The 55,867-nt window shown below is 67.5% G+C and carries 56 protein-coding genes and 5 pseudogenes (2 of these 61 cut by a window edge); 27 read left to right on the top strand and 34 right to left on the bottom strand.

The genetic code is table 11. From position 1 onward, the window contains the following. From STRVI_RS30540 to STRVI_RS55680, 5 genes are all read right to left on the bottom strand, one after another. Positions 1-160, bottom strand: the start of a protein-coding gene (locus STRVI_RS30540; RefSeq protein ID WP_251982775.1) for a hypothetical protein. 506 nt of this gene lie to the left of the window's left edge; only the first 160 of its 666 coding nucleotides appear in the window; it begins with the start codon at positions 158-160; its stop codon lies off the left edge, out of view. 103 nt (positions 161-263) lie between these two features. Next, positions 264-4,811: a putative T7SS-secreted protein gene (locus STRVI_RS30535; protein ID WP_014059438.1), complete on the bottom strand. Its 4,548-nt coding sequence runs from the start codon at positions 4,809-4,811 to the stop codon at positions 264-266. Beyond that, on the bottom strand, positions 4,808-5,362 hold the full coding sequence (locus STRVI_RS30530; RefSeq protein WP_043236793.1) for a hypothetical protein: 555 nt from the start codon (positions 5,360-5,362) through the stop codon (positions 4,808-4,810). The genes STRVI_RS30535 and STRVI_RS30530 overlap by 4 nt, the downstream gene beginning before the upstream one ends. Next, the gene (locus STRVI_RS30525) at positions 5,349-5,669 is read right to left on the bottom strand and encodes an SseB family protein (protein WP_251982774.1); all 321 of its coding nucleotides are present in this window, start codon (positions 5,667-5,669) and stop codon (positions 5,349-5,351) included. Before STRVI_RS30525 ends, STRVI_RS30530 begins: the two co-directional genes overlap by 14 nt. Before the next feature lie 1,165 nt (positions 5,670-6,834). Next, entirely contained in the window at positions 6,835-6,960 is a 126-nt protein-coding gene (locus tag STRVI_RS55680; RefSeq protein ID WP_286012063.1) for a hypothetical protein, read from the bottom strand. 228 nt (positions 6,961-7,188) lie between these two features. Here STRVI_RS55680 and STRVI_RS56505 point away from each other — a divergent pair, with 228 nt between their 5' ends. Next, complete coding sequence (locus STRVI_RS56505) at positions 7,189-7,338, top strand: Lsr2 family DNA-binding protein (protein ID WP_435532629.1); 150 nt, start codon at positions 7,189-7,191, stop codon at positions 7,336-7,338. A gap of 32 nt (positions 7,339-7,370) precedes the next feature. Here the strand turns inward: STRVI_RS56505 and STRVI_RS30510 are convergent, their stop codons facing one another. Then, entirely contained in the window at positions 7,371-8,462 is a 1,092-nt protein-coding gene (locus STRVI_RS30510; protein ID WP_014059434.1) for an integrase core domain-containing protein, read from the bottom strand. A 33-nt stretch (positions 8,463-8,495) separates the two neighbouring features. Between STRVI_RS30510 and STRVI_RS30505 the strand changes: the two genes are divergently transcribed. Continuing rightward, positions 8,496-8,930, top strand: coding sequence for an integrase core domain-containing protein (locus STRVI_RS30505; protein WP_014059433.1), 435 nt, complete (start codon positions 8,496-8,498; stop codon positions 8,928-8,930). 270 nt (positions 8,931-9,200) lie between these two features. On the opposite strand, the gene STRVI_RS56165 is transcribed toward STRVI_RS30505, so the two are convergent. The 6 genes from STRVI_RS56165 to STRVI_RS30480 form a co-directional block, all read right to left on the bottom strand. Beyond that, the gene (locus tag STRVI_RS56165) at positions 9,201-9,524 is read right to left on the bottom strand and encodes a hypothetical protein (RefSeq protein WP_353477056.1); all 324 of its coding nucleotides are present in this window, start codon (positions 9,522-9,524) and stop codon (positions 9,201-9,203) included. Between the two features lie 12 nt (positions 9,525-9,536). After that, positions 9,537-9,758: a hypothetical protein gene (locus STRVI_RS56160; protein WP_353477055.1), complete on the bottom strand. Its 222-nt coding sequence runs from the start codon at positions 9,756-9,758 to the stop codon at positions 9,537-9,539. Between the two features lie 174 nt (positions 9,759-9,932). Further along, the gene (locus STRVI_RS30495; protein ID WP_014059431.1) at positions 9,933-10,961 is read right to left on the bottom strand and encodes a saccharopine dehydrogenase family protein; all 1,029 of its coding nucleotides are present in this window, start codon (positions 10,959-10,961) and stop codon (positions 9,933-9,935) included. Between the two features lie 151 nt (positions 10,962-11,112). Continuing rightward, complete coding sequence (locus tag STRVI_RS30490) at positions 11,113-12,093, bottom strand: helix-turn-helix transcriptional regulator (protein WP_014059430.1); 981 nt, start codon at positions 12,091-12,093, stop codon at positions 11,113-11,115. Between the two features lie 98 nt (positions 12,094-12,191). Next, positions 12,192-13,031, bottom strand: a complete 840-nt coding sequence (locus STRVI_RS30485) for a helix-turn-helix transcriptional regulator (protein WP_014059429.1) — start codon at positions 13,029-13,031, stop codon at positions 12,192-12,194. Between the two features lie 68 nt (positions 13,032-13,099). Next, positions 13,100-13,690, bottom strand: a complete 591-nt coding sequence (locus STRVI_RS30480) for a TetR/AcrR family transcriptional regulator (RefSeq protein WP_043236786.1) — start codon at positions 13,688-13,690, stop codon at positions 13,100-13,102. 251 nt (positions 13,691-13,941) lie between these two features. Here STRVI_RS30480 and STRVI_RS30475 point away from each other — a divergent pair, with 251 nt between their 5' ends. The 9 genes from STRVI_RS30475 to STRVI_RS30435 all read left to right on the top strand — a co-directional run bounded on the left by STRVI_RS30475 (position 13,942) and on the right by STRVI_RS30435 (position 22,055). Further along, positions 13,942-14,820, top strand: a complete 879-nt coding sequence (locus STRVI_RS30475; protein ID WP_014059427.1) for an alpha/beta fold hydrolase — start codon at positions 13,942-13,944, stop codon at positions 14,818-14,820. A 131-nt stretch (positions 14,821-14,951) separates the two neighbouring features. Further along, positions 14,952-15,428, top strand: coding sequence for a peroxiredoxin (locus STRVI_RS30470; protein WP_014059426.1), 477 nt, complete (start codon positions 14,952-14,954; stop codon positions 15,426-15,428). Between the two features lie 297 nt (positions 15,429-15,725). Continuing rightward, the gene (locus STRVI_RS30465) at positions 15,726-16,181 is read left to right on the top strand and encodes a nuclear transport factor 2 family protein (protein ID WP_014059425.1); all 456 of its coding nucleotides are present in this window, start codon (positions 15,726-15,728) and stop codon (positions 16,179-16,181) included. 54 nt (positions 16,182-16,235) lie between these two features. Continuing rightward, on the top strand, positions 16,236-17,141 hold the full coding sequence (locus tag STRVI_RS30460) for a helix-turn-helix transcriptional regulator (RefSeq protein WP_014059424.1): 906 nt from the start codon (positions 16,236-16,238) through the stop codon (positions 17,139-17,141). A gap of 57 nt (positions 17,142-17,198) precedes the next feature. After that, entirely contained in the window at positions 17,199-18,638 is a 1,440-nt protein-coding gene (gene gndA, locus STRVI_RS30455; RefSeq protein WP_014059423.1) for an NADP-dependent phosphogluconate dehydrogenase, read from the top strand. 236 nt (positions 18,639-18,874) lie between these two features. After that, positions 18,875-19,930 (top strand): aldo/keto reductase, encoded by a 1,056-nt coding sequence (locus STRVI_RS30450; RefSeq protein ID WP_014059422.1) that lies wholly within the window; start codon positions 18,875-18,877, stop codon positions 19,928-19,930. Positions 19,931-20,060: 130 nt separating this feature from the next. Further along, positions 20,061-20,363: a hypothetical protein gene (locus tag STRVI_RS30445; RefSeq protein ID WP_014059421.1), complete on the top strand. Its 303-nt coding sequence runs from the start codon at positions 20,061-20,063 to the stop codon at positions 20,361-20,363. A gap of 10 nt (positions 20,364-20,373) precedes the next feature. Next, positions 20,374-21,486, top strand: a complete 1,113-nt coding sequence (locus STRVI_RS30440; RefSeq protein WP_014059420.1) for a DNA alkylation repair protein — start codon at positions 20,374-20,376, stop codon at positions 21,484-21,486. Between the two features lie 200 nt (positions 21,487-21,686). Continuing rightward, positions 21,687-22,055, top strand: a complete 369-nt coding sequence (locus STRVI_RS30435; protein WP_014059419.1) for a hypothetical protein — start codon at positions 21,687-21,689, stop codon at positions 22,053-22,055. A 268-nt stretch (positions 22,056-22,323) separates the two neighbouring features. On the opposite strand, the gene STRVI_RS30430 is transcribed toward STRVI_RS30435, so the two are convergent. From STRVI_RS30430 to STRVI_RS46640, 4 genes are all read right to left on the bottom strand, one after another. Beyond that, the gene (locus STRVI_RS30430) at positions 22,324-22,698 is read right to left on the bottom strand and encodes a nuclear transport factor 2 family protein (RefSeq protein ID WP_014059418.1); all 375 of its coding nucleotides are present in this window, start codon (positions 22,696-22,698) and stop codon (positions 22,324-22,326) included. Between the two features lie 81 nt (positions 22,699-22,779). Further along, positions 22,780-23,244 (bottom strand): cupin domain-containing protein, encoded by a 465-nt coding sequence (locus STRVI_RS30425; protein ID WP_014059417.1) that lies wholly within the window; start codon positions 23,242-23,244, stop codon positions 22,780-22,782. Between the two features lie 245 nt (positions 23,245-23,489). Continuing rightward, on the bottom strand, positions 23,490-23,870 hold the full coding sequence (locus STRVI_RS30420) for a VOC family protein (protein WP_014059416.1): 381 nt from the start codon (positions 23,868-23,870) through the stop codon (positions 23,490-23,492). Between the two features lie 351 nt (positions 23,871-24,221). Next, a complete protein-coding gene (locus tag STRVI_RS46640) occupies positions 24,222-24,833 on the bottom strand; it encodes a TetR/AcrR family transcriptional regulator (RefSeq protein ID WP_014059415.1) in 612 nt (203 codons plus the stop codon). A gap of 319 nt (positions 24,834-25,152) precedes the next feature. Here STRVI_RS46640 and STRVI_RS30410 point away from each other — a divergent pair, with 319 nt between their 5' ends. From STRVI_RS30410 to STRVI_RS30400, 4 genes and pseudogenes are all read left to right on the top strand, one after another. Next, a complete protein-coding gene (locus STRVI_RS30410) occupies positions 25,153-25,629 on the top strand; it encodes a nuclear transport factor 2 family protein (protein ID WP_014059414.1) in 477 nt (158 codons plus the stop codon). 489 nt (positions 25,630-26,118) lie between these two features. After that, positions 26,119-26,679, top strand: coding sequence for a nuclear transport factor 2 family protein (locus STRVI_RS48985; RefSeq protein WP_078505465.1), 561 nt, complete (start codon positions 26,119-26,121; stop codon positions 26,677-26,679). A gap of 337 nt (positions 26,680-27,016) precedes the next feature. Then, positions 27,017-28,006 (top strand): aldo/keto reductase, encoded by a 990-nt coding sequence (locus STRVI_RS30405; protein ID WP_014059413.1) that lies wholly within the window; start codon positions 27,017-27,019, stop codon positions 28,004-28,006. 237 nt (positions 28,007-28,243) lie between these two features. Continuing rightward, positions 28,244-29,199: pseudogene (locus STRVI_RS30400) on the top strand (SDR family NAD(P)-dependent oxidoreductase). A 395-nt stretch (positions 29,200-29,594) separates the two neighbouring features. Here the strand turns inward: STRVI_RS30400 and STRVI_RS30395 are convergent. The 3 genes from STRVI_RS30395 to STRVI_RS51840 form a co-directional block, all read right to left on the bottom strand. Then, complete coding sequence (locus STRVI_RS30395) at positions 29,595-30,002, bottom strand: cupin domain-containing protein (protein WP_014059412.1); 408 nt, start codon at positions 30,000-30,002, stop codon at positions 29,595-29,597. Positions 30,003-30,262: 260 nt separating this feature from the next. Next, the gene (locus STRVI_RS53010) at positions 30,263-30,436 is read right to left on the bottom strand and encodes a hypothetical protein (RefSeq protein ID WP_167543239.1); all 174 of its coding nucleotides are present in this window, start codon (positions 30,434-30,436) and stop codon (positions 30,263-30,265) included. Positions 30,437-30,929: 493 nt separating this feature from the next. Continuing rightward, positions 30,930-31,109, bottom strand: coding sequence for a hypothetical protein (locus tag STRVI_RS51840; RefSeq protein ID WP_043236782.1), 180 nt, complete (start codon positions 31,107-31,109; stop codon positions 30,930-30,932). A 339-nt stretch (positions 31,110-31,448) separates the two neighbouring features. On the opposite strand from STRVI_RS51840, the gene STRVI_RS52205 reads away from it, so the two are divergent. Then, complete coding sequence (locus STRVI_RS52205; protein ID WP_150112934.1) at positions 31,449-31,718, top strand: hypothetical protein; 270 nt, start codon at positions 31,449-31,451, stop codon at positions 31,716-31,718. A 338-nt stretch (positions 31,719-32,056) separates the two neighbouring features. Here the strand turns inward: STRVI_RS52205 and STRVI_RS30380 are convergent, their stop codons facing one another. Together STRVI_RS30380 and STRVI_RS30375 are read right to left on the bottom strand one after the other, a co-directional pair. After that, complete coding sequence (locus tag STRVI_RS30380) at positions 32,057-32,746, bottom strand: DUF4232 domain-containing protein (RefSeq protein WP_014059411.1); 690 nt, start codon at positions 32,744-32,746, stop codon at positions 32,057-32,059. 553 nt (positions 32,747-33,299) lie between these two features. After that, positions 33,300-33,626, bottom strand: coding sequence for a MerR family transcriptional regulator (locus STRVI_RS30375; RefSeq protein WP_014059410.1), 327 nt, complete (start codon positions 33,624-33,626; stop codon positions 33,300-33,302). Positions 33,627-34,409: 783 nt separating this feature from the next. Between STRVI_RS30375 and STRVI_RS30370 the strand changes: the two genes are divergently transcribed. From STRVI_RS30370 to STRVI_RS30355, 4 genes are all read left to right on the top strand, one after another. Next, the gene (locus STRVI_RS30370) at positions 34,410-34,637 is read left to right on the top strand and encodes an ATP-binding protein (RefSeq protein ID WP_353477087.1); all 228 of its coding nucleotides are present in this window, start codon (positions 34,410-34,412) and stop codon (positions 34,635-34,637) included. A gap of 417 nt (positions 34,638-35,054) precedes the next feature. After that, positions 35,055-35,186, top strand: coding sequence for a hypothetical protein (locus STRVI_RS56155; protein ID WP_353477054.1), 132 nt, complete (start codon positions 35,055-35,057; stop codon positions 35,184-35,186). A 2-nt stretch (positions 35,187-35,188) separates the two neighbouring features. After that, positions 35,189-35,707 (top strand): DUF6233 domain-containing protein, encoded by a 519-nt coding sequence (locus tag STRVI_RS30360; protein WP_014059409.1) that lies wholly within the window; start codon positions 35,189-35,191, stop codon positions 35,705-35,707. Between the two features lie 155 nt (positions 35,708-35,862). Continuing rightward, on the top strand, positions 35,863-36,792 hold the full coding sequence (locus STRVI_RS30355) for a Ku protein (RefSeq protein ID WP_014059408.1): 930 nt from the start codon (positions 35,863-35,865) through the stop codon (positions 36,790-36,792). A gap of 57 nt (positions 36,793-36,849) precedes the next feature. Here the strand turns inward: STRVI_RS30355 and STRVI_RS30350 are convergent, their stop codons facing one another. From STRVI_RS30350 to STRVI_RS30335, 5 genes are all read right to left on the bottom strand, one after another. Beyond that, on the bottom strand, positions 36,850-37,248 hold the full coding sequence (locus STRVI_RS30350; protein WP_014059407.1) for a hypothetical protein: 399 nt from the start codon (positions 37,246-37,248) through the stop codon (positions 36,850-36,852). Continuing rightward, positions 37,248-37,514: a hypothetical protein gene (locus STRVI_RS30345; RefSeq protein ID WP_014059406.1), complete on the bottom strand. Its 267-nt coding sequence runs from the start codon at positions 37,512-37,514 to the stop codon at positions 37,248-37,250. Before STRVI_RS30345 ends, STRVI_RS30350 begins: the two co-directional genes overlap by 1 nt. A 99-nt stretch (positions 37,515-37,613) precedes the next feature. Continuing rightward, positions 37,614-37,817, bottom strand: a complete 204-nt coding sequence (locus tag STRVI_RS52200) for a hypothetical protein (protein ID WP_150112933.1) — start codon at positions 37,815-37,817, stop codon at positions 37,614-37,616. A gap of 185 nt (positions 37,818-38,002) precedes the next feature. Next, positions 38,003-38,311, bottom strand: a complete 309-nt coding sequence (locus STRVI_RS30340; RefSeq protein WP_014043494.1) for a hypothetical protein — start codon at positions 38,309-38,311, stop codon at positions 38,003-38,005. Between the two features lie 982 nt (positions 38,312-39,293). Continuing rightward, positions 39,294-39,737, bottom strand: coding sequence for a hypothetical protein (locus tag STRVI_RS30335; RefSeq protein ID WP_050993794.1), 444 nt, complete (start codon positions 39,735-39,737; stop codon positions 39,294-39,296). 286 nt (positions 39,738-40,023) lie between these two features. Between STRVI_RS30335 and STRVI_RS30330 the strand changes: the two genes are divergently transcribed. Further along, a complete protein-coding gene (locus tag STRVI_RS30330; protein WP_014059405.1) occupies positions 40,024-41,361 on the top strand; it encodes an NADH-quinone oxidoreductase subunit D in 1,338 nt (445 codons plus the stop codon). A gap of 372 nt (positions 41,362-41,733) precedes the next feature. Here STRVI_RS30330 and STRVI_RS30325 read toward each other — a convergent pair. After that, positions 41,734-41,937: pseudogene (locus STRVI_RS30325) on the bottom strand ((2Fe-2S) ferredoxin domain-containing protein); the annotation flags it as partial. 104 nt (positions 41,938-42,041) lie between these two features. On the opposite strand from STRVI_RS30325, the gene STRVI_RS51120 reads away from it, so the two are divergent. Then, positions 42,042-42,428: a transposase gene (locus tag STRVI_RS51120; protein WP_251982772.1), complete on the top strand. Its 387-nt coding sequence runs from the start codon at positions 42,042-42,044 to the stop codon at positions 42,426-42,428. A gap of 296 nt (positions 42,429-42,724) precedes the next feature. On the opposite strand, the gene STRVI_RS30315 is transcribed toward STRVI_RS51120, so the two are convergent. Then, the gene (locus STRVI_RS30315) at positions 42,725-43,333 is read right to left on the bottom strand and encodes a hypothetical protein (protein WP_043236773.1); all 609 of its coding nucleotides are present in this window, start codon (positions 43,331-43,333) and stop codon (positions 42,725-42,727) included. A gap of 525 nt (positions 43,334-43,858) precedes the next feature. On the opposite strand from STRVI_RS30315, the gene STRVI_RS30310 reads away from it, so the two are divergent. The 3 genes and pseudogenes from STRVI_RS30310 to STRVI_RS56150 all read left to right on the top strand — a co-directional run. Continuing rightward, a complete protein-coding gene (locus STRVI_RS30310; RefSeq protein WP_014059403.1) occupies positions 43,859-45,076 on the top strand; it encodes an ISAs1 family transposase in 1,218 nt (405 codons plus the stop codon). 253 nt (positions 45,077-45,329) lie between these two features. Beyond that, complete coding sequence (locus STRVI_RS30305) at positions 45,330-46,376, top strand: IS630 family transposase (RefSeq protein ID WP_167543197.1); 1,047 nt, start codon at positions 45,330-45,332, stop codon at positions 46,374-46,376. 21 nt (positions 46,377-46,397) lie between these two features. Next, a pseudogene (locus STRVI_RS56150) lies at positions 46,398-46,583 on the top strand (tetratricopeptide repeat protein); the annotation flags it as partial. Between the two features lie 27 nt (positions 46,584-46,610). Here the strand turns inward: STRVI_RS56150 and STRVI_RS30300 are convergent. Further along, positions 46,611-47,402, bottom strand: coding sequence for an inositol monophosphatase family protein (locus STRVI_RS30300; RefSeq protein ID WP_014059401.1), 792 nt, complete (start codon positions 47,400-47,402; stop codon positions 46,611-46,613). A gap of 53 nt (positions 47,403-47,455) precedes the next feature. Here STRVI_RS30300 and STRVI_RS30295 point away from each other — a divergent pair, with 53 nt between their 5' ends. Then, on the top strand, positions 47,456-48,355 hold the full coding sequence (locus STRVI_RS30295) for a LysR family transcriptional regulator (RefSeq protein WP_014059400.1): 900 nt from the start codon (positions 47,456-47,458) through the stop codon (positions 48,353-48,355). Here the strand turns inward: STRVI_RS30295 and STRVI_RS30290 are convergent. The 5 genes and pseudogenes from STRVI_RS30290 to STRVI_RS30270 form a co-directional block, all read right to left on the bottom strand. After that, positions 48,352-48,960, bottom strand: coding sequence for an NAD(P)-dependent oxidoreductase (locus STRVI_RS30290; RefSeq protein ID WP_014059399.1), 609 nt, complete (start codon positions 48,958-48,960; stop codon positions 48,352-48,354). The genes STRVI_RS30295 and STRVI_RS30290 overlap by 4 nt on opposite strands. A 202-nt stretch (positions 48,961-49,162) precedes the next feature. Then, positions 49,163-50,253: pseudogene (locus STRVI_RS30285) on the bottom strand (integrase core domain-containing protein). A 296-nt stretch (positions 50,254-50,549) separates the two neighbouring features. Beyond that, positions 50,550-51,180 (bottom strand): annotated as a pseudogene (locus STRVI_RS54990) (integrase core domain-containing protein); the annotation flags it as partial. Positions 51,181-51,998: 818 nt separating this feature from the next. Beyond that, positions 51,999-53,093, bottom strand: coding sequence for a serine hydrolase domain-containing protein (locus STRVI_RS30275; RefSeq protein ID WP_251982771.1), 1,095 nt, complete (start codon positions 53,091-53,093; stop codon positions 51,999-52,001). A 239-nt stretch (positions 53,094-53,332) separates the two neighbouring features. Beyond that, entirely contained in the window at positions 53,333-54,436 is a 1,104-nt protein-coding gene (locus STRVI_RS30270) for a serine hydrolase domain-containing protein (RefSeq protein ID WP_251982770.1), read from the bottom strand. A gap of 476 nt (positions 54,437-54,912) precedes the next feature. Between STRVI_RS30270 and STRVI_RS30265 the strand changes: the two genes are divergently transcribed. Further along, positions 54,913-55,867: the start of a helix-turn-helix domain-containing protein gene (locus STRVI_RS30265; protein ID WP_014059396.1), read on the top strand. 1,523 nt of this gene lie beyond the right edge of the window; 955 of the gene's 2,478 nt are visible here — the first part of the coding sequence; its start codon is at positions 54,913-54,915; its stop codon lies off the right edge, out of view.

Here is a 55,867-nt window from a genome sequence, read left to right as displayed (position 1 = left end):
CGGAATCCCGGGGCACGTAGAACGTGGCGTGGGACAGTTCCCGACTGCTCTGGTCGAACCGGAACTCGTCATGCTCCGACCACAACCACTGCATGCTGCCGAAGGTGTGGGCCAGATGCTGCTCGCGCTCCTTCGGGTCCGTATATTCTGCGACGATCACCTGAAGATCGGTGAAGTCGAATCGTGGAGTAAAGGTCAGCGGGTTCCGCGTGGTTTCAGCATTCACGGTGTCGCCGACCGAGAACCTCACCATGAATGTCGCCTCATCGGATCTGCTTCGCGGGCGCCATGTGGCCACCCCTGGTGTCTGGGATTTTACCGTTCACGATGTCGTCATGGGATACCGGGTGTCCGGGATCGGTGGGGGATCCGCCCAGCGCCTCGGCTCCGGATTCTCCCTTGACTCCGGACGGGCCGTAGCCGGTGATGACATCGCCTGCGCCAGCACCTGCCCCCTTCGTGACCACGATGTCATCGCCTTGCCGGAATATGAGATTTCCGCGGTTGCCTTCGGAGAGGTATACCGCGTCCGGGTTCTTCAGGATCTCCAAGACTCGTTCGTCGCTGTCGAAGTGTGGATGGTAGTTGCTGGACTTTCTCAGCTTGCCCTCTTGGGCGCGCTCGATGATCTTGTCCACGGCAGCCTTGGCCTTCGCTACCGGGCACTTGGGTGCGAGGCCTAGCGGGTCGCTCCACGTGTACGGGTTGTGCACGTAAGCGCCGGGGTTGAATGCCGGTCTGAGACCGAGGGGATCCGGCGTGATGTAGCGGGCGGTTTCCGGGTCGTAGTAGCGGAAGTGGTTGTAACTGAGGCCGGTTTCCGGGTCTGCGTATTGGCCGGGGAAACGGAGTGGGCACTCCATGCCGCTTTGTGGTGCAGGCAGGGGTGTGCCCCAGACAGTGGTGCGGAGTTGCCAGTCAAGGGCGCCATCGGGCGTGACCAGTTCGGTGGGCGTGCCGACCAGGTCCGTGATGATCGCGTGGAAGCGGGTGTCGTACTCGGACTGGTGGGTGGTGTCAGAGAAGACAAGGGGTGAGTGGGCGCTCTGCGGAACGTTTTCAAGCCCGTGGTGGGTGGATTGGGATATCGGACGGTCGGTTCCCGGCGCATAGTCCCAGGTCGTCGCAGTTCCATCCGAGGTGATCTGCTCAGCCAGGCGAGTAGTGTCCCAGGTGAAGAGAATGTCCTCGGTGACCGTGCCGTCGTCTTGGAGGAGCTGTTTTGCGGTGCGGCGGCCGAGGGGGTCGTAGATGTAGTACCAGCGGTCGCCCTGCGGAGTGGTGGCCTTGGTGAGGCGGTTTTCGGCGTTCCAGACATACGTCCAGGTACGTGTCTGGCCATTGAGCAGCTTGCGGGTGCGGCGGACCAGGCGGCCGACGGCGTCGTGTTCGTAGATGGTCCGGCCCGCGCGGCGAATCATGGTGCCTTCGTAGACACGGTCGCCTGCTGCGGCGTGGTCGGGCGCGGTGGCGTGGGTTTGGTTGCCTGCCGTGTCGAAAGCGTACTTCTCCGTCCAGCCGTGTGCCTGGACTCCCGTCACCCGCCCCATGGGGTCGATCGTGAAGTTGCGTGTACCGGCGGTGAGTTCGCGGATTTGGGTGACGTATCCATCAGGGCGGTAGGTGTAGGTGCGATGCTGGAGGAGGTCATGAGGCGAGGTGGCGATGGTCTGGGTAGCGAGGCGATCCGCTATGTCCCAGCCTTGGGTGAGGGCGACTTCTCCTGTGGTGCGTTGAGTTTCGCGGCCGGCGGCGTCGTGGGTGAAGGTGAGGGTGTGGCCGGCGGTGGTGAGGGTGGACGGGCGGCTTGCCGCGTCCCAGGACCAGATGGAGGTCAGCCCCGTGGGAGTGGTGCGGAGAGTGCGTCGGCCCAGGGCGTCGTATCTGTGGGTCGTGGTGTGGCCGTTGATGGTTTCCGAGATGACCCGCCCAAGTGGGTCGCGGTCCCGGGTCAGTTCCGTGGTTGGTGTGGCCGCATGGACCAGGGCGCCGTTTGCGTCATAGACGTAGGTCGTCTGCTCGCCGGTGGTCTCATCGTTCTGCGCGATGATGCGTCCGGCGGTATCGAGGGTGTACCGCAGGGTTTCGCCGAGAGCATTGGACCGGGCGGTGAGGCGCCCCGCGGCATCGCGCTTGTAGGTGTGTGTCGCGCCGTTGAAGTCGGTCTCCGTGATCAAGCGCCCTGCAGCGTCGTACGTGTACTGCCACTGCCCGCCCCGGGGGTTGGTGACGGTGGTGAGACGTAGTTCGGTGTCGTAGGTGAAGGCGTAGTGGGCGCCGTCCGGGTCGGTGCGAGTGGCGGGCTGATCGAAGTGGGTGTGGGTGTAGGTGGTGGTGTGTCCAGCCTGGTCGGTGTGGCGGGCCAGGTTGCCTTCGGTGTCCCATTGCCATACTTCGCGGCCGCCGTCGGGACTCTCGCGCCAGGCAGGTTTGCCTTCGATGGTCCAGCCGTGGCGGGTGGTGTGACCTAGGGGGTCGGTGACGGCCGTGACCTGGCCGTGAGGGCCTCGGCGGAAGTGCGTGGTGTGACCTAGGGGGTCGGTGATGGCGACTGGGAGGCCAGCAGCGTTGGTGGCGATCTGGGTGGGGTGACCCAGGGCGTCGGTGATCGCTGAGAGGTGGCCCTTCTCGTCGTACGCGTAATGAGTCGTGGCGCCTGTTGGATCGGTGGTGGCCGTGCGTGCCCCGCGGCCGTCGTAAACGTGACGCCACACCGAGCCGCCGGGCTCACGAATCTCGACAGGTAGGCCCTGGTCGTCGTAGACGGCTTCGGTCACGGTGCCATCGGGCCGCTCGACGGCGATCAGATGGTCCTGGTCGTCGTAGCGGTAGCGGATGGTGTGACCCAGAGGGTCTGTGATGGCGATGGGACGGCGGTTGGTTTCGTCCCATTCGGTGCGGGTGGTGTTGCCCAGCGGGTCGGTCTCAGCGATGACCTTGTAGGCATCGTTGCAGACGTAGGTGGTGGTGTTGCCCTGCGAGTCGGTGTAGTGCGTGGTGCGGGCTTGCGTGTCGTAGTGCAGGCGGCCGGAGAGGATGCCGTCCGAGCCGATGCCGCGCAGCACACGGCCTCGGTGATCGTAGACGTAGGCATAGGAGGTGCCATTGCGGTCCGTCCATGATGTGACGCGGTGTTCGTTGTCGTATTGGTACCGCAGCGCCTTGCCAGTGGAGTTGATGACCTCTGCCAGGTCCCCGGCTTTGGTGTAGCCGAAGGAGATCAGAGTGGTGCTGCGCTCATGGTCTTCGCCGTGCAGCAGGCGCAGGGCTGTGATCCGCAGCAGCTTCGGATCTGTGTCGATCGCGATGCGATAGCCACCGGAGTGGACGATCTCCGTGGGGGTGCCTTGCGGGGCGTAGGTGACGTCGATGCGGTCGCCTTCGCCGGTCCGGTCGGTGATCGCAGTCAGGGCGAGTTCTCGGCCGCCTCCTGGCAGTGGGGCGAAGTGGAGGGTTCGGTTGCGCTCCGGGATGGTGATGGTGAAGGTGCCGTCGGGTTTGCCGTCCCAGCACAGTGGCCAGCGGGGCCCAGAGCTTGGCGGGGTCGGTACGTCGGGTTCCGGTACCGGGTAGGTGAGGAGCATGCCGTCGTCCGTGATGTAGACGACGCCGGTGTCGTCGATTTCGAGGCGCTGGTCGAGTGTGCCGGCCCAGGTGTGGCCGAACCAGCCTCCGCAGGGGTGCCCGGAGACGTAGTGCCGTTCCAGGACCAGCGGCAGCGCACCGGGAAGGGTGACGTCGGTGGCGGACATGACCATCTCGCCGGTGGCCACGTCGATCGGCTCACCGGTCTTGGGCCGCTCCTCGTTGGGCGTGTTGTTCTTGGTCGGATCGCTGTCCGTCCGCTTGCGGGCGCTGCCGTCGCGGCGGAGTGCGCGTTCGCGGTTGAGTAGGCGTTGGGTGGCGTTCTTGGCCGCGTTGGCGCCGCGGCGTGCGGCGCCGGTGCCGCCGGTGGCAAGGGCGAGGAGGAGGTCGGGGGTGAGCTGGCCGGCGGCGCGGGCGGGGTTGCGCTGCCATTCGTCCCAGTTGGTGACGGCCTTGGCGAACTCCTTGGGGTGTTCGGCGGCGTAGGCGACGCCGTCTGCGGTGCTTGCCAGCTGCAGACCGAGACCATCGGGCCCGTCGTGGACGAGGTCATCGAAATCGTCGTACCAGCCGCCCAGGGTGTCGGCGGTTCCGCCGGCGTAGTCCCCGAGGGTCTGCTTGAGCTTGTCCCAGCCTTTGGGGGCCGGGGGTTTGTCCGGGGCTTCCTTGGCGGCTTTGTCGAGTTTGCGTTTGGCCGTGTCGATGACGAGTTGGAGTTCGCTCTCCAGCTTGTCCAGTCGGCTGTAGCAGCCTTCCAGTGCCGCCAGGCCCGGGTCGTCCTGCGGCGGGCGTTCCGGCAGCGGATCGTCCTTCCGGTCGACCGCGGCGTTGTAGTCCGTGACCTTGTTCCAGTAACGCTTGGAGGCGGCCCGGGCGTCGTCCGCGTCCTCGATGATCGGCTTGACGCGGTTGTGGACCGAGCGCAGCTTTTCAGCGTAGTCGTCCAGGGCGTTCGCGGCCGCTTTGAAGTAGGTCTGGGCGGATTCCAGCTCCCTGGGAAGCTTCCGGGTCGCGTCCTGGAAACCCTCCGCACCGGCCCCGGTCCAGTCCATCAGGGACAGGACATCCAACTTGTCCTGCCCGTCCTTGAACGCGCCGGCGTACGCGCGGAGTTTGACCGCCAAGTCCTCGATATCCGACGGACTGCCGTAGATAACCTCTGATGGCTTCGCCCCCTGAGGTATCCGCTCGGTCGTGCCACCCTCTGTCGCATCGCGCTGGGTCATGCGATTGTTCCCTTCGACCCGCCATCGACTTCCCAGCCGCCGTCGTAGCGCTTGCGGGGGTTGGTGGGCACGTCCTGGGTGCCGCCGGTCCCGCTGTCGTCGAGCCACGGCTCCTGATAGATCTCAGGCGGCGGATCGAACTTCGGCCGGGACCCGGCCTGCCACGCCTTGATACCCGCTTCTCCGAAGGGCAGCTTGGCCATGTTGTCCGCGGTCGGTGTGAAGTCCTTGATGCGCAGTAGGTCGGCCATGATGTAGGCGGCGATGACCTGCCGGAGTGTCTCGACCACGGTGCCCGTGTGCTCGGCCACCCGCCCCATACCGAAACCCCAGGACGAGAGCATCTTCTCGGCCGAGTCATAGATGTCGAAGTCGGCCGAATTCTGGATGGTCTCGGCCAGCGTCTTCCAGTCGCCCTTGATCTTGCGGGCGGCGACGACGGACTCCTCCAGCGGCGTTAGCACCTTACGCACCGACGCTATCTCGATCCTGTAGCCATCACCCGGCTTCGGACCACCGGAGCTCGATGCTCCCCCGTCATGCTCTGCCACTGCGCTCCCCCTGACCATCGGTGGACTGGAGCGCTTCGGTGTCCAGCACGAACGCCCGTGGGCTCAGCGGGTCCACCAACGCGCAAACGCCCTCGGGCAGCAGTTCCACCAGATCTTCCACGGTGGTCGACGCCCACCCGCACGGCCCGGCGAAGAGCGCGAGCCGTTCCAAGGAGGTGAAGACCGGCACCACCGGCCCCTGTGCCGTATCCGAGACCAGGAAGCCCGGCTCGTCCGGCCGCTGAAAATACAGCCGCGCCGAACGCAGCGCCGCCAGCCGCTCCGAACGAGGCCTCGACGCGGCCATTTCGTCACGGATCAGATCACGTAACGACAACTCTTCCCTCCCCGGCCCACTCGGGTCGTCACTGAATGAACACCCGCCGTGAATCCTCGCACACACGTCCCACATTCCCTGTGAGTCCACGCCTGCGGGGGCGCACGGGGTTGCCACTTGACGACTGCGGCGTTTTGACTTCGTGTGGAGCCTGACGGTGCGACAGGTCCGCGAGAGTCTTAAAATGGAAGATAACGGGTGAATTGGCGCACCGCTGGGGGTCAAGGGGTCGCAGGTTCAAATCCTGTCGTCCCGACCAGCGTTTTCGCAGGTCGGAGGCCGTTTCTGCGGGTAGCGGGAGCGGCCTTAACCGTTTCCGGGCTGGGAGCAATGGGGAGCCCTCTGGGAGCCCTCGTGCTCCCAACTCGCAGACGTGTCAATGCCGCCCGGTTTGTCCGTCACCCGATCCGGTACACCTACAGTGCTGTACCGCGCTCCTGTGCGCCGTTGTCAACCACAGGGCACCAAGGTCACCCCACCGCTATGGATGCTCTCGGCATCGAGAGGCATAAGGACCCCTTGTCGGCTCTCGACCCCCTTTCGGGGTGGGAGCACGTCGTTGTGCTCCCCATGCGACAGGAGGGGAGCTGTCGGGTGATGACCTTGGTCGGCGTGTTTCCGCAGGCGGCCGACGCTCGGGCGTTGCGGCTACAAGGTGCCTGCCGGGCCAAGGCGAGGCAAAGCCCCTTGCCGTCCGCCGGCAGACGGGGCACTCCCAGGGAGTGAGCGCCGTATCGGGCTCTGTGGCGCAGTAGCGAGACGGTCGGCTGGGGGCTTCGGTGTGAATAATAGTGTGCCAAGCAGACCAGCTTCCGTAGGTCCACTTCCGTGTCACCGGACGGCGATGCTAACGCAGCAGCGTTCCGGGGGTGACCAGCCGGTGTGCTCGAAGTTTCCTCGGCAGGAGTCGGGCCTCGGCCTTCGGTACTGGTGGGCTCTCTTATTCAACTGTCGTTGCGGGGCGGCTGGTGGTCTTGTCGTGCCAGCCGAGAGCGTCTGCGACGACGGGTGCGGGAAGTTCGAGGAGTTGCTGTCGAATGGCGGCGCCGCGCGCGGCGGCGATCGGGATTCCGACCTTGTTCAGGAGCGCGGACAGGTGGTTGGGGCCGAGTGACTGGCCGGTCCGGCGGCCGGGTTAGAGCCAGCGGGACGCCGGGTTGGTGGCGGTGTTCATGTTGCCGCGGTTCGTGATGTGCTCCAGCAGCGGGGCGGCGACCGGCGCGGGAACGGGCGAGGGCGGCTCGCCGAGTCGTAGCAGCACGGCGTCGCCGTCGCGGATGAAGTCGTCGAGGGTGAGCCGGACGACGCGGCTCAGCGGTTGTGCGTAGAGGAGAACGATGACTCCGGCGACGCGGAGTCGTATCGGTATCTCCGTATCGGTCAGAAGCCTGCCCAGGGTGGCGAGGAGTTCGTCTTCGCTCCGGAGAACTGCGACAAACTGGACGCGGCTCTCCGGCCGTTTATCGAGAAAGGCCGGAACCTGGGCCGTATGAAGGAGACGGGCCGGGTGCGCAGGGGCGCCGCGGACGGTCCCAGTGCGGAAGAGGTTCGTGCATGGGCTCGCGAGAACGGCCATGAGGTGAACGACCGCGGTCGCGTCCCCAAGGAAATCCGAGACGCGCTCGACGCCTCCCACTGACCCTGCGGGTGCCGATAAAACATCCGGCCTGGTCATGCGGCACGTCCGTACTCGTGGAGGGTTCCGCCGAGTCGGTCTCGTCGGTCGATTTTCAGGTGGGCGAGTTGGGCTTGTTGGGTGATGGGTGCGGGTAGTGGGCGGCATGGAGCGGCTTGTTCCAGGGCCCTGTGCGGGCGGTGCTCGTTGTAGAAGGATTCGTACTCGCGCAGTGCGTGGAGGAGGTGGCTCTGGTTCCAGATCAAGGTCCGGTCCAGGAGTTCGGTGCGGCAGGTCTGTATCCAGCGCTCCATGACCGAGTTCATCCGTGGTATCCGAATACCGGTGGTGACGACCTTGAGACCGGCATCGGCCATGAGGACGTCGAAGGCAGTTGTGAACTTCGAGTCCCGGTCGCGGATCAGGAACCGTGCCCTCGCACCCGCGTCCTCGAGATCCATCAGCAGGTTGCGTCCGAGCTGCACGATCCACTCCGCGGTGGGGTGTGCCGTGGCGCCGAGGATCCGGATGCGACGGGTGGTGTGCTCGATGACAGCGAAGACGTAGAGGCGCGCCCCCGTCAGAGTGCGGACTTCGAACAGATCGCAGGCGAGAAGAGCCTTGGCCTGGCTGCGGAGAAAGTCGGCCCAGGTGGTGCTCTGCCGTGCGGGTGCGGGCGGGACGCCATGCTCGCGGAGGATCTCCCAGACAGTGGAGGCGGCGACCCTGATCCCCAGTGCGGCGAGTTCGCCGTGGATCCGGCGATATCCCCTCGAGGCATTTTCCCTGGCCAGGCGCAGGGTCAGGGCGCGGATCGATCGGATGGTGCGTGGGCGTCCGCGTCGCTTGGGTACGCAGGTCGTGGCATGGCGTCGCCTGAGCAGATTGCGATGCCAGCGCAACACTGTGTCGGGGCGGACCAGCAGCAGAAGGTGCCGCAGTCTGTCTTTGGGGAGGTGGTGGAGCAGGCCGGCGAGGATGGCGCGGTCGCTGTCGGTGAGGGTCGGTTTGCCGACCTGGCGCTGGAGGACGAGCAGTTGGTGCCGGAGTACGAGGATCTCGATGTCCTTGTCTCTGTCGCTCATCGGCAGGAGGCGTAGGAAGGCAAGGGCGTTGGTCGCGGTGAGGTAGGCCAGGCGCAGCAGCACGACAGATCATGATGCCGCCAGGACCCTGAGCGGGTGAAGGCACCCGGCGTGAAGGTCGAGGAGAACTGGAGATCCGCGATCAGTCTCCCGACCTGCGTGGATGATTTATCGGCACCCGCAAAGTTCCCCGACCTGTTCGATGCCGTCCTGGCGGATGCGGGGATCGAGGTCGTGCTCAGCGGCGTTCGGATGCCGAGAATGAACTCGATCATGGAACGGTGGGTGCAGACCTGCCGACGCGAACTCCTGGACCGCACCTTGATCTGGAACCACCGGCACCTGCTCCACGCCCTACGAGAGTTCGAGCAGTTCTACAACGCACACCGACCACACCAGGGCATCGCCAACGCCCGCCCACTGCACCCATTACCTGCGCCGATCGACGACCCGGACACATTAGCCCGCCTCGACATCCGACGACGTGATCGCCTCGGCGGCCTCCTCCACGAATACCAGCATGCCGCATGACCTGCACGGATGAAGTTATCGGTAAGCACAGGGCAGCCGATCAGCAGTCGTCAGCTCATGCGTAAAGTCACCGCACTGGGAATGCGGGCGCGGCCTGCCCGCAACACCACGCTGATGGAGCTCTCTGCCGAGCTTCCCGCCATCGTCCTCAGCCGCCTACTCGGCATCCACATCTCACGGGCTGAGAAGTGGACCAAGGAGGCGGGATCCATACGAGCTGGCTATGCTGCCGAGCTCTCCCGCCGGAAGGCATTCCGCAGTTCCTCATAGTCAGCGTTTGATGTGGTTACGGACGGCCAGGACCGCAAGGCCGAGAAGGACGGGCTCGGTTACGCGGGACGCCATCTCAATGTGGGTGCCTGCGGTGGTCAAGTCCTGTCCGCTGGAGCGGAACACGACTGAGTTGAGCGTCACGTTGAGGGCCTTCTCGAAGCGATCGCCGGTGAACCTGTTCCCGGTGGGGTTTTGCGGGTCGTCCTTTTCTATCTCGAAGGTGACCCTGCCTCCGCCGGGCAGCATGGCGACAGTCGCTTCCTGCTTCGGGGAGTCCTTCGGGAGTCCGAAGCCCACCAGCAGCACGATGGTGACGAGCATGGCGGTAGCGAGTCAGCCCAGAGCACGGGAGGCGCGCAAGCTGTAGCCGGACAGTGTCCCAAAGCCGTGCACCAGTCCGCGTTCGGGGCGGGTGGTGCCGGTGCGGTCGTGGGGGCGCATCTCCATCTCGCCGTAGTAGAAATCGGCGGCCCCCGGTTTGCTCTTGCCATCCTCGAACGCCTTGCGCAGCGCCCGGTACGCCGGACCGACATGAACGGCTCCGAGCACTGCCACGTTCCAGCCCCGGGCTGCTGGCTGGCTTGCACGCCAGTGATGTTCTTCGGCAAGGGTGCGGCGATGGGCGTACCGCATGGGGCGTCAGCGCAGCCAGTACGTGCTGGGCGGGACATTGTCGAAGGAGCAGGTGCCCTCCAGTCGCAACTGGTCCAGATGCACGGTCGCGGGCAACTAGAGGTCCTTGATCTGTGTATCGGCGATAGCGAGGGCGATTTCGGGGCCGTAGGCGGAGGAAGGTGACTGGAAGCCCGGTGTGAAGGAGCCGGCGAGTACGCGGCGGGCGATTTCCACGGAGGACAGCTGGGTGTATCGGTAGCCGGTGGGTGTGTCGATGATGGAGCGGGCCACGCTGCCGTTCCGGCCGGTCACTTCGGCGACGACCTTGCTGCGGCCTACTTCCCGTTCCTGGGCGGTGGGTCCGTCGGGCAGTGCGGAGAGGTCAAGGTCGATGGGCAGTGGCTGCCCGGCTTGGACGTAGACCTCGATCGAGGGGATGCCGGTGGCGAAGTGGCTGGTGATCAGGTCGCCCATGGATGCGGACACGGCTTCTTCGGGGCCGTTGTCGCCGAAGTCGAAGGAGGCGACCTTCGGCTCCGGCAAGGCGACGATGTCTCCGTCGGTGCGGACGAGTACTCCCAGGTCGCCGATGCCTTCGGTTGCGCTGATGATGGATCCGCGGGAGAAGAGGTTCAGGCCCTGGGCCTCTTCGGGGGTGGCGCTGAGGAGTTTGAGGGCGAGGCGGAGGCTGACGGGGTCGGTGACGCGCGTGGCGGTGTGGGTGGCGATGCTGTCGCTGGGGACGACGTCCCACCCGGCGCCGGGCATGAGCATCACGCCGGCTGCCTGGGCCTCGGTGTGCCGGGAGTGTGCGGCGGCGAAGACGTCGTATTCGGCGGTGGTGTCGACGTAGTGGACGCCGGCGTTGATGCTGGCGTCCATCAGCGGGCGTGCGGTGTGGCGGAAGGGTCCGGCGACGTTCAGGACCACGGTGATGTCGTCGAGCGCGGCGTGCAGGATCTGTGGGTCGTCGAGTGCGAACGCGCGGCTTTCGACGCCGAGTTCTTTGCCGAGCGCGGTGACGCGCTCCCGGTTGCGGCCTGCCACGACGACATCGAGGCCCGACTGCTTGGCGTGTTCCGCGACGAGCTTGCCGGTGTAGCCGGTAGCTCCGTAGACGAGCAGGCGGGGGATGGCTGCCATGGTGTGCTCCTGTGAGAAGAATGCTGAGGGGGAAGGCCCGGCCAAACGGTTCGATGCTCGGCGGTGTGTGCCTCGTATTCAGGCTAGGAGCAGATCCGGACAGCTTCGGTCCTGGTCTCTCCCGGGCTGATGTGTGGCGCCCGGCGGGTTGTTACTGCGTCTCGCCGGAACCCGGTCGTGGTGCGTCGTTGCCGCGATAGAGGGCGTCGAGGCGGGCGAGCAGTGCTTCGCGGACGGAGTCGGGGGACAGGACTTCCAGCGGTGTGCGCAGGCTGAGCAGGTAGCCGGCGAGTTGGTCAGGTTCGGCTCCGCCGATGGTGATGATCGTGTGGTCCGGTCCGTCGGGTTCGTGGGTGGCGACGATGGGGGCCACCAGCCGTCGGGAGTCGTCGAAGGACAGCGGGAGCCGTACGCGGGCGAAGAAGGGGTAGCCGGTGCGGGTGATGGTGTCGGAGACCAGCCGGGCTGCGTCCGGGGCATCGCTCAGGTCCACCATGTCGCCGGTGGACTCGACGTCGACCACCCGGTCGGCACGGAAGGTCCGCCAGGTGGCATGTTCGACGTCGCGGGCCACGAAGTACCAGTGGACGCCGGTGTGGACCAGGCGGTACGGGTCGACGCACCGGACCGTGGTGGTGCCGTGCGCGTCGCGGTAGGTGAGTGTGGCGCGTTCGGATGCCCGGCACACGGAGGCCAGCAGGAACAGCACATCGGCGGAGGCCCGGGGGGACTCGCAGCGCGGGGTGTGTTCGACGGTGGCGTCCAGGCTCTCCAGGCGCTTCGCCATCCGGGCGGGCAGGATCTGCCGCAGCTTCAGCAGGGCCGACAGGGCTGCCGGATCGGCGCCTAGTGCCGCGCCCTGTGCTGCTTCCCGCAGCGCCATGGCCACGGCGAACACCTCGTCGTCGTCCAGGTTCAGCGGCGGCATGCGGTTGCCGGCGCCGAAGCGGTAGCCGCCGCCCGGGCCGGGGATCGACTGAACGCCGTAGCCGAGTTCGCGCAGCCGGTCGATGTCCCGGCGTACCGTGCGCTCGGTGACGTCCAGGTGCCGGGCCAGCTCCGCGTTCGACCAGGTGGGCCTGGACGAGAGCAGTGAGACCAGGCGCAGCAGCCGGGCAGAGGTAGTGATCACGGAACGAACCTACTCGGGTGCCACGGGCGGCGCGGTCACGTGTACCTGGCGCTCAGGGCAGAAAGCCGCCGTCTCAGCGGTGCCGCTTCGGTGGGGCATCATGCGGTGCTCGCACCGCGCTCGGCCGGCGTCCTGAGGGATTCGATCGCGGCGGCGCTGGCGCTGCCGGGCTCGGGAACGCCGACCAGGAGCTGCTGTCCGGGGGCGTCATGGACGTCAAAGGTCTGGTAGGTCAGTTCGATGCGGCCGGTCTCGGGGAGCACGAACACCTTGAACGCGCGGGCCATGTTCTCCACCTCGTTGTCCTGCCACAGTTCCCGGAACTTTGCTGATGTCGCGGACAGTTCGGACACGAGGTCGATGATGCCCGGGTCGTCGGGGAATCGGCCCCCGTGCAGTCGCAGGGCCTGCACGGTGGCGCGCGCCACCGTCGGCCATTCGACGAAGACCTCGCGCGCTCGGGGGTGGTGGAACAGTACGCGGACCATGTTCGAGGTGCCGTCGAAGGGGGCGAGGAGCACGGCGGCGACGGCGTTCTTCGCCAGGATGTCGAAGGCCGGGCTCAGCACGTAGGCGGCGGCCGCAGGGAAGGCGTCCAGCAGGTGCAGCAGGGAGGGGTGGACCAGATCGCGGTCCGCGGCCGAGGTGAGCGCCGGGTGCAGGCCCGCCAGCCGGAAGAGATGGGTGCGCGCATCCGGCATCAGCCGCATGGCCCGCCCGACCGCGTCGATGACCTGCGGTGAGGGGTTGCGCTCACGCCCCTGCTCCAGGCGCGCGTAGTAGTCGACGCTCACCCCGGCCAGGACAGCTACTTCCTCCCGGCGCAGCCCTTTCACTCTGCGGCTGCCGCCGCCGGGGGGCAAGCCCACGTCGGCGGGCTCGGTGCGGGCGCGGTTCGCCCGCAGGAAGGCGCCGAGTTCGTTCTGTGCTTGCTGCATTTTCCGACCTACTGGCTCGTGAGGGACGGCGGAAAGGGGCGACGAGGAAAACGGCGCTGTGGCCGGTGCTACCGGACGCTGCGCCCCTCTGCCAGGACGGCACGCGCCGTCCGCATCAGGTGATCGCGCACTGAGGCGGGATCGTCCAGGTTGCCCCCGGCCATCGCTCCGTCCCGCAGCAGCACCAGCACGGCGGTGGTGTGCTCGCTGTCCGGACAGCCCGCGGCGGCGACGAGGTTCTGGACGGTCTGCCGGAACCAGGACCGGTGGGCCTGGACGGCTTGCCGGACGGGGTGCTCGGGGTCGGGGTACTCGGCGGCGGCGTTGATGAACGGGCAGCCCCGGAATCCGGGGCCGCAGATCTCCTCCCCGATGCCTGCCATCAACATGATGAGCAGGGCTTCGGGATCAGTGGTCGTCCGGAAGGCCTCCGTCACCGCTGACCTGATTTGCTGGTCGCGCTGCTCGACATGGGCGAGTACGAGGTCTTCCTTGCTGGGGAAGTGCCGGTAGAAGGTGGCCCGGGTGACCTGGGCCTCGGCGATGATGCGGTCCACGCCGACGTGGCGGATGCCGTCGGCGTAGAAGACGTTGGAAGCCGTCTCCAGCAACCGGGTACGGGCCGGAGACGCTGCCGCGGAGGAGTGGGATGCGTTCACAGCCCCACTGTACTGGAACGGCCGTTCTACCCGGATCCGCCCCGCGCGACTCGTCCCCTCACCCTGTCTCAATGCCCTGCCTCTGTATGCCTCACAAGCGGTCAACAGTGAGGTGTGCGGAGCCACTCGCTATCCACATGTCACGTTGACCGCCGGGACAGTGCGCGCTACGGTCCAAGGCGGAGAGAACGTTCTGTCTCCCTAAGATTCTGCGGGCTTCCTCCTGCCACTGATGCGAAGAAGGCACACCCATGTCCCGTCGTCACACCCAGCCCGCGCGCCGTTCGCGCCGCGCCCTGCTCGCCCTTGCCGCTGCTACCGCCCTGGCCGCCGCCGCGGTGCCGACCCTTGCCCATGGCGCGTCCGGTGCGGGGCCGGCGGCTGTCTCGGCTGCCGGCACCTCTTCGCACGCGGCCACCAAGCCGACCGTTGTGCTCGTGCACGGCGCCTGGGCCGACTCCTCCAGCTGGAGCCCGGTGATCGACCGGCTGCAGGCCCAGGGCTATCCCGTGCAAGCGCTCGCCAACCCCCTGCGCGGGCTCGCCTCTGACGCCGCCTACGTCAAGAGCCGCATCGAGAGCATCGACGGCCCCGTGGTCCTGGTCGGACACTCCTACGGCGGCGCGGTCATCAGCGAGGCGGCCGCCCAGGAGCACAACGTGAAGGCACTCGTCTACGCCGCTGCCTTCGCCCCGGCCAAGGGCGAGACGGTCGGCGCGCTGGCCGCCAAGGACCCGGGCTCCCACGCCACCCCCGACGCGCTGAATCCCATCCCCTTCGACGCGGGCAACGGCGCGAGCGGCGTGGACGTGTACATCAAGCCCGACAAGTACCGTGACGTGTTCGCCGGTTCCCTGTCCGCGCGCAAGGCCAACAGCCTTGCCGCCGTGCAGCGGCCGATCAACGCCGCGGCGCTGGAGGAGACCGTCACCGACGCCGCCTGGCAAGACATCCCCTCCTGGTACTTGATGACGCGCCAGGACCACGCCCTGCCCCCGGCCACCCAGCGCTTCATGGCCGAGCGCGCCCATGCGCACATCGCCGAGGTCAACGCGCCGCACGCCGTGATGCTCACCCGCCCGGACACCGTGACCAGCCTGATCCTGCACGCCGCGACGGCCACCCGCTGACACAGGGAGGGCCGCTCACGCGACCTCGCTGACCCCTGCGCCCCTCACACCCCCCCCTACCTGGGAACATCCCCACACGACTCGTCCGGGCAATCCGCGCGAGTCGTGTGGCCTCGCATGAGGAGATACATATGGCCGGCTCGATCGACACAGGCAACCTGGCACCTGAATTCGTCCTCTCCGGAGGCGTGCTGAAGGGAGATGAGTTCACCCGGGGGACCTACACGTTCATCGCCGCGCGCGAACACCCCCTGGTGCTCGCCTTCTATCCCCAGGACAACTCGGGCGTCTGCACCAAGCAGCTGTGCTCCTACTCCAGCGGTCTTGAGCAGTTCACTGATCTGGGTGCGGAGGTCTGGGGCATCAGTCCCCAAGACGTCGACAGCCATGAGGAATTCGCCCGCAAGAACGACCTCCGTCTGCCCCTGCTCAGCGATCCGGATCGCGAGGTGGCCAGGTTGTTCGGCATCGCGGCCCCCGGCGTCGGCCTGCGCCGCTCGGTATTCCTGATCGTACCGGGTGGACGGATCGCCTGGAAGCACACGGCACTCGTCGGACTCACCTACCAGCCCCTGGAAAAGCTCACCGCCGAACTCGCTCTCCTCTGAACGACCGACCGGGAGCACCGGCCACACCCCCCCCGCCATGACGGGCACACCATCCCGGCGCGGCTGGGGCGCCCCGTGCCCTGGAGGCCCGCGGAGCGCGCGGTACCGGGCGGACCACGATCGGCCCCGTTGCCGCCCGCAGCCGGCGATGCGCGGATCCAGCCCCGGGCCGGACCGCTGAACCTGGGTGTGTCACACCCAGGTTCACACGTCCTTCCTGGCCCGGCGCAGCGGAGAAAGACTCAGGGTGCCCGCCCGGACGGGGCGGGCACGATCCTCCGCTGAAAGGCCACTGCCATGTCTTCTGCCTCCCTCTCCAGCGCCCGGCAGATCGAGAACCTCATCGCCCGGTACTCGCACCTCGTGGACGAGGGCGACTTCGCAGGATTCGGTGCTCTCTTCGATGAGGCCGACTTCGTGTCCGGGGAGATGAGCCTGCGCGGCGCGAAGGCCATCGAGGACCTGATCGGCTCGATGCTCGTCGTCCACGACGACGGGACGCTGCGTACCCGGCACATCACGACGAACATCCTCATCGAGGTGAACGAGGACGACGACACTGCCGTCGCGGGCTCCTACTACAACATCCTCCAGTCGGTGCCCGGTCTCCTGCCGCTGCAGATGGTGGCGGGCGGCCGGTACCGCGACCGCTTCCAGCGGCGGGAGGGCGCGTGGTCTTTCGCCCGGCGGGAGGTCACCATCGACTTCACCGGCGACACCCGCTACCACCTCAAGGAACAGCCCGCCGTCTGAAGTTCGTCGGCGGGCACGCCCTGTAGGGGTGCGCTGCGCCGGGAAGGAACGCAGATGCGCATGCAGGTACCGGCCGCGCCGCCCCCGGGCTCCGCGCGCGACAACGGCGCGCGGTCACAGGACAACCCGCTTGGGGAGTTCCTGCGGACCACACGCTCCCGGCTGATGCCCGCGGACGTCGGCCTGAGCACCGGCCGTCGTACCCGCAGGGTCGAGGGTCTTCGCCGGCAGGAGGTGTCCGTCCTGTCGGGAGTCAGCGCCGACCACTACAGCCGGCTGGAGCAGGGCCGGGAGCGAAACCCCTCGCCCCAGACGGTCGAAGCCCTCGGCCGGGCGCTGCAGTTGGCGCCGGACGCGCGAGCCCATCTGTTCCGTCTCGCCGGACTCAACCCGAGTCTGCGCTCCGACTGCGCACGCGAGCGTGTGCCGCCACCACTCCTTCAGCTGTTGGAGGCATCCCACCAGGCAGCGGCTTACGTGCTGAGCCCCTGCCTCGACATCCTGGCGGCCAACGCCCCGGCACAGGCCCTGCTGTCACCCTTCACCGACGGCGCCGAGTGCGCTGGCGGCGCACTGAACCTGACCCGGATCCTCTTCACCCACCCGCGGGCAAAGACCTACTTCGCCCAGTGGCCCCTGGCCGTGACCGTCTCCCTGCTCGCCCTGCGCCGCAATGCCCTTTGGTTGCCGGACGACACCGAGATCGAGGACCTCATCGCCGAACTGTCACCACAAATGGCCGACTTCACCGGCCACTGCGCGGGCGACACGGCAACCGCACTCGACCGCGCGTACGGGACCGTCGTCCACCCCGCTGCCGGGCGCATCGAGCTCACCTACCGCGTCGTCAGCGCACCGGCCGCCCCGGGACAGCAACTGCTGATCGGAACTCCCGCCCCGGGCGGCCGCAGCGCACAGGCCCTCACCTACCTCACGGCCATGGGCCCACAGCACCCCTGACAGTCGTGCACACCCCAGTCGTTCCACGCCGCACAGGCACCACAGAAAGAGAGCAGCATGAACGCGCAAGCGCACATCGGCGTCACCGGACTCGCGGTGATGGGCCGCAACCTGGCCCGCAACTTCGCCCGCCACGGCTACACCGTCGCCGTCCACAACCGGACCGCGGCCCGGACCCGGTCCCTCGTGGAGGAGTTCGGCGATGAGGGCACTTTCGTGCCGGCCAAAACGGCGCGGGAGTTCGTGGACGCCCTGCAGCGCCCACGCCGACTCATGATCATGGTGCAGGCGGGGGTCGCCACGGACGCGGTCCTCGACGAGTTCGCCCTGCTCCTGGAGCCCGGCGACATGATCATCGACGGTGGGAACGCCCACTTCGCCGACACCCGCCGCCGAGAGGCCGCCCTGCAGGAGCGCGGCATCCACTTTGTCGGAGCGGGCATCTCCGGCGGCGAGGAGGGCGCGCTCAACGGGCCGTCCATCATGCCGGGCGGCTCCAAGGAGTCCTACGCCGTCCTCGGCCCCATGTTCGAGACGATCAGCGCTCACGTCGACGGGGAGCCCTGCAGCACCCACATCGGGTCCGATGGCGCCGGCCACTTCGTGAAGATGGTCCACAACGGCATCGAGTACGCCGACATGCAGCTCATCGCGGAGGCCTACGACCTGCTGCGCCAAGTAGCGCAGTACAGCCCCGCCGAGATCGCCGGAATCTTCCGCACCTGGAACAAGGGGCGCCTGAACTCCTACCTGATCGAGATCACCGCCGAGGTCCTCTCCCACACGGATGCCGGCACCGGGCGCCCGTTCGCCGACGTGATCGCCGACGCGGCGGGTGAGAAGGGCACCGGCCGCTTGACCGTGCAGACCGCACTGGACCTGGGATCCCCCGTCACCGCCATCGCGCAGGCGACCTTCGCCCGCGCCGCGTCCAGTCAGCCGGCATTGAGGGCCGCTTACCGGCCGCTGCCCGGCGGCACACCGATCCCGCTGACACGGTCCGAGGCCGAGCGCTTCACGGCCCAGGTGGAACAGGCGCTGTACGCCTCCAAGGTGATCGCCTACGACCAGGGCTTCAAGATGATCCAGGACGCCGCCCTTGCCTACCGCTGGGACATCGACTTCGGAGCGGTGGCCGGCATCTGGCGGGGCGGCTGCATCATCCGCGCCGCCTTCCTCGACCGCATCCGCACCGCCCACGCGGCCGACCCCCACCTCGTCAGCCTGCTTGCCGAGCCGGCCTTCGCACAGGAGATCACCGCGGCCCAGGTCCCCTGGCGCGAGGTGGTCGCCACCACCGCCCGGCGCGGCGTGCCCACCCCCGCATTCACCGCGGCCCTGTCCTACTACGACACCCTGCGCGCCGAACGGCTGCCCGCCGCACTGATCCAGGGACAGCGCGACTACTTCGGCGCCCACACCTACCAGCGCACCGACAAGGAAGGCAGCTTCCACACCCACTGGGCGCGGCCCGACCGCCCCGAGACGCACATCTGAGCGTCAGGCCTCGGCCGGCACCGACCAGCCGACACCGGCCTCCACGCCCCCGGCCGAGCACTGCGTCGCACCGAGCCTCGATCCCGAACGTCTCCAGCGACGCAGAGAGTGGTCTTCGCACAGGTCCGGGCCCTTGCCTGGGTGCGGGACACCCACCCTCACACAGCCTCCCTCTTCACTGCCCCGTGAGCGAGTGTGGTGTCCACAACCCACCGCTCTCTTTCAGAAGGAACACCATGTCTCTCACCTCGTACCGCACCCTGGGCCGCTCCGGTCTGCGCGTGAGCCCGCTGGCATTCGGCGCGATGAACTTCGACGACGGCAGCTGGGGCTCCGCCCCCGAAGCCTCGTTCGCGCTCCTCGACCACTACCGCGACGCCGGCGGCAACTTCGTGGACACCGCCAACATGTACAACAAGGGCGCCTCCGAGGAGACCCTGGGCCGCTACTTCGACCAGCGTCCCGGAGCCCGGGACCGCGTCGTGCTGGCGACGAAGTTCGGCGGCAACATGGCGGCCGACGACCCGAACTCCGGCGGAGCCAGCCGCAAGGCGATCCGTGCCCAACTCGACGCCTCCCTGCGCCGGTTGAACACCGACTACATCGACCTGTACTGGATGCACCAGTGGGACCGGCACACCCCGATGGAAGAGACCCTGTCCACCCTGACCGACCTGGTACGTGCCGGGAAGATCCACGCCATCGGGCTGTCCAACGTGCCGGCCTGGTGGGTCGCGGAGGCCGCCGCTACCGCCCGGCTGCGCGACTGGGAGGCCATCGCCGCCCTCCAGGTGGAGTACTCCCTGCTGGCCCGCAGCGTAGAAGGGGAAACCTTCGGCGCCGCCCGCCGCTTCGGGCTCGGCATCACACCGTGGAGCCCGCTGGCCAGCGGCACCCTGTCCGGCAAGTACTCACGCACCGCCACCGAGGTCGCCGGCTCCGGGCGCACTGCCTACGCCGCCGCCTACCTGGGCGAATCCACCTTCACCCTCCTCGACGCTCTCGAAAAGATCGCCCAGAGCCTTGGCACGACCGTCGCCGCCGTGGCGCTCGCCTGGGTCCGTCAGCGATCCGAGGTGACCTCCACGCTCATCGGCGCCCGCACACAGGAGCAGCTGATCGCGAATCTGGCCTCACTGGACGTCATGCTCACCGAGGCGCAGGTCGCCGAACTGGACACCCTCACGGCGCCCAGCCTCGACTACCCGCACAACATGATCGAGTCCATGGTCGGCTTCCAGCAGGGCGACACCACGATCAACGGCCTGGCCGCCGAGGCATTCGTCCGCTGACCCCGCACGGGCGTCGAGAACCGAGCCTGACTCCCCGGCTCCGGAGCGAGACACTGCCACTCGCCCGAACACCTGGCAGGCCAGCACCGCCGGCGTCGAACGACACCGTGCTACGAGAACGGGACACATCATGGCCGAGACACTCGAAATCACCACCTTGCGCCCTGCTGCGGGCCGCACCGCCAAGGACTTCGTCGAGGCGAACGCCGACATCAACGCCTACCTCCAACGCCAGCCCGGATTCCTGTGGCGACGTATCGTCGGGACCAACGACGGACGCATCATCGACATCGTTGCCTACGACAGCCTGCCGCACGCACGCGCCGGCGCGGCCGGCATCACCGGAGAGATGGCGGACTCTCCCGTACACGCGACGATCGACCACGACAGCGTCGACTGGCAGATCACCACCGCGCTGCAGTACCGCATGTGAGGACCCGCCCATGCCCTTCGCCGACGAACTCATCGGCCGCCACACCGCCCGCAGCCTCACCCGCGCGATCCGGGCCGCCGCCCCGCAGGCCGAGCTCACGGCATTGCGCGCGGCGTCCCGGCAGATCGACGTACTGTCCCTGCGCGAGCGCGCCGACCTGCTGCGCGATGCGCTGCTCGCGGACCTTCCCGGCGACTACGCCGCACTGGCGCGCACCGTCCGCATCGCCCGCGAGGACGCGCAGTTCACCGGCTGGCTGATCTGGCCCGTCATCAGTGCTCTCGCCACCCGCGCTGTCCAGGAGGGCGAACCGGCGGCCTTCGACGACGCGATGGAGCTGCTCGCGAGCCTCACCGGGCGCCTGTCCTCGGAGTTCGCCATCCGGACCCTGCTCCGGCACGATCTCGACCGGGCCCTTGGCATCATCATCGGCGGCTGGACCGGCTCGCCCGACGCCGACGTGCGCAGGCTCGCCTCCGAAGGCACCCGCCCCTACCTTCCCTGGTCGGTACGGGTGCCGGACATCCTGGCCCGCCCCGCAGCGACCATCCCCATCCTGGACGCCCTCTACCGGGACGAGAGCGAGTACGTGCGCCGCTCGGTCGCCAACCATCTCAACGACCTCAGCCGCGACCACCCCGAGGTCGTTCTCGGCGCAGCCCGCCGCTGGCTGGACCACCCCGAGACCACCACCGCACGCCTGGTGCGCCACGGGCTGCGCACCCTCGTCAAGCGCGGCCACCCCGGTGCTCTGGAACTGCTCGGCTTCGCTCCCGCAGCCTTGGAGGTCGACGGTCCTGACCTGGACCGGGACACCGTCCCGTTCGGCGGAACGGTCCGCTTCACCGCGTCGATCCGCAACATCGGCGATGCCCAGGCGCGACTCGCGATCGACTACGTCGTGCACCACCGCAAGGCCAACGGAGCACAGAGCGGCAAGACCTTCAAGCTCACCACCCGCACCCTCGCACCGGGCGAACAGATCCAGGTCACACGGGAGTACTCGTTCCGGCCGATCACGACACGCCGCTACTACCCCGGACGGCACGCGATCTCCCTTCAGATCAACGGAGTCGAGTCCGACCGCGCCGAATTCGAACTGACCGCCGCGCCCACCCGCTGACGCGGCGAACCAAAGGTGCGGCGCCCGCCGCACCACGGCCAGACGCTCGATAAGGATCCCGTCCGCTCGCCTGCTCACGACGAACGTCACCCATCCGCCGACGAACCCCGGCCACGGCAGCGACAAACCAGGACTAAAAGCGTCCTGATCTGCCTCTAGCGTCGTAGGTGACGCAGACAACCACCCGGAATGGAACCACCATGAACCACACACCTGCTCACGATGACCAGGCCGGACTTGTCGAGACCGACGACAGGGCCCTCAAGGTCCGAGCTCAGTACGAGCAGATCGAACAGCGCGTGCTGGGCCGGACCTGGACACTGCCGGAACTGGCGGTCGGCTTCACCAATGACGCCGCCTACGTCGGTCGTCTGGTTCTCGCCGCCGAACGCACGTGGGGCATCGACGGTGACGTGGATGCCGAACTGCGGCACAAGCTCGCCGAATGCCTCTGGTGGGTCTTTGTGCTGGCCGACCGGCTCGACGTCGACATGCCGGAGGCCTACGCGGCCACCATGGAAAAGATCGACTCTGGTCTGCAGCAGACTCTGCGTGGCATGGATGCCTGAGCGTAGTCGGGTGCGGCCCTGATCCACCGGACGGCGGCCGTTTCGAGGCCCTGAGTGCGGCGCGATCCGAGACTCAGGGCTTGCAAGTGCAGCTGGACATGCGGGGGTTCCCCGCCCGTTGCCGCCGCCACGAGACCGGGTCCGAGATCGTCCGGCACACGGAGCCTTGCGCACGTCACCATGGGACTCGGGGCCGTAGGAGCCGGCCAGGATTCTGCCGTGCTCCGCCCCCCGGCAGTAGGGATGACGGGCGAGCAAGGCCGCCGGCTCAGCTGGTCTGGCCCTCGGGGATGTAGTTGGCGTACGCCTCGATGCGGATGATCAGTCCGGCATCGTTGAAGGCGAAGTGGACCGCGGCGTGTACCCCACCGCGCTCACCGGTCTTCGCGGTTACGCGGACCACGTGCTGCTGGAGAACTCCGCCCGGCTGGGAGAGCTGGCGGATGATGTCGTAGCGGATCGATTCGTAGAGGCCGATCTGCTTCTTCAGCCCCTCGAAGTACTGCTCAAGTGTTTCGTCGCCCTTGCCGTCGTTGTGCCAGACGGTGGCTGTCTCGTCGCACATGGCGCGCGCGGCGTCCCAGTCGGTCTTCTCCAGAGCCAGAAGGTAGGCGATGACCTTGTTCTTGAGGTCTTGGCTCATAATGCCCTCTTGTCGGGTGGGGGTTGCGTGTTGCCAGTAGGGGGCGGGACCGGTTACCGGTCGCCGGATGGGGCCCGCGATTCAGGCGGGGGGTGGGTTGCCGTGGTTGACGATCCCGTAGTCCGACGCGAGGTCGGTGTGCTCGGCGTCGGCGCGCGCGTCGGCGGGCCCGACCGAGTGGAAGAGGCTCTCGATGGCCCCGGGGTTGTTGATGACGAGGACTTCTGCGGTCGGTGTGATGGTCTGGAAGGTGTGGGGGACCAGCCGCGACACGTAGACGTAGGCGCCCGGTTCGGCGTCGTGCACCTCGCACGCGTCGAGTGAGGTCGATCCGACCCAGAACCGGACGCGGCCGGCAAGGACCACCCAGCTCTCGTCCTCCCGGCTGTGGGTGTGCAGTGGGGGCGCATCCCCGCGGCCCACGGTCAGACGCATGACACTGACTGCTCCACTCGTCTCATGGTTGGTCGCCACCTGCTCGATGACGTTGTTGTAGTAGCGAAAGTCCTGGCCGTCGCCTGGGTTTCGCACGAGGGCGATGCTCATGTCTCTGCCTCCTCACGACGCGGTCCCCGCAGGGGTGACCGGCTCGTCGAAGTCGATGTGGTGGGTGATGCGGTCAGGGATGCACCGGTGACCTGCGGGTCGTCCGGCGGCGGTGGGCGCCGCTCCTGCGCGCTGCCCGAGTGACCCGCACCGCTGGTCTTACGGCGCCGCCTGTGACGGAAGAGGGCACTTCTGCCGGAGAGTTGCCCGTCGACGGCGCTGCGATGGTGCTTGCAGGGCCGGTCTCAGAGGGTGATGCAGAACGGGTGTCCGGCCGGGTCGAGCAGGATGCGCCGCCGTTCGGGCAGCGGTTGCGGGTCGGCGACGACGGCCCCCAGAGCGATGAGCCGGGCTTGGGCCGCGTCCAGGTCGTCCACGCCCAGTTCGAGATGAGCCTGCTTCTGTACCGGGGAGTGCGGCCAGGTGGGAGGCTGGTAGTCGTCCAGACGGTAGAAGCCCAGCCCGGGTGAGCCCGCGCGGCTCAGGAACACGAAGCCGTCGGTGGAGAGAGTGATGGGCAGGCCGAGGGCCTCGCTGTAGAAGTGCGCGAGCTCGGCGGGATCGGGGCAGTCAAGGGTGACGCCCAGGTATCGGATCGCGGGGTGGGGCGGAATGTGCGAAGACATCAGGAAACTCCCGGTGACGAGGTCAGGTCGGGCCGCGCTGACCGGGGACGGTCAACGAGTCCTCCCTGTAAGGAACGGTGGCGGCCTGGCTGCGGGCAGGCGTCATCACCAGGTGTGGTGACGGTGAGCGTGTCGAGGCCGCGAGGGTCTGCCGATGCGGGTAGCAGGCGCCCGTCGTGCACTGCCTGGGCGGGACGCTGCCCCTGGCTGTTGCTGCGGGGCAGCGTGGCGGGGCGCCGGGACCCGGGGACCGGAAGGGTCTGCGCGCCCTGTCAGGAGAAGGCGTGCCGGCGGATATGGCGGTTGATGTCGTTGAAGCTGTTGGTTGTCACGACCAGCTGTGGTGCCTCGTCAGTGCGTCGACGACTCTGGTGGCTGGCGAATCCACTGAGGCAGGAGTTCGTACAGCCGGACCGCGATCTCCCCCGGGTCGCAGTCGGTGTTGCCTCCGACCGCGGCCGAGAAGACTCCGTGTACGCCGGAGGCCGTGTAGACGTCCTCGACCGAGTTGTTCGCGCCGGACTCCTGCTCGTCCACACCGAGGTCGCGCCGAAGAGCGTGCAGTTGCTCTAGGAGGAGGTCGCCAATCCCCATCAACCCACTCGACGATCGCCAGGTCGAAGCCAGCAGGAACAGGCTCTTACGCTGCCGAAGAGAGTCGAGCATGGCATTCAGCGTGGCCACTGCGACGGCAGTCGGGTCCGCGCCCATCCGCCGATCGCGGATGTTCAGGTCGTGAAGGGCGCGGAAATCGTCTGCGATCACGTACACCGCGGCCTCTTCAACCGAGTCGAAGTGGTTGTAGAAGGTGGCACGGTGGATACCGGCGGCTTCCGCCAGTGCGGAGACCGAAGGACATGACTGCGTCCGCTCCATGAGATCGGCCAGCGTGTCCGCGATCGCCCGTCGCGAGCGGGTGAAGCGCGGATCCGCTTCGACTGCCGAAGGCTGCTCACTCACCATGGCCGCACCCTACTTCGAGGCCGATCAGCTGGCTCCGCCGCCTCGGGTTTCGGCCACCGCCTGCGCGGCCCGGCCACCGGCATGGAAGCCGTCGACACCTTCCCGGTACCGGAAACTCCGCTCAGTATTGCCGTCGCCGCAGGCACGGACGCCACGCGCTCCCGCCCCATGTCGGCGTCGGGCACCTTTCGCGCACCGAGATTCACGTAGGACATGACACTCCTTCCCTGACTTCACTCTCGACGATACCACTATTCGACACCTGTCGATTAGTGGTTTACGGTGATTGACGAAACAGCCCGCCACCTAAGGACGCACCATGTCGGACACCGACAGCAGCACCACCCTCACGGCCACGGCAGACAAGCTCGCCGTGGTTGAGACCCTCTACCGCTACGCCGCAGGCCTAGACCTGCGGGACAAGGACCTTCTCGCCTCCGCGTTCGCGGACGACGCTGTAGCCGACTTCGGGCCAGCCACGAGGAAGGCCGGCCAGGAGTACCCGCCGATCAACGGCGGGGAGACCATCGCTTCGGCTCTGCTGGGTTCGCTCAGTCACCTGGACACCACGCACTCCGTGAGCAATCCGCGGGTGAGTCTCGACGGCGACACGGCACACCTGGAAGGGATCGTGGCGTGCCAGCATCTGCCCCGGGAGGCCCACTCGCGTCACGTCCTGATGACCAACCGGTACGACGTCGCCCTGATCAGGAGCGGCGAGGTCTGGGTCATCCAGCGCGTGACCGTCGACAACGCCTGGACCGAGGGCGATCCCACCGTCCTCGCCGGCATCTAGGAAAGAGCCGCCGGGCGCCGACCCCTCCGCAACGCACGGTCTGCGGGCCGGAAGCGGCAGACACTGGCCGACCGACGCCCTGCAGCAGGTGCGCCCGGAAACGCCCCACGGCGGACACGACCGTCGCAGTCCTCGGCCGGCGGCCGGTGCCGGCCAAGGACTGGGAAGCGGACGGGCCCGCCTGCTCTCCTGGCTCGCACACCGTTGATCCACTGCGAGCAGTGCTGCACGGCACCGATGAAACGGGCGCTCACGCTTCCAGCATGGCGGCCACCTCGTCGGCACCGGCCCTTCGGCCGCCTCCGAGCGGCACGAGCGGCAGCCCCCGGGCGCCTCAGCCTGCAGGCCCAGCCAGGTGTCGCTCTTCGACGACACGCCACGAGATTGGCAGCGTTACAGACGCTCTGAGCACATATCGAAGCGCGGGTGCGCCGGGCGCGGACCTACAGGGGCCAGCCCCGCATGCCACCCGAGTTCGTGACGTGACGCATTCACTCGAAGACGATCCGGACCAGGCGGCTGCGCCCCTGCCCCCGCAAGCCGCCCTCGACTCCTCCCCATCACGCCCATCACGATAGGAACCTCCTGAGCGACACCTCCGCTCCCGACGACTCGGACCGCACCGAGATCTATGACCTGCTCACGGCCTACGCCTTCGGCCTGGACCGTCGCGACTTCGCTCGCGTCGCGTCCGTCTTCACCGAGGATGCCGAGGTACACAATGTCTTCGACGCCTACCTGCCGGAGGGCGAGAAGTTCAGCGGTCTGACAACAGGCGGCAGCGCTGTCGCGGACGGCGCTCGCCAGCTGTTCAGCAACCTCGACGCGACGCAGCACCTGCTGAGTGCCCAGAGCGTCGACATCACGGACACGGACGCGAAGGTGTCCACACAGATCGTCGCCCATCACCACAGGGGCAGCGACTACTACCACACCGGCGGCACCTACGAGGACGACCTCGTGCGCACCCTCGACGGCTGGCGCATCTCCCGCCGCACGCTGCGCATCTCCTGGACAACCGGCAGCCCGCAGGTGTTCCTGGCGCCGTGAACCATGAAGCGGGCCAGACCTGCTGAGATGACCGGTGAACCCGGCAACAGCCTCTTGTACCGGTCCCGTTGCGGCCCGCTTGGGACACTTCCTCTCTCGGCTAGGCCATCGCGTGGATATCCCCACGGTTGCGGTCGGCCGGCTTCCGTGGGTTCCTTCGTCCCGGCACTGATTCCGTACAGGACGGGTGCCTGCCTGGGTGTGGCGCACCCACCCTCACACAGCCTCCCTCTACGGAGTCCCGTCCACGAGTGTGGTGTTCGCACCCCAACGCACCTTCACGGTGCCGCGCCGGAAACCCGAATTGAACCCCTCCACCTGATCAGAGGAGCACGTCATGCAGCACAGGACACTCGGCAGCCAGGGCCTTGAGGTCTCGGCGATCGGTTACGGAACGATGGGCCTGACGATGTCCTACGGCCCCGGCGACACCGTCCAGGGCATCGCGGCCATCCAGCGCGCTCACGACCTGGGCGTCACCCTCTTCGACACCGCCGAGTTCTACGGCTGGGGCACCGGCTCCAACGAGAAGCTGCTCGGTGAGGCCGTCAAGGACTTCCGCGACGAGGTGGTCCTGGCCACCAAGTTCGGCATCGACATGTCGCTGCCTCCCGAGCAGATCGGCGCCGCCCTCGACAGCCGCCCGGAGACCATTCGCAAGGTCGCCGACAACAGCCTGCGCTACCTGGGCGTCGACCACATCGACGTCTTCTACCAGCATCGCGTCGACCCGGACGTGCCCATCGAGGACGTCGCCGGCACCGTCAAGGAACTCATCGACGCCGGCAAGGTGAAGTACTTCGGCCTGAGCGAGGCCGGCCACGAGACCATCCGCAAGGCACACGCCGTGCAGCCGGTCTCCGTCCTGCAGACCGAATACTCCCTCTTCGAGCGGGACATCGAGCAGATCTTTCCCACCCTCGACGAACTGGGCATCGGCTTCGTCGCCTACGCACCGCTGGGCCGCGGCTTCATCACCGGCGGGGCCAAGCCGGCAGGCCAGTACGACGCCACTGACATCCGCAACGTCGATGCACGCTGGCAGCCGGGCAACTTCGAGAAGAACGTCGAAGCCGTCGGGCTGCTCACCGACCTCGCAGCCACGAAGGGAGCCACGGTCTCCCAACTCGCCCTGGCCTGGCTCCTCGCACAGGGCGAGCACAAGGTGCCCATCCCTGGTACCCGAAGCCCGAAGCGCGTGGAAGAAAACACCCGCGCCGCCGAACTCGCGCTGACCGCCGCCGACCTGGCCGCGATCAACGACATCCTCCCGCACGGCGGCTTCGGCGCCCGCTACGACGAGGACTACGCGCCCACCTGGATCTGACCCCTGCCCGCGAAATGCGCAGGGCAGCCTGCATGTTGGCGACGTCCTCGCAGAAGAGCGCCGGACGCGCGGCACATCCGGCTCGGGTCGGCTGCACCTTGAGCCCACGGACAGCAGCCGGCCGGTCGACACCGATCTGCTGCAACAGCGCCTGCCGTCCTGGACCCGGCCGAGCCCAGGAATGCAGGCGCCGCATACCCCCGACATGCATCTGTGCACGACAGAACAGGACACTCCATGACTGAGCACGCCCGTATGACCACACGCTTCAGCCGGGACACCACCGCCGACGAGATCGTCCGAGGCGTCGATCTGGCAGGCAAACGCGCTGTTGTCACCGGAGGTGCCTCGGGAATCGGTGTCGAAACGGCCCGCAGCCTGGCTCGCGCCGGCGCCGAGGTGACCCTTGCAGTACGTAACATCGAGGTCGGACATGCCGTAGCCGCGGACATCACCGCCACCACCGGCAACCCCGGACCTTGGAACTGACATCCCCCGCCTCGGTCGCCTCATTCGCAGCCTCCTGGAAAGGCCCGCTGCACATCCTGGTCAACAACGCTGGCGTCATGGCCCTGCCCGAACTGCACCGCACCTCTGAGGGCTGGGAGTATCAGTTCGCCGCCAACCACCTGGGACACTTCCGTCTGGCCCTGGCCCTGGCCCTGGCCCTGCAACCGGCATTGGCCGCGGCTGGAGGAGCCCGGATCGTGGCCGTCAGCTCCAGTGGCCATCTGGCCTCCCCGCTCGTCTTTGACGACATCCACTTCGCACACCGCGCCTACGACCCCTGGCTGGCCTACGGCCAGTCCAAGACCGCCAACGCGCTGTTCGCCGTAGAGGCGCACCGCCGCTGGTCCGGCCAGGGCATCACGGCCAATGCCCTGATGCCCGGCGGAATCCGCACCGGACTGCAGCGCCACCTCACCGAGTCCTCAACGGACCTCGAACAGAAGAAGATCTTCGACGCCTACCCGTGGCGCACCGTCCAGCAGGGCGCTGCCACCTCCGTCCTCCTGGCGGCCTCCCCTCTCGTGGAAGGCGTCGGTGGACGCTACTTCGAATACTGCAACGAAGCGCTCCCCAGCAACGTCGCCCCTCCCGCCGGCGAAGCCGACGGGGTAGCGGCTCACGCCCTGGACCCCGAGGCTGCCCAACGTCTGTGGCAGGTTTCCGAGGACCTGCTCGCGAGCTGACCACGGCTGCGGGTCCCAGCGGTGCGAGGTTACCCGCGACCTGCGACCCGGCCCATCGAGTGCAGCCGGACAGACCGTGCGTGCAGGACCCTCTGCCGCCGGGGTTCGGGTCGTCCGGTGTGACCGGCCTCAGACGACGCCCGCCCGGCGGACGAAGTGCGCGTGGCCTGCCCGGACTCGACAGAGCCCTGCACGTCATGGAGCAGTCTCTGGCGCACTGGAACAGATGGTGAGCCGACCGAGGAGCCCGTGGCCTCCCCGGTCGCGCCTATGAACGCAGCTCAGAAGCAGGCTACGGCCATGCCCTGGCGGTGTCGTGCATCCGCGGCCTCAAGACTGAGCACCGCCCCACCGATGCCGGCGCCGACGACGCTCCACTCTCCTGGACACGGCGGTCACGGCGTTCGCACTTCGCCGGTCGGAAAGTCCGGGATCGGCGTGAAGACTTCGATCATAGCGGTGTCTTCGAGGGCCACCGCAGAATGAGGCACTCCGCCGGGGATTCCGAGAGCCTCGCCTGCTCCCAGGACAAGTTCCCTGCCGTCCACCACGTATTTCATCCGACCGGTCAGGATGACGTCGATCTGTTCCATCGGATGGATCTCCTGCTCGGCTGGATCCGCCGGATTCGGGATCACAGTGCCCGCCGCGATCTCGACTCGCAGCACCTGCGCCTTGTCGGCTGTCAGGGCTTTGATCATGATCCGGTCACCGAAACCTCCCAGCGGCGTCGGCTCGATCTGATCCCAGATTCGGTGCTGCGGGCGGCCGAGTTCGTACGTTGAGGTGTGTTCTATAGCCATGCAAGGACGCTACGGCGAGATCAGGACAGCTTCAGTCCTGGTTGTCAGGCAGACCCGCGGGTGTGCCCGACACCTGCGGTTGGGGGCACTGCCGCCGCCCTGCTTGACGACTCTAGACCGTGCCGCGGGTATCTCGACTGGCCAGTCCGGCATCCTTCCTGAGAACGCCGCCAGACCACCCCAGAAGTCGGGGACGTCACGCTGTCTACAGCTAACCGGGACAGCAGTAGCCAATCCATCCCACCCAACTGCACTGCAGGTCACGCCGACGTGTTGCCCACACTGGCCTGGGACAGGACATCGGCGTCACAGCCCTGGGAGATCACCGACTCAAACTGCGGGGGTGGGTGCCCGGTGGCGGGATCGCGGAGGGCATTGGGGGAGGGCGTAGAGAAGTAGGCGTCGCCGTCGGTGTCGTCCAGAGGGCGAGGCATACGGTGCGGCCGGGGACATGGATGTCGCAACAGCCGACCGGGCCCTTTCGGGGTGGCGCCGTGGCCACAGTGTGGCCAGAGGGGTGGAGTCGGGAACGGGGCGGGGCTCGGTTGTGGCACACCCGGAGGACGATCGAGCACGGCCGGATAGTTGCCGACCGCGCCTTCGAGACTGCAATGGGTTGGCCGAGGCATGACGCGCTATCAGTTCTGCGTATGAGCGGCGCAGGAAGCGGCTGAGCAACCGCCATGCTTCCAGGACGCCTCCACCGTCGGACGGCTGGCGGAGACGGACTCGCCTCGAGCATTCCGCAGGTTCTGATAGCCGGGCTTACCGATAAGGAATGGCACGAGCAGCAGTTGCTCGATGAATGCCTGAAAGCTGATATGCCGAGGCGGTAACGCCGATTACGGCTCACTACCGCGAGCGTCGCGCGGGAAGCGATCACCTCTCCCACAGGAGCTGATCTCCAAGCATCTACTCTGCTGCACTTCAGCCCCGCTCGTGAGCCCCCAGCGCGAAGGACCCTGCGGACAGCGCCGGCAACTCCGCCGCCGTGGCGGAGTTGCTCACCTTCTCCCGGCCACTACCAGCGAGCGCGTGCACCGTAAGATTCGGCGCCTCGCTGCCGAGCAGCAACAGCGCAGCCGACACCTGCAGGAGATCAGCCACTTCGCCGTGCACGGTGTCCTGGCCCGCACCCGCCGAACCAACCAGCTGCTCGCCGAGGTCGCCCGCGCAGTGGTCTATCCAATCACCTGGCGCGGCATCTGCAGCACCGGGGCCGGGATCCCAACCTCCGGCACCCCGGGTCACAGCACCGCGCGGCCGCGATCGCGGCTGTCCTGGGGGCCTCCTACCTCACCGGCGGCTGGCCGGCCCTCCTGTGCGCTGTCCTCATCCCCTGGCTCCTGCCTATCCACAGTTCGCCTGGCTCAGCCTGCTCAACGAGCACACCTGGTTCGACCTCGAACCACGCACCGGCTCCCCGGCCTGGGTGGAAGCCGACCGATGCCTGCGGCTCTACCCGCACAACCGCGCCCTGGCCGCCTTCGCCGCAACCATCTGGCTCCCTACGGCGACCTCCACCACTACGCCCACTCCGCCCACCCCGCCGTGCGCTGGAACCACCTCCCCGCCCTCGAACGCCACCTCCAGCCGCACTTCACCCCCGACAGCCTCCTGACCGGCCTTCGGTCCGTGATCGCCCACCACGGCCGAGCCCTCGTCCTCCACGCCACCGCCAGGCCGGGCACGGGCAAAACAGCCCCCAGCGGGTAGCCACCAGCCATGCGGAGGCCCCGGAACCCCGTCCCGGGTCCGGGGCCTCCGGCATGTCCAGTACGGCGTCCCTACGTCTCCGCTCCCCGGGGGAGAGGAGAGTGCTCCTCCGCGACGTACCAGATGAGGCTGCCTCCAGCGCGCCATTGGCCGTCAGGTTCGAGCAGCCCAGACTGCCGAGCCTGGCTTTCGCGGTATCGCCCTCTTCGACTTCGGATGACCGCCAGAACGGGGCCTGCTGGCAGTCCGAACGTTTTCACAGTTCACCGGACGTGAAAGCGGCCTCCGGCTGAGCGGTGCGGCACGTCCGGGGTGACGCGTCACTGGCCGACGTGCGGTCAGAAGTCGTACGGCTTCTCGGTGCTCCAGTTCAGCACGTCGGCCTCGTTCCAGCGGAACTGCGGCTTGTCGCCCTTGCTGTCGACGGAGTAGAAGGGGCCGTCGTGACCGTCCGCGCCGCGCAGCGCGATGGCGAACGACTGCGCCGTCTGGTTGTCCGAGCCGTAGTCGAAGAGGTTCACCGCGCTGTAGGCCGTGCCGCCGGGCTGGAGCGTGATGCGCTGGTCGCCGCCCGGGTTGTCCTTCTTCGAGTGCGGCAGTACGGCCTCGTCGTCGCCGAGCTTCACGGACGGGTACGAGGTGACCCAGCACGGCGTGTCGCCCTCGTTCGACGCGGTGATCAGCAGGTGGTCGCCCTGCTGGTCGGCGAGCTGGTGCACCGCGGTGACCATCATCTCGTCGCCGCGGCACTGCTGGGCGGCCGTTGTGCTCTTGCTCGCGACCTCGTCCGACCCACCCGAGGCGGTCGTCGAGCGCTCGCCCCTCTTGGCGTCACCGCCGCTCTTGGCCTGCTCCGCGCCGCCCTTGCCGTCCCCGTCGGACGCGGACCGGCTCTGCGAGGTGCCAGCGGTCTTGTCGCCGCCCGCCGCCTTCGAGCCGCCGTCGGCGCCGCCGCAGGCGGTCAGGCCCAGCGCCAACGCGGCGGTGACGGTGGCCAGGGCGGCGGTACGAATCCGGAAAGTACGCATGATCAGGTTCCCCCTGCGTCTCGTGCGGGAGCCTTCTTCGGCGTCCCGCGGCGTGGACACCACCTTTCCCGGGGCCACTGACGTTCTGGAAACGCCTCACTCACGTCCCGCAAACACACCGCGCCCGAACGGGTGAGGCCGAGCCGCGGGCGGCCTGGAGTTCCTCACCGTGGAGCTGGCGCCCGCACGCGGCCCCGAACAGTCTCAAAGCTCCACAGGGTCTCTGAGCTGCGAATACGCGTCCATGCTCAATCCACCGGATAGAGCGCTCATCCGCCAAGTAGCACGCTCAGCCACAACACATGTGACTGAGCGCTCGACCTGGCCCGTGAGTGCTTCAGGTTGCCCGGCTGAGCGTGAGAGTCGGCCTGGCCCGCTGGTCGGCCATGCGTTGGGGTGTGAAGAGTTGGCCAAGCGATGCAAGGCTCATGAACCTCGGTGCGGCGGACGGGCCTGGTTCACGCTGTAGGCCCTGCCGGGGCAACGTCTGCCGTCGCGGGTCAGGTCGTGCGCGCGGCGGTGATCAGCTTGGGCAGGTCGGTCTCGAAACCTGTTACGAGGTGCCGCCACGGGTGCGCAGGTCTTCGTTGATGCGCTGGGCTTCTTCGAGTTGGTCTTCGAGGATGATGATGCGGCAGGCGGCGTCGATGGGGGTGCCTGCGTCGACGAGTTCGCGGGCGCGGGCGGCGATGCGCAGCTGGTAGCGGGAGTAGCGGCGGTGGCCGCCTTCGGAGCGCAGTGGGGTGATCAGGCGGTGCTCGCCCAGGGCGCGGAGGAAGGCGGGGGTGGTGCCGAGCATGTCGGCGGCCCGGCCCATGGTGTAGGCGGGGTAGTCGTCGTCGTCGATCTTGTCGACGGGGCGGGTACTGGGAGGGGGCATAGACCTCTTCTTTCGGGGGCGCGTTGAGGGGCCCGGGTGCCGTACTGGCATCCGGGCCCCGAGCTTTCAACACCATCTACCGGCTGACTGCGCCGGCCTTCTTGTTCCGCAGGTCCGCCTGGGAGGGCGGAAGTGCGGGGATCGCGGATGCGTGACCGGGGACCACCTTCCAATCCGGGGCCTGCGGTACCCGAGCGGTGTTCTTCCTCGCCCGGGCGATCCTGATGGCGTCTGCTCCTTACCTCATTCGGTTACTCGGTTGTACTGCTGGCATCGCGGGTACTGCATGCGGCCCCTGGGGCCGCTCGGCCCGGCAGCCAGTGGAGGAACCCCCTTGTCCGGCCCCGCCACTCCACTGCCGTTCCGCATCCTGCTCGACCTGCTCGCACGGCAGTTCATCTCTGCCGTGCCCTCTTCGACTTCTTGGCTACGAGGAAACACTAACCCCCGCACACATCCATGTCTACTCTTGCCATGACACATTTTCTCAACACTCAGTGATTGGACTTCTGCCTCGTACGCACCCGGAACAGTGCCATCCGGGATTGAAGAACGGCCCAGCGGGCACAAGCTCAGCCCGGCGGCACAACCGACCCAGGCGGGGTGTGAGCGCGTGAACAACACGACGACAACCAGCACCGCAGCCCCCAGACCCCCTGTCGTCGTTGAAGACGACAGCCCCGCCGACATCCCTCGCGCCCGCGACCTCGCCCGTGCTTTCACCGACAGCCTCGACCCGGCCCCGGCCCCGGCCCCCGAAACCGCGAACTCGCAACCAACGCCCTGCGCCACGGCGGCGGCCACTACACCCTCCACCTCAGCGCCACCGCCGACGCGGTGAACGTCGCCGTCAGCGACCTCAACCCAACGCCCCCGCGCGAACGTACCCCCGACCTCAACGACGGCACCGGCGGCTTCGGATGGCACATGATCCGCCGCCTCACGTGCAACGTCACCATCACCCCCGGCCCCGGACAGGGGAAGACCATCCACGCCCGCCTCACACGATGACCCCGCCCACTAGAGCCTTGCACCAGGTGGCTGTCCAACTCGGCGCGCCCCGACGCATGACCAACCTGCGGAGGGCCAGGCGACCTCTCACACTCGGCCGGGCCACCTGAAGCACTCACGGGCCAGGCCGAGCGCTCAGTCACAACACCCAACGACACGCCGGACGTCGGCTCACCGCCCCCAAGAATCGAACAGGCGGATCATTCTGGCCATGGCCAGAGCCTACGACTTCCCCCGGACCTGCTCGCCGCGCAGGAAGAACTCCACCAGGTCGCCGCCACCCTCACGGCACTCCTCAAGGGCCTCCCGTGGTCCGTTGAGCCACACCCGGGATTCAGCGACCTCGACATCTGGCGCCCGCGGCAGCGTCCCGCGACTGACGGCTGGTCCGAGGAGGACCAGGCGGAGGTACAGCGGTTGCGGGACCGGCAGCGAAAGCTGGTCTTCACCGTCATCACACACGCCTTCTGGGCAACCCTCGAGGGCCCGGAACTCGTCACCGAGCGGACGCAGCTCAAGCACACCCATGACGCCGCGTCCGCCGCGTAGCTGTGGACGCCTTCAGCCCCGACCCCCAGGACCGGGACGCCCCCGGGCCACTGGCATGGGTCGAGCTGGCTGACGGCCAGAGCGTCACAGCCCAGGTCATCGGTCGTCTCGACCGCCGCAGCTCCGGGGGCGGTTGGTGGTACGAGGTCCGTCTGCCCGTATGGGCCGAAGTGCGGCTACCGGACCGCGTCACGGTTGAACCCGACTCGGTCGTAATGCGCGTCCCCGCTCGGCTGGTCACCTCCATCGAGGGCACCGACTACTCCGCCGTGCCGACTCAGCGGCAACGCCCGCCAGCCCGGCCGCCCCGCTCCTCCCTCACCGCCCCGGCAGGCCGGTGGAGCATGCAGCACCTGCCCGCGCCTGCTGGCGGCCCCGGGCGCCGGGTCATCCACCACGAATCGTGCTGGATACCGACCGGCGCCGCCGACCTCACGCTCGACCAGGCGCTGCGCGAGCTCACCCGGCCGGGCAGCGAACCGTGCACCGCCTGCGATGCCCGCCATCTCCCGACGTCCTGACGCCGGCAGAGGCGACATCGCCCGCCGGCCGCCTCAGCAGCGCACCCAGGGCCCCGCTCCCGCGCCTGCATCAGGCCGATAGGCGGTCTGAGCTGGGCACTCTGCCGCTGGCGTGTTTAGGCTGGGACATCCCAGGGGGGCGTAGGAGGTGTCCCATGCGTCCCGTTTGGAGTGGAGCTGTCACCTTTGGATTGGTGACGATTTCAGTGAAAATGTACTCAGCGACCGAGGATCACTCGATCCGATTCCGGCAGATCCACTTGCCCGATCACGGCCTCATCCGTAACCGGAAGGTGTGCGAGCTGGACGGGCAAGTCCTCGAACAGCACGAGATCGGCCGAGCCTACGAAGCGTCGAAAGACCTGCTCGTGCCCATCACCGATGAGGACCTGGACAACCTGCCGCTGCCCACGGCTCGGGCTATCGACGTGCAGGCATTCGTTCCCGAGGATCGGCTTGATGCCATCCGCTACGACAAGCCGTACTACCTCGAGGGAGACGGCGCCGTCGCCGCCAAGCCGTACGTTCTCCTACGCGAAGCCCTCAAGCGCAGCGACAAGGTGGCCATCGCCAAATTCGCCTTCCGTGGCCGCGAACGCCTCGGCGCACTGCGCGTCGTCGAGGATGCGATCGCCCTACAGGTCATGCACTGGGACGACGAAATCCGATCCGCCCAAGGCATCGCACCCAGCGGCGTCGACATCTCCGACTCCGAAGTGGATGAGGCCATGGCCCTCATGGACGCCATCGGCCCCACCGACATCAGCCAGTACCGCGACCAGTACCGCGAAGCCATGGAAGCGATCATCAGAGCAAAGACTGAGGGAGTCGAGCTGCCTCACGCGGAGGCGCCGGCCGAGCCAAAGGGCAAGGTCGTAGACCTGATGTCCGCGTTGCAGGACAGTGTGCGGGCCGCCAGGAAGAGCCGCGGCGAGGACACCGGCGACGAAGCCGAGGTGCACGAGATCAGCAGGCAGCGGGCGCCGAAGAAGAGCACCGCGAAGAAGACCACCGCGAAGAAGGAGAGCGGGAGCGGGAAGAAGACGGCCGCGAAGAAGACCTCGAGGAAGAGGCCCGCGTCGTAACCGAACGCGGGCAGGTAAGGCGCTTGCCGCTCCGCGGCCCGGGCCCGGAGCGGCCTGCTACTGGTCGGGGTGAACGGCCTGGACGCCAGCCCCTTCGTACAGGTCGGGCGTAAGGGTGAGCAGGAAGCGCCCGGCAGGGAAGTCGGCGCAGGGGCGGGCGGCGTGGATGGCGTGGACGGCTGCCCAGGGGTACCCGGCAGGCAGCAACCCAGCGGCGGTGAGCGCGGCTTCCGTGTCGAAGGGCTCGATCGTGATGAACCGCAGCCCCTTGATATAGGCCAGGAGACCTGACTGCCCGCTGTCGCCGACCGTCAGGGAGAGCACCGGGGCGTACAGGGTACCCAGGCCCCCGGACGCCTGGACGTAGAACGCGGCGACGGCCTCGTTGTACGGATCTTTGGGGTCGTGGAGAGCGGCGGCGGTCGTGTGGTCCAGGACGACCGCGATCGGCCCCACTATGCGGCCGCCGAGCCCTGGCCGGCGGCGAGGCGCTCCAGGAGACCGCGGGCCTTCGCCTCGGCCTCCTCGCTGGGCACGTTGCCCAGGACGGAGGCGAGTTCGGCGCGGGCCTGCGCGGCACGCTCCGCGTACTCGGCCTGGGTCGGCCGGCCCTCGGCGAGCTCCTCGACAAGCTGCCGGATCGTCGTGTTGCCCTCGGCCGCCAGAACGGCAAGCCGGTCACGCGCGGCCGAGCTCACCTTGATACTCGTTTCGTCTGCCATACCCTCGACTCTACTGCGAGTAGAGGGACGGGCGCAGCCCGACGGGCAAGGGGAGCCGCCGGAGCCCCCCGGCCGCCTGTGCCTCGTCACGTACTACGGTCAGGAGGGCCGATCCGGCGAGCGAAGCACACCACTCTCGCGAAGGTGAGCGAGGTGCTCCAGCCCGCCCGGCCGGTACAGCGGCGCCGCATCGATGTCAGCCTCGGTGGCGCTCACCCGACGGACACTGCCCGTCTCGAGCTGGGTGCCGGCAGGAGGTTGCGGCTGCGGACCGTGGCCGAGCTGTCTGCGCGTGATGCTCATAGCAGTTGATCGTATGACCCCACATGGGCCGACCGCGCCGCTGCACACGGATCCGCGCGTTGCGAGTCCACTGGAGCGCTCAAACGGCTGCGGCCCCGTACCTGCTGATCACCAGCAGGTACGGGGCCGTAGCCTCAGGTTCTAAACGTCAGCCGGCGTCGGGGCCCTGCCCTCAAGCTCCCAGGTCAGGAGACGCTGTCAGGGTCGATGCCCTGCGCACGAGCGAGGGCGACCAGAAGACGTTCCATCGAGCCGATGGCGTCTCCCATCGTGCCAACGGCACGCTCGATCCCGTCCAGACGCTGAGTGATCGACCGGTCTCCCGGCGCTCCGACGGCGTTGGCGAGGGAATCGATGTTCCCGAACGCCGTACGCTGCTGCTCACCGATCGTCGCCAGCTGCTCGCTGTGCTCCGCAAGTGTCCGCCCAGTGCGGAACGCCTCCGCCTCCAGGTCCCGCAGCCGCTCGTCGTACGTCGCCGCCTCATTCGCCATGCCCACCATTGTCTCAGGCGCTGTGCCTTGGATCAGCCGCTTCCGGCAGCTTGGGCCCACCGGTGCTCACGCCCTTCGACGTGCGCGCTTCAGCCACCGCCGCAGCGCGCCCCGCCGCCCGTCTTCACCCGGGCCGGGCGGCGGGAAGGGCGGCAGCGGTGGCCCCTGCCAGGGCTGCTCCGGGGCGGCGTCTGCGGGAACGGCCGGCGGCTGCTCGGGCCTGGGCGGAACGCCTGCCGCTGGCTGACCGGCGGGGGCCGGGCCCGCGTCGGGCGCGGCGGCGGGGGCATCCGTTGTGGCCGGCTCGTTCATGCCAGCCGCCGGGGCATCCTGCGCTGGTGGCCGCAGCTCTGTAGACGGGTGCGGCTCGGGTGAGGTGGGTTGTGCTGCGTTCCTCTCGGCGGGCGGCTGGTCGCTCGGTATCGGCACTGGCGGTCGCGGCGCAGCTGGTGGGGTGGCGGGTGGTGCGGACTGGCGGGCCGTACGCCGTCGACGGGCCTGGGCGTGGCCGCGCTGCGCGGCCGTGACCGGGGGCGGGCAGCGCGGTGGGGTGGCCTGGTCGTCATCGTCGGTGGTCCAGTACGCGAGTTGCCAGTGCTCACCCGCCCACATGCGCAGCTGGGGCAGGTGCCCACCGTCGAAGACCGAGGAGGAGGCCGGCCGTCGGGCGGCGGCCGCGGTCGACCTCCACACCGGCCCGACCCCCGACGATCCGAGCGCGCTGGAGCTTCAGGAGTGCCCGGTGTGGCTACGAGGCGTTCAGCTCCGACGGCGGCGACGAGCTGGGCATGCGGGTCGGCACCGGTGAATGCCTGGTGTGCCACTACCGGCGCAGCCCGGCCATCGCCAACGCCATCGTGTCGTCTGCCACGAGAACGTCAGTGGTACTGCCAGGAAGTGTCAGTGGATTGCTTCGATCGTGAACGCGCCGTGCGTGTGGGACAGGCGGAGGAGTGGCGCCAAGGCCCGATGCTGCACCCCGTCATGTGCGGCTCGGTATTCGCTCCGAATCCCCTGACCTGACGCGACCGGGCGGGCTCAGCGGCCGGCTTCGGCCTCGGCCGTGACGTCGCGGATGCCGCGCGGGCGTCCGGCCTTGACCCACATCCGGTGCAGGACCGCGGCGATCGCGACCGCGGCGACCCAGGGAGGCGATCGGCTCGCCCCGGGAGAGGTTGACCACCAGCACGAAGGCGACGGCGACCGCGCCCACGAGGTTGACCGCCGCGTGTCCGAAGCGGCGTTCGCGCAGCGAGAAGCGGGACATGGCGATCAGTCCGGCCAGGAAGGCCATGAACACCGAAACGGCGTAGAACAGGACCAGCCGCTGGTCGTCACCGCCGGCCGCGATGATCACGACCGCGGAGACGGCCAGGAAGAGCAGCACGCCCCAGTACGGGGCGTGGTGCAGTTGGTACGTCCCCACACGGCGGGCAGGATTCCGGCATCGGTGCCGCCATGGCCGTGGTGACGGGCCAGTGCTTTCAGCAGGCCGGGCCCGGCCTGGAAGGAGGAGGACGCGGCCGAGAGCAGCAGCAGCGCGGTGAGGAGCTGGAAGATCGCGTACAGGGTGCCGGGGGCGGCGTTGTGGGCCAGGTCCAGGACGGGTGGGCATTCCTGCCGAAGATGCGCAATTCTGGATGATGTGTCTGGTCGCGCGCAGCTCGCACACGCGGACGCGATCGGCGACCACACCGGAGGTTCTACAGCCGATGAGCAGCCCCGAGCATGAACCGGCAGGCGCCCGCGACACCACCGAGGGTCACACCTACACGATCACCGGCGGCGACTGGGACGAGATCTTCTCCGCGGCGGAGAAGGCGGACGACGAGCGGATCATCGTCAACATGGGTCCGCAGCACCCGTCCACGCACGGTGTGCTGCGGCTGATCCTGGAGATCGACGGCGAGACGGTGAAGGAGGCCCGCTGCGGCATCGGCTACCTGCACACCGGCATCGAGAAGAACATGGAGTTCCGCAACTGGGTCCAGGGCACGACGTTCGTGACCCGCATGGACTACCTGATGCCGCTGTTCAACGAGACGGCCTACTGCCTGGCGGTGGAGAAGCTGCTGGGCATCACCGACCACATCCCGGAGCGGGCGAGCGTCATCCGCGTGATGATGATGGAGCTCAACCGGATCTCCTCCCATCTGGTCGCCGTGGCCGCAGGCGGGATGGAGATCGGCTCCACCACGCTGATGGTCTACGGCTTCCGTGACCGCGAGGTCATCCTCGACATCTTCGAGCTGGTCACCGGCCTGCGCATGAACCACGGCTACGTGCGGCCCGGCGGGCTGGCGCAGGACCTGCCGCCCGGCGCGCTGGACGATATCCGCGAGGGCGTGAGGCTGCTGCGCTCGCGGCTGCCCGAGTACGACAAGCTCGCCACCAACAACCCGGCCTTCAAGGCCCGGCTGATGGACGTCGGCTATCTGAACCTGGCGGGCTGCATGGCGCTGGGCGCGACCGGCCCGATCCTGCGGGCCACCGGCCTGCCGCACGACCTGCGCAAGTCGCAGCCGTACTGTGGCTACGAGGGCTACGACTTCGAGGTCGAGACCGCCGACACCTGCGACTCCTACGGGCGGTTCCTGATCCGGCTGCACGAGATGGAGCAGTCGCTGCGGATCGTCGAGCAGTGCCTGGAACAGCTCACGGGCGGCGGCGGCGAGGTAATGGTCGCGGACAAGAAGATCGCGTGGCCGGCCCAGCTGTCGCTCGGCGCGGACGGGCTCGGCAACTCGCTGGACCACATTCGCAAGATCATGGGCGAGTCCATGGAGGCGCTGATCTACCACTTCAAGCTGGTGACGGAGGGCTTCCGCGTCCCGCCGGGGCAGACCTACACGGCGGTCGAGTCCCCCAGGGGCGAGCTGGGCGTGCACGTAGTCTCCGACGGCGGCACGCGCCCCTACCGGGTGCACTTCCGCGACCCGAGCTTCACCAACCTGCAGACGATGGCCGCGATGTGCGAGGGCGGGCAGGTCGCGGACGTCATCGTCGCCGTGGCCGGCATCGACCCGGTGATGGGAGGCGTGGACCGGTGAGAGCCATCGCGTGACCGTGGTTGACTCGTCCGCCCGTTCCCCGACTCCGGCGACGGCTGCGGCGCCCCTTGGGCACCCGACCTGCATCACCGGACCTGTGGCCCTCAGCCCCTTCGGGGTGCCTTTAACGAGCGGGCGAACCAGGTGACAAGTAACCCGCCAGTAGTCTTCAGATCGAAGGGGCGGGCTTTTGTCCTGTCTGGGGCCGGGGCCCGGGGAACGGAACGGGAAACCGGTGTTGCTGTCAGGAGTTTTGACGGCGGGTCTTTCTGTGCTGGACAGGACCGTTTCGACCGCCTCTGAGGGGCACGGCCGTGATACGAGAGGGTGCCGTCCATCAGAGATGGGCGGCACCCTCGTGAGCGGTTCGGTTCAGTTGTCGAGTGCCTGCCGGATACGGCGGGAGGGGCTGAAGGTGTAGAGGTCGAGGATGTCGGGCGCCTGCGTGAGGCCGGGGCCGCGGGCTTCGACCCAGGCGGTGATGTCCCGCGACGCGTCCGGGTCGTTCACCAGGCCGAGCCAGACAGGGCGTCCACCGGCTTTGCGGCCCTCGGCGGAGGGCTGGATGACGATCAAGAAGTTGCGCCGCCAGCTCAACTCCCTTCCTTGGAAAGACATCCCGCTTCAGGGACGCACCCGGGGCATCGGCCACGGCCGCTCGGAGATCCGCCGGATCAAGGTTGCCACCGTCAACAGCCTCCTCTTCCCCGGAGCCTGCCAGGCCGTCCAGATCAAGCGCCGGCGCACCGACCGTCAAGACCGGCAAGACCACGGTCAAGACGGTCTACGCCGTCACCAGCCTGACCGCCGAGCAGGCCACCCCAGCCCAGATCACCCCACTCGTCCGCGACCACTGGCAGATCGAGGCCCTGCACCACATCCGCGACACCACCTTCGCCGAGGACGCCTCCCAGCTGCGGACCGGCAACGCGCCGCGCGCGATGGCCACCTGGCGCAACCTCGCCATCGGAGCCCTCCGCACGGCCGGAGTGAAGAACATCGCGGTCGGCCTCCGCCACAATGCCCGCGCCCCTCGGCGCCCCCTCGCGCTACTCGGCCTCGGATGATCACGAACCAGACGTCACGGCACTACGCCGAAGCCCTGACCCCTCATGTTCATCGGCCTCGCCTGAGCACGAAGTGGACGTCACTCGACTACGGCGAAGCCCGGAGGGCTGTCGCAGAATAACTTCAGGCTTTGATTTTGGTCAGGCGGTCTGTCTCGCGAGGTCATCGAGTGGAACGGCGCTTCGTCGTTCGTGAGTTATTTTCCGACGGCTCCCTGGGCCGCTCAGGGGTCGACCGGGTCCGGCGCATGCGTTCTCGGCGTTCTCTCAGGCCGAGAACGAGAGGTAACGCCGCCTCAGATGGTCGGGGTGTCGTCAACAATCGGCCTGTGAATCTCAATGACCGGCTTCCACCCCGCGGAGAACTCGATGAAGTCTGCACGGGTGGGGTAGGTGTCGAACGCGCGACGGTCACGTTTGGGGCTGTCGGTCCCCTTGCGCCCCCGGGGAATCTGCTCCTCGAAGATGTCGACCTTCACGTCGGGAACCTCCTTGAGGCCCTGGCGCCAGATCTGTACGGTGTCGGCGCCGAAGGCCTGCCGGGCCGCAGCGTAAAGGGCCGTGAGGGCTCCCTTGTCCCCACCAGGGACGAAAAGTGCCAGGTTCAGCACGACACCGGCGGACTGGAGGACCTCGATGGTCACCGAGCCGTTCTCGTCAGCCAAGTAGATTCCGGCTTCATTCTCGTCGTCGGGAAGGCAGGAGACCTCTTCCTGGAATACGGTTCTCGCCGTGATCGAGCCGCCCTCGAAATCCTCACCGGACTTGGTCAGAAAAGCAGGGACATAGCAGTCGGGAAGCTTGAGTTCTGCCGTGTCGGCGGAAATGAAGAGCCTGTCCTTCACGCCGAGCTTTGTCACCTCTTCCAGCGAGAGGCGGCGAGCGGTGATCTTCTCCGTGTTCACGATTTCCCTTTCAGGTTGCACTGTCCCTCCGAACAAGGACGCTACCACGAAACCCTGAGGTCAACTGCCCAGTAATCTTTGGGTAAATGGCCTCCGATGACCTGCGCGGGAGGATGCCGAAGCGAGTGCCACTCGGTCGGGAACACGCATCCGCCAGGTAGTGTCCCTCGTCATGCTGTTGGGGATCAACTGGCGGTTGCATTTCGGTGCGCTGGGTAGCACGGAGGAACTAAAAGAGAGTTTACGACAAATGTCACCCATATCACCTTCGGGGAGGTGGCGGCGAGGTAAGGCGATCCATTCGTCGTGCATCTCGAAGAGCGCAGCGGAAACCATCCGGATGGTCCGACAGCGCAACAACGGAGACCCCCACCGGCAACATCTGGATGGAGCGCGAACCGGAAGTCGCTTACTACCGCGCCCTCTTCGGTCAGGACTTCGGCGTAGTCGGCTGACGCCCGGTTGCTGACGTCTCGTCATGTTGGGCAGGGGTTCGGTACACAGCAGGCACGGACGTCCGCGATCATGGAGTTCTCTACGCTCTGTGACCTTTTACTGCCCGTGCCTGCCGACGCATCATCTCTGACCTCCCCTGCCTTTGAACAGCTCAGACCGCATCCGGAAGTGTCCGGGAGCGATCTTCCGGATCTGCTGGAACGCCTCGCACAGGTCCCGGACCCGCGGGATCCGCGGGGAGTACGGCACCCTCTCGTGACGCTCCTGGCACTGACGGCCTGCGCGGTCCTCGCCGGAGCGCGACCCCTGCTCGCGGTGAGTGAATGGGTAGCCGACGCACCGCCGGCCCTGCTCGAACGGCTCGGCACGGCCGTCGACCCGCTGGTCCCGAAATGGTCCTGGCCCGCGGAATCCACGATCCGGCGACTGCTCGCCAGAATCGACGCGGACGCCCTGGACCGGGCGGTCGGAGCCGGGCTCGCGGACCGGCAGACCAGGGGACAAGGGCTGCGAGGGCTCGCGGTCGACGGGAAGTCGCTGCGGGGTGCGGCCCGCGCGAAGGGACGGGAGATCCACCTCCTGGTCGCCTGCGACCACGTGAACGCACTGGTCCTGGCCCAGATGGACGTTGGTGAGAAGACCAACGAGATCACCCGCTTCCGGCCTCTGCTCGACACCCTCGAGGATCTGGCCGGCACAGTCGTCACCAGCGACGCGATGCACACCCAGCATGACCACGCCGTCTACCTGCTCGACCGGCAGGCCCACTACATCGTGATCGCCAAGCGCAACACGAAGAAGCTCCGTCGGCAGCTCAAGTCCCTTCCCTGGACGCAGATCCCACTGCAGGACAGGACCCGTGCGACCGGTCACGGCCGCCAGGAGATCCGCCGGCTGAAGGTGTGCACGGTCAACAACACGCTCTTCCCCGGCGCCCGCCAGGCCGTCCAGATCGTCCGCCGCCGCGTCCACCGCAAGACCGGGAAGATCAGCCTCAAGACCGTCTACGCGGTCACCAGCCTCACCGCCGAACAGGCCGGCCCGGCTCAGCTCGCCCGACTGATCCGAGGGCACTGGACCGTCGAAGCCCTGCACCACGTCAGGGACGTCACCTTCGCCGAGGACGCCTCCCAGCTGCGGACCGGAAACACCCCCAGAGCGATGGCCACCTGCAGAAACCTCGCGATCGGAGCTCTCCGCCTGACCGGCGCCCGCAACATTGCCTCCGGCCTCCGACGGGCAGTCCGAGACCAAACCCGGCCCCTTGCCCTTCTCGGCCTCACATGATCAAAACGGACGACAGCAAACTACGCCGAAGCCCTGGAACGGCACAGGACATCTACGAAGTGCCAAAGGAGCGGCTAAGTGCAGACGATGCTTCAGCAATACCGATGCGCTCGTATATTTCCTTTGCTTTCTGCAAGTTGACGATATCTGCCAACGGTACGCCAGCGCGAGCTGCGCAGCGTGCGGCGCCTTCGAGAGCCCGTGCTTCCTCTATTGATCCGAAACGCTTTGGGTTCGGGCTCGTTGACGGTGTGTGAGTGATCTGGTGGGGGACGCGCGGACCTGGTCGCCGGACGCGCAAGAGGCCGTGCGGTTGCTGGCGGTATCCGCGCTGGTGGAGGGCCGGGACCGGGTAGAGGTTGCCGCCTTGTTCAAGGTGTCGGTCAGGGCGGTGGACAACTGGTGGGCGAGGTGGCGGGCCGGCGGACGGGACGCGCTGCTGTCGCGTCCTCGAGGCCGTTGTGCGGGTGAGCATCAGGTCCTGTCCGAGGCCGAGCAGGCCGCCGTGCGGCAGGCTGTCCTCGATCACACTCCCTCCGGCCTGGGGCTTTCCGGTCAGCTGTGGACGCGGGGCCAGATAGGCCGACTGATCTTCAAACTGTACGGGGTCCGCTTCACCGAGCCCGGGGTGGGCAAGTACCTCAAGCGCTGGGGGCTGACCTTCCAGCGACCGGACAAGCGAGCCATCGAGCAGGATGCGGAAGGGGTCCGGACCTGGCAGGAGGAGACCTGGCCGGCGATCCGGGCCCGGGCGAAGGCCGAGAGGGGCGAGATCCTGTTCGCTGACCAGGTCGGGATCCGCTCGGACCAGGTCACCGGCCGCACCTGGGGCGTCAAGGGGCAGACTCCGGTGGTCCGCCGAACCGGGAACCGGTTCTCCGTGAACGCGATGTCCGCGATCAGCACCAAGGGCCGGATGCACTTCATGGTCTTCACCGAGTCGTTCGACGCGACGGTCATGTGCCGCTTCCTCGCCAGGCTCGTCGGGCACTTCGGCCGGAAGGTCCACCTGATCGTCGACCGGCACTCGGCCCACCGTTCGAAGGCCGTCCGGGCCTGGCTCGCCGACCACGAGGAGAAGATCGAGCTGCACTTCCTGCCCTCGTACTCACCCGAGCTGAACCCGGACGAGCTGGTCAACGCCGACCTCAAGCGCAGCCTTCCCCACAGCCACCGGGCCAGGAACCAGACCGAACTCGCCAGCGAAACCCGCAGGTTCTTCCACCGCCGACAACGCCAGCCCCATGTCATCACCGGCTACTTCAAAGCCCCGCACGTCCGCTACATCATCGACGAGTGAACCCCATGAGTTTCTGATCAAATAGGGCGGGCATACTATTCGCTCGAAGAGTATGAAGTGGCGGTCGATCTGTTAGAGCAGGCGAGAGAGCTGTACCGTTCTCTGGGAAATCGGCTCGGCGAAGCAGAAGTACTGAACGCGTTGGGCACACTCCTCGCTGACTCCTCCGAGCACCAGAAGGGGCTCGAGCTGCATACGAGGGCCCTCGAGTTCGCACGTCGGCTGTCTAACCCCTTAATAGGCGGTGAGAATCTCAAGCGCAGCGGCGTGTACGCCCGGTGCGGCGGCGATGTAGCTCTCGCTGGTCAGCTGCCACGGCTTGCCATCGAGGTCAGTGACGATGCCGCCGGCCTCCTGGACCAGCAACACACCGGCCACATGGGAGCGCACGTTGGCGAACTGCCAGTGCAGGTCCATTCGGCCTGCGGCGACTTGGGCGAGCTGGTGGGTCACCGGGACGGAGATCCGTACGTAGATGGCCGCCTTCATCATCGCGGTGAAGGAAGAGCCCATCCGCTCCGCTATTTCGGCGTCCTGGCCGGGCTTGGCCTGGCCGGTGCCGACCAAGGCGCCGTCCAGCGATTTCTTGGCCGAAACCTGGAGCGGTACACCGTTGAGGAACGCCCCGTCTCCCGCCGTGGCCGTGAACGTCTCGTCGAGCAGCGGAAAGTAGACCACTGCCAGCACCGGGCGCCCATCGCGGACGAGGCTTACGCCGATGTTCCAGTCGGTCAGGCCGTGTACCGTGTTGATGTTGCCGCCGACCGGGTCGATGAGCCACCACTCGCCTGTGGCCAGCGGGCCCGATCCGTGTTCGTCGTTGAGCCAGCCTGCGCTCGGCAGAATCTCAGCCAATGCCGGCCGCAGTGTGTCGATGACGGCCGCGTCGTTGTCGCGGACGTCCGCGAGAAGCTCGGCGAGCCCGGACTGGCGTGTTGCGGTGGAATAGCGCTTCATGATCCGGGCGCCGGCGCGGCGGACGGCGGCTGTTGCGGCCGCAAGCAGTTCGTGACCAGGCGCTATCATGACGTCTCCCTGATTAATTGTGATGTAACTGTCTGCGGTAAAGGTTTACTTACGTGCAAGTGGATTTGAATTTGCTGACCTCGCTTGATGCCCTGCTGGAAGAGGGCAGCGTGATGGGCGCGGCTGAGCGGCTGAACGTGTCGTCACCTGCGGTCAGCCGCACGCTCGGTCGGCTCCGCAGGCTGACCGGCGACGACATCCTGGTGCGCACGGGTCACACCATGACCCCCACGCCATATGCGATGGCGGTTCGGGAGGACGTCCGCCGGCTAGTCAGACAGGCTCACGAGGTACTCTCCCCGAGCCGCGAACTGGATCTTGACGAACTGGACCGCACTTTCACGCTCCAGTGCCATGACGCGCTCGCCGCGTCGCTGGTGCCCGTATTGGTCGACAGGATCCAGGAGCAGGCCCCCGGTGTGAAGCTACGGATGCTGGCCGAGACCTCCGCCGACACCGACGACCTGCGGCATGGCCGCATCGACCTGGAACTCGGCGGAGGCCGACCGAGCCTGCCCGAGTTCCGGTCCGAAACCCTCGGCCATGACCCCCTCGTCGTGGCGATGCGTCCTGGTCACCCGTGTGCCGACCGCCTTGATCTGCACTCGTACGCGTCATGGCCGCATGTGCTTGTCTCCCGGCGTGGGCGTCTCACCGCACCGATCGACGACATGCTGGCCACCGAAGGATTGCGCCGCCGCGTGGTCGCGGCTGTGGCGACCGTCCCCATGGCCCTGCGCGTTGCCAGCCACGGTGACGTGCTGGTCACTACCACGGAGATGCTCAGCCGCCCACTCGTCGAAGCGTTCGGGCTGATCACCCGGCCGCTACCAGTCGAGTTCCCGCCGGCAGTAATCCACTGCAACTGGCACCAGCGCTATGACTCCGACATCGCCCACGCCTGGCTTCGTGATCAGGTGCGGGCCGCTCTCGCGGAGATTGTCACCAGCTAGTTGGCCAGCGGCAGGGCAACCGTGCCGGGGAAGCGGGGCTCCTCCGCCTCGGCGAGCATGGCCGCGGCCACGGTCTCACGGGTGACCGTGGCCGCGAGGTCGAACGGAGGCGCGGCCTCCAGACCAACCGTGCGACGTTCCGGGCTTTCCGGTCCGTCGGCGAGTACCCCGGCATGGAAGACCGTGCCCCCGGCCGCGAGCACGGTGTTGTCGGCCGCGATCTTGTCCGGGAGCCGGGCGCCCAGCAGCTTCGGGATAACGCTCGCCGCCTCTCCCGCCACCTCAGCGGATTTGCCTGTGCCGTACGCACCGAGCCAGATGACGCGCCGTGGTCCAGCGGCGACAACCGCCTTGGCGCCGGCGAGGAGAACTCCGGCCTGGTCGGCGCCAAAGGCGGAAAGAACAACGGAATCCGTGTTGACGACGGCCGCGATACTCGCGGGATCGTTTACGTTGCCGACCACTTTATGCAGAGTGGCAGAGCTGGGAAGGGGAATGCGCTCGGGATTGCGCGCGATAGCGGTGACGGTGTGACCGCGTACCAGCGCCTGCCGGGTGATTGCGAGTCCGGTCCTGCCGGAGGCCGCGAGGATGATGAGGTCCATGCGAAAAGGCTAGAGAGCCCACCTCTTCACTTCAAGTGCATGCTTGCTAAGCAATGATTAACCCATACGCAATTCCCCAGCCCTCCTTCCTCAGCGAGTTCCGCGACCGTATGGCCGAGGACGACCGGGCCGATACGCTGTTGGCCCTGGTGGTGGACCGACGAGTCACAGACTGCGGGTGCCGATAAATCATTCGTGCAGTTCACGCCGCGTGCTGGTATTCGTGGAGGGTTCCGCCGAGTCGGTCTCGTCTGTGGACTTCCAGGTGGGCGAGTTGGGCTTGTTGGGTGATGGGCGTGGGTAGCGGGCGGCATGGGGCCGCCTGCTCCAGGGCCCTGTGCGGGCGGTGCTCGTTGTAGAAGGATTCGTACTCGCGCAGGGCGCGGAGAAGGTGGCTCTGGTTCCAGATCAAGGTCCGGTCCAGCAGCTCCCTGCGGCAGGTCTGTATCCAGCGCTCCATGAGCGAGTTCATCCTCGGCATCCGAATGCCGGTGGTGACGACCTTCAGGCCGCATCGGTCATCAAGGCGTCGAAGGCGGCTGTGAACTTTGCGTCGCGGTCGCGGATGAGGAACTTCGCCTTGCTGCCTGCGTCCTCGAGGTCCATGAGGAGGTTGCGTCCGAGCTGCACGATCCACTCCGCGGTGGGGTGCGGGGTGGCGCCGAGGATCCTGATGCGACGGGTGGTGTGCTCGATGACGGCGAAGACGTACAGGCGCGCCCCGGTCAGCGTGCGGACTTCGAAAAGATCGCAAGCGAGTAGAGCTTTGGCCTGGCTGCGGAGGAAGTGGGCCCAGGTGGTGTTCTGCCGTTCGGGTGCGGGTGGGATGCCGTGCTCGCGGAGGATCTCCCCGACGGTGGAGGCGGCGACCTTGATCCCCAGCGCGGTGAGTTCGCCGTGGATCCGGCGATATCCCCACGAGGCATTCTCTCTGGCCAGGCGCAGGACCAGGGCGCGGATCGAGCGGATGGTGCGTGGGCGTCCACGTCGTCTGTGTGCGCGGGTCGCGGCATGGCGCCGCCTGAGAAGGTCGCGATGCCAGCGCAGGACCGTCTCGGGGCGTACCAGGAGCAGAAGGTGTCGCAGTGTGTTTTTGGGGAGGTGGTGGAGCAGGCCGGCGAGGATGGCGCGGTCTGTGTCGGTGAAGGTCGGCTTGCCGACCCGGCGTTGCAGGACCAGCAGTTGGTGCCGGAGTACGAGGATCTCAACGTCCTTCTGTTTGTCGCTCATCGGCAGGAGGCGTAGGAACGCCAGGGCGTTGGTCGCGGCGAGGTAGGCCAGGCGCAGGAGCACGACAGATCATGATGCCGCCAGGGCCCTGCGCAGGTGCAGACCCCGGGCTGAACGTCGAGGAGAACCGGAGATCCGCGGTCAGGCTCCCGACCTGCGTGGATGATTTATCGGCACCCGCAGTGTCCTTGATCCCGTCGCGGTGACAGAGTGCCTGCTCGCGCCTGTAGTGGCAGAGCAAGAGGGCCTGGGGGTTGTCGTAGATCATGGCGTCCTCGTTCGCCAGCAGGCGACGGGCCGTGGTCGCGGTGATGGCAGTGCCGGCGAACCTGCGGGTGCCGATTAATCATCCGTGCAGTTCAGGCGGCGTGCTGGTACTGGTGGAGCGTTCCGTCGAGTCGGTCTCGTCTGCGGACTTCCAGGTGGGTGAGCTGGGCTTGTTGGGTGGTGGGTGTGGGTAGCAGGCGGCATGGGGCGGCTTGTTCCAGGGCTCTGTGCGGGCAGTGCTCGTTGCAGAAGGATTCGTACTTGCGCCGGGCGTGTAGGAGATGGCTCTGGTTCCAGATCAGTGTCCGATCCAGCAGTTCGCGCCGACAGGTCTGCACCCACCGCTCCATGACCGAGTTCATTGTCGGCATCCGAACACCGCTGAGGACAATGTCAATCCCCGCATTGGTAAGGGCGGCATCGAGGGAGGCGGGGAACTTCCCTCCTGGATCAGGAACCGCGCCCGGCAGCCCGCGTCCTCGAGGTCCATGGCCAGGTCCTTGGCGGCCTGCGCTACGCATGAGGAGGTCGGGTGCGCGGTCGCGCCCAGGATCCGGGTGCGTCGGCTGGCGTGCTCGTTCACCGCCAACACGTACAGTCGCGCCCCGGACGAGGTGACTGTTCCAGAAAGTCGCAGGCCGGCAGGGCGTCAGCCTGGGAACGCAAGAAGCCGGTCCACCTGCTGCAGGCCCGCTCGGGTGCCGGGTCGACCCCTGCTTCCTTACGGAGTCACCTGTGGGCGCCTGCGGGTCGCCAGGCTGATGAGGCCGTTCTCGGTCCGGCTCCGCTGGGTTTGCCGTGCTGGATCCGTGCCGGGTGAAGCTGATGGCATGTCGGCTGGATGGGACCGCGCTCGGCGGTGGATCCCGTGCACGCGGGCCCGTGACGGGGCCGAGTGCACGGCAGGCAGACGGTGACGTAGTGGCGGCGTTGCCCGGTGCCAGAAATGCTGACCAAGCAGTCGTTCACGGTGCCGATGGGGATCCCGACGAATCGGACGGGATCGTCGGCAAGGTGTCGCACGGATGAGACGGTATGGAAGAAGCGCCCGAAGCCCGGAACCGCCGCCCTCCTGGGCGATCGCCGACGAAGCAGCGCACAGACGGCCCATCGGCGGCCCGGAAGACCGGACTACCCCGTAACGCCATGCCCGGCTCACCCCCGACGACCACCAGGCCGTCACCGACCTCACGTCGCTTTCCGTCGGCGACCGCTGACACATCAGGCATTGCTCTTCTAGTCGTGTGTTTCCACTCCATGTGTCGCCTGCGGTGACGCATCTCGTGCGTCGGCTGGCGCCGGTTCACGCTCCGCCGTCCGGTCGGCTGATCCGACGGTGGCCAAAGCCCACAAGGGCCACAGCCCGTATGCACCGACGCTGCCTCCCCGGCTCTGCTGGTTGCTCTCCGCTTCGGCACCACGCTCCTCAGCGCCAGGCGACTTTCCGGCAGGACCACAGTCGGCGACAGTGCCATCGATAGGTTCTGACGGATGGCTTTGCCCTCGCCGGGCACGGCCATCCGTCCGGAAAACGTCTACGACTACGCGGCGCAGAAGGCGTTGCCCATGGCCTGATAACTGTCGGTCTGTCCCTTGGTGGGGGACAGCATATGGTATTCGTTGTTCGCGTGGACGACCTGTGTGCTGCCGTCGTCGCTGATCAGCCACTCGCTGAAGTAACCGAGCACGGCACCGTTGTGCCCCCAGGCCCACGTGCCGCAGGGCGTCTTCATGTGGGCGATGCCCAGCCCCCAGGTCTCATCCGCACGCCCCGTCGGTACCGTGGTCTTGAGTTCCTTGAGCTGCTCCGGGGCGAGGAGCTTCCCGGTCATGAGTGCCCGCTGGAACGTGGCCATGTCGTCCAGGGTGGAGACGATGGCCCCGGCGGTGCCGCCGATCTGCACGTTGGAGATGGTGACGTCACGCGTGACGATGGTGAGCGGGTGCACGTAACCGTGCAGGTAGTTCCCCGACATGGCGGAATCGGTGGGGAAACTCGTGTCGTTCAGGCCGAGCGGCTCGATGATGCGCTTCTGGATCTCGTCACCGGGTTCGTTGCCGGTGACCGCCTTGATCACCATGCCGGCCAGGATGTAGTTGGTGTTCGCGTAGCCGAACTTCTCACCCGGTGCGGACTGCGGAGCGTGCTGACGGAGGGCGATGTTCACCAGCTGCTGCGGCGCCCACGCCTTGTCGGGCTCGGTGTTGAGGAAGTAGTCGCTTTCGACCCCGAGGTCGGTGAAGTAATCGGGCAGGCTCGACGTGTGGTTGAGTAGCTCGCGGATGGTGATCTTCGAACCGTCGTAACCGTTCGCGTTGACCGCGTCCGGCAGCCACTTGGCAATCGAGTCGTCCAGCGACAGTTTCCCCTCACCCTCCAACTGGAGAAGCACGGTGGCCGTGAACGCCTTGGTGTTGCTGCCGATCCGGAACTTCGCCTTCGGGTCGGCGTCCGTCTTGGTGCTGACGTTCCCGACGCCTGCGTGTACGTACTCCGTGGAGTCACCGCTGCGGATCAGACCGATCACACCCGGGTAACCGTCGGAGACGCCTTGCTCGGCACCGGCCTGGAGGATGCTCGACGGCGTTTCGTCGTCGGCCTGCGCAGTGTTCAGGGGGACACTTGTCAGCAGCACGCAGCCCAACGCCGCGGCGCCGGAAACCACCGACCACCGACGCGCCGCCAGGGGCCGCCTGTGGCTGCCGTCGGACTGCCCCTCCTTCCCACCCGGAGAGGGAGATCCGGTGGCCTGGAACATACTCAATTTCCTTTTCCCTTCTCGACGCCGGCCAGCCTCGGAGACCACCGGCTGACAAACGGCCGTGCCCTCGTCGGTACGGCCGTCCGTCCGCCCGTTCGTTCCTCAGAAATCGCCTACGCAGCGCAGAATGCCTTCTCCATGGCCTTATGGGTGTCGGTCTGTCCCCGCGTGCCGCTCTGCATGTGGTCCTCGGTGTTCGCGTGGATGACCTCGGTGTTGCCGTCCTCGCTGATCAGCCACTCGCTGTAGTAGCCGAGCACAGCACCGGTATGCCCCCAGGCGACTTTGCCGCAGGACAGTTTGACGCGGCCGATGCCCAGCCCTGCGGTGATGTCCGTACTGCCGTCACTGCTCTCGGGCACCGTGGTCTTGAGTTCCTTGAGCTGCTCCGGGGCGAAGAGCTTCCCGGTCATGAGTGCCCGCTGGAACGTGGCCATGTCGTCCAGGGTGGAGACGATGGCCCCGGCGGTGCTGAAGATCTGCATGTTGGACGCGGTGACGTCGCGCATGCCGGAAAGGATCGAGTACGAGTAACCGTGCAGGTAGTTCCCCGATATGGAGGAATCGGTGGCGAATTTCGTGTCGTTCAGGCCGAGCGGCTCGATGATGCGCTTCTGGATCTCGTCACCGGGTTCGTTGCCGGTGACCGCCTTGATCACCATGCCGGCCAGGATGTAGTTGGTGTTCGCGTAGCCGAACTTCTCACCCGGTGCGGACTGCGGAGCGTGCTGACGGAGGGCGATGTTCACCAGCTGCTGCGGCGCCCACGCCTTATCGGGCTCGGTGTTGTTGTAGTAGGCGCTGCTGAGCTGCGCGTCCGCCGCGTAGTCCGGCAGGCTCGACGTGTGGTTGAGCAGCTCGCGGATGGTGATCTTCGAACCGTCGTAACCGTTCGCGTTGACCGCGTCCGGCAGCCACTTGGCAACCGAGTCGTCCAGCGACAGTTTCCCCTCACCCTCCAACTGGAGAAGCACGGTGGCCGTGAACGCCTTGGTGTTGCTGCCGATCCGGAACTTCGCCTTCGGGTCGGCGTCCGTCTTGGTGCTGACGTTCCCGACGCCTGCGTGTACGTACTCCGTGGAGTCACCGCTGCGGATCAGACCGATCACACCCGGGTAACCGTCGGAGACGCCTTGCTCGGCACCGGCCTGGAGGATGCTCGACGGCGTTTCGTCGTCGGCCTGCGCAGTGTTCAGGGGGACACTTGTCAGCAGCACGCAGCCCAACGCCGCGGCGCCGGAAACCACCGACCACCGACGCGCCGCCAGGGGCCGCCTGTGGCTGCCGTCGGACTGCCCCTCCTTCCCACCCGGAGAGGGAGATCCGGTGGCCTGGAACATACTCAATTTCCTTTTCCCTTCTCGACGCCGGCCAGCCTCGGAGACCACCGGCTACAGGACGATGGCGCCCACGGCCCGCAAGTACTCTCCGCCGCCCCCGGGTTGGGCCGGCCGGGATTCCCACCGTGGTTTCCCGCTGCGGGTTCCCATCGGATGCTCCGCCACGAGTTCCGGCTGAGGGCCGCCTACTTGGCCGCCGTCTTCCGTGCCGGGCAGTCCCCGGGACGGTGATCCCAGTTGGTGACGATGCCATCGATGCTGTTCAGAGCACAGCTCATGGGGCGGTCATATGTGACCGGTCGCCGCTAGGCTTGTCGAACAGTGCGCTTGGCGGGGGAGGAGACTGGCACGTCATGGACAAATCCGGCACGTTGCTCCGTCCGCTGCGGGTCCGCGCCGGGCTGACGCAGGAGGAGCTGTCCGCACGGTCCGGGGTGAGCGTCAGCACCATCCGCCGTCTGGAGACCGGGAAGTCCCGCGACCACCGGCTCAGCACGCTGAACCTGCTGGCGGACGCCCTGGACGTCGGCCCTGGGGACCGCCAGCGGCTGACCGCCGGGCTCGCCAAAGCGGGCGGCGGCGACGCCGCCGGGACCCCCGTGGACTCCGAAACCTCCACGGACCCCAAGACTCCCGTGCACGCCGGGACCTCCGTGCATGTCGAGTCCCCCGGCGTCCGCCCACAGGTGCGGGAGAAGATCATCGCCGCCGCTGACGCACTCGCGAACGAGGTCAGGCGGCGCTGGCGGCAAGAGGTGGAGCAGCGCCGCATCCACGACCCGTTCCCCCTGCCGGTGCGCTGGCACCCCGCGCCCCCGACCCTCACCGACCGTCCGGAGACCGTCCAGCGCCTCCCGCCGGGAGCCCCACCGCGCCCCATGGACCTGACCAGCCGGGAGGGGAGCGTGGCCGAGGTGTACCGGAGGATCCCCTCCGGGCGGCTGGTGATCCTCGGCAGGGCCGGTTCAGGCAAGTCCGTCCTCACGGGCAGGTTCGTCCTGGACCACCTGGCGGCCCGGACCCCCGCGGACCGGGTGCCGGTCGTCTTCAGCGTCGGATCATGGGACCCGACAGCCGTCGCGCTGCGGGACTGGCTGGTCGACCGCCTGGTACGTGACCACCCCCACCTCACCGCAAGCGCGCCCGGCGGGTCGAACCTGGCCGTCGCGCTGATCGACGCAGACCTCATCCTCCCGGTCCTGGACGGCTTCGATGAGATCGCGGAGGGCTTGCGGCGGGTCGCCCTCGAAACGCTCAACACCACCTCGATGCCGCTCATCCTGACCAGCCGCCAGGCCGAGTTCACCG

The sequence above is a fragment of the Streptomyces violaceusniger Tu 4113 genome (genome assembly GCF_000147815.2).
In the GTDB taxonomy this organism is placed as follows: Bacteria; Actinomycetota; Actinomycetes; order Streptomycetales; family Streptomycetaceae; genus Streptomyces; species Streptomyces violaceusniger_A.
The sequence above is the reverse complement of the archived record's forward strand: the minus strand, read 5'-3'. Positions and strand labels throughout refer to the sequence as shown.

What these genes read in the sequence shown, in the direction of transcription:
- STRVI_RS30535 (WP_014059438.1), bottom strand. Translation starts at nt 4,811, where the DNA reads ATGACCCAGCGCGATGCGACAGAGGGTGGCACGACCGAGCGGATACCT.
- STRVI_RS30525 (WP_251982774.1), bottom strand. Translation starts at nt 5,669, where the DNA reads ATGGCCGCGTCGAGGCCTCGTTCGGAGCGGCTGGCGGCGCTGCGTTCG.
- STRVI_RS56505 (WP_435532629.1), top strand. Translation starts at nt 7,189, where the DNA reads ATGAAGGAGACGGGCCGGGTGCGCAGGGGCGCCGCGGACGGTCCCAGT.
- STRVI_RS56165 (WP_353477056.1), bottom strand. Translation starts at nt 9,524, where the DNA reads ATGCTCGTCACCATCGTGCTGCTGGTGGGCTTCGGACTCCCGAAGGAC.
- STRVI_RS30495 (WP_014059431.1), bottom strand. Translation starts at nt 10,961, where the DNA reads ATGGCAGCCATCCCCCGCCTGCTCGTCTACGGAGCTACCGGCTACACC.
- STRVI_RS30485 (WP_014059429.1), bottom strand. Translation starts at nt 13,031, where the DNA reads ATGCAGCAAGCACAGAACGAACTCGGCGCCTTCCTGCGGGCGAACCGC.
- STRVI_RS30475 (WP_014059427.1), top strand. Translation starts at nt 13,942, where the DNA reads ATGTCCCGTCGTCACACCCAGCCCGCGCGCCGTTCGCGCCGCGCCCTG.
- STRVI_RS30470 (WP_014059426.1), top strand. Translation starts at nt 14,952, where the DNA reads ATGGCCGGCTCGATCGACACAGGCAACCTGGCACCTGAATTCGTCCTC.
- STRVI_RS30465 (WP_014059425.1), top strand. Translation starts at nt 15,726, where the DNA reads ATGTCTTCTGCCTCCCTCTCCAGCGCCCGGCAGATCGAGAACCTCATC.
- STRVI_RS30460 (WP_014059424.1), top strand. Translation starts at nt 16,236, where the DNA reads ATGCGCATGCAGGTACCGGCCGCGCCGCCCCCGGGCTCCGCGCGCGAC.
- gndA (WP_014059423.1), top strand. Translation starts at nt 17,199, where the DNA reads ATGAACGCGCAAGCGCACATCGGCGTCACCGGACTCGCGGTGATGGGC.
- STRVI_RS30450 (WP_014059422.1), top strand. Translation starts at nt 18,875, where the DNA reads ATGTCTCTCACCTCGTACCGCACCCTGGGCCGCTCCGGTCTGCGCGTG.
- STRVI_RS30445 (WP_014059421.1), top strand. Translation starts at nt 20,061, where the DNA reads ATGGCCGAGACACTCGAAATCACCACCTTGCGCCCTGCTGCGGGCCGC.
- STRVI_RS30440 (WP_014059420.1), top strand. Translation starts at nt 20,374, where the DNA reads ATGCCCTTCGCCGACGAACTCATCGGCCGCCACACCGCCCGCAGCCTC.
- STRVI_RS30435 (WP_014059419.1), top strand. Translation starts at nt 21,687, where the DNA reads ATGAACCACACACCTGCTCACGATGACCAGGCCGGACTTGTCGAGACC.
- STRVI_RS30430 (WP_014059418.1), bottom strand. Translation starts at nt 22,698, where the DNA reads ATGAGCCAAGACCTCAAGAACAAGGTCATCGCCTACCTTCTGGCTCTG.
- STRVI_RS30425 (WP_014059417.1), bottom strand. Translation starts at nt 23,244, where the DNA reads ATGAGCATCGCCCTCGTGCGAAACCCAGGCGACGGCCAGGACTTTCGC.
- STRVI_RS30420 (WP_014059416.1), bottom strand. Translation starts at nt 23,870, where the DNA reads ATGTCTTCGCACATTCCGCCCCACCCCGCGATCCGATACCTGGGCGTC.
- STRVI_RS46640 (WP_014059415.1), bottom strand. Translation starts at nt 24,833, where the DNA reads ATGGTGAGTGAGCAGCCTTCGGCAGTCGAAGCGGATCCGCGCTTCACC.
- STRVI_RS30410 (WP_014059414.1), top strand. Translation starts at nt 25,153, where the DNA reads ATGTCGGACACCGACAGCAGCACCACCCTCACGGCCACGGCAGACAAG.
- STRVI_RS30405 (WP_014059413.1), top strand. Translation starts at nt 27,017, where the DNA reads ATGCAGCACAGGACACTCGGCAGCCAGGGCCTTGAGGTCTCGGCGATC.
- STRVI_RS30395 (WP_014059412.1), bottom strand. Translation starts at nt 30,002, where the DNA reads ATGGCTATAGAACACACCTCAACGTACGAACTCGGCCGCCCGCAGCAC.
- STRVI_RS53010 (WP_167543239.1), bottom strand. Translation starts at nt 30,436, where the DNA reads ATGCCTCGCCCTCTGGACGACACCGACGGCGACGCCTACTTCTCTACG.
- STRVI_RS52205 (WP_150112934.1), top strand. Translation starts at nt 31,449, where the DNA reads ATGCCTGCGGCTCTACCCGCACAACCGCGCCCTGGCCGCCTTCGCCGC.
- STRVI_RS30380 (WP_014059411.1), bottom strand. Translation starts at nt 32,746, where the DNA reads ATGCGTACTTTCCGGATTCGTACCGCCGCCCTGGCCACCGTCACCGCC.
- STRVI_RS30375 (WP_014059410.1), bottom strand. Translation starts at nt 33,626, where the DNA reads ATGCCCCCTCCCAGTACCCGCCCCGTCGACAAGATCGACGACGACGAC.
- STRVI_RS30355 (WP_014059408.1), top strand. Translation starts at nt 35,863, where the DNA reads ATGCGTCCCGTTTGGAGTGGAGCTGTCACCTTTGGATTGGTGACGATT.
- STRVI_RS30345 (WP_014059406.1), bottom strand. Translation starts at nt 37,514, where the DNA reads ATGGCAGACGAAACGAGTATCAAGGTGAGCTCGGCCGCGCGTGACCGG.
- STRVI_RS52200 (WP_150112933.1), bottom strand. Translation starts at nt 37,817, where the DNA reads ATGAGCATCACGCGCAGACAGCTCGGCCACGGTCCGCAGCCGCAACCT.
- STRVI_RS30340 (WP_014043494.1), bottom strand. Translation starts at nt 38,311, where the DNA reads ATGGCGAATGAGGCGGCGACGTACGACGAGCGGCTGCGGGACCTGGAG.
- STRVI_RS30330 (WP_014059405.1), top strand. Translation starts at nt 40,024, where the DNA reads ATGAGCAGCCCCGAGCATGAACCGGCAGGCGCCCGCGACACCACCGAG.
- STRVI_RS30310 (WP_014059403.1), top strand. Translation starts at nt 43,859, where the DNA reads ATGGAGTTCTCTACGCTCTGTGACCTTTTACTGCCCGTGCCTGCCGAC.
- STRVI_RS30300 (WP_014059401.1), bottom strand. Translation starts at nt 47,402, where the DNA reads ATGATAGCGCCTGGTCACGAACTGCTTGCGGCCGCAACAGCCGCCGTC.
- STRVI_RS30290 (WP_014059399.1), bottom strand. Translation starts at nt 48,960, where the DNA reads ATGGACCTCATCATCCTCGCGGCCTCCGGCAGGACCGGACTCGCAATC.